58 protein-coding genes (2 of these 58 cut by a window edge) are annotated in these 54,919 nt (G+C 59.6%); 35 read left to right on the plus strand and 23 right to left on the minus strand.

The annotated features are described in order from the left end of the window. From lpxK to ACR0DJ_RS18215, 5 genes are all read right to left on the minus strand, one after another. A protein-coding gene (gene lpxK / locus ACR0DJ_RS18195; protein WP_425080113.1) for a tetraacyldisaccharide 4'-kinase crosses the window boundary here: on the minus strand, positions 1-565 show its 5' portion. Its footprint begins 437 nt before the window's first position; 565 of the gene's 1,002 nt are visible here — the first part of the coding sequence; the start codon lies at positions 563-565; its stop codon lies off the left edge, out of view. Further along, the gene (locus ACR0DJ_RS18200; protein WP_425080112.1) at positions 552-1,790 is read right to left on the minus strand and encodes a 3-deoxy-D-manno-octulosonic acid transferase; all 1,239 of its coding nucleotides are present in this window, start codon (positions 1,788-1,790) and stop codon (positions 552-554) included. Before ACR0DJ_RS18200 ends, lpxK begins: the two co-directional genes overlap by 14 nt. Next, positions 1,787-2,587: an inositol monophosphatase family protein gene (locus ACR0DJ_RS18205; RefSeq protein ID WP_425080111.1), complete on the minus strand. Its 801-nt coding sequence runs from the start codon at positions 2,585-2,587 to the stop codon at positions 1,787-1,789. The genes ACR0DJ_RS18200 and ACR0DJ_RS18205 overlap by 4 nt, the downstream gene beginning before the upstream one ends. Continuing rightward, on the minus strand, positions 2,574-3,920 hold the full coding sequence (locus tag ACR0DJ_RS18210) for a TldD/PmbA family protein (RefSeq protein WP_480685927.1): 1,347 nt from the start codon (positions 3,918-3,920) through the stop codon (positions 2,574-2,576). The genes ACR0DJ_RS18205 and ACR0DJ_RS18210 overlap by 14 nt, the downstream gene beginning before the upstream one ends. Positions 3,921-4,092: 172 nt before the next feature. Next, positions 4,093-5,640, minus strand: a complete 1,548-nt coding sequence (locus ACR0DJ_RS18215) for a DUF2125 domain-containing protein (protein ID WP_480686308.1) — start codon at positions 5,638-5,640, stop codon at positions 4,093-4,095. 107 nt (positions 5,641-5,747) lie between these two features. Here ACR0DJ_RS18215 and ACR0DJ_RS18220 point away from each other — a divergent pair, with 107 nt between their 5' ends. The 3 genes from ACR0DJ_RS18220 to ACR0DJ_RS18230 are packed head-to-tail and all read left to right on the plus strand — an operon-like array spanning position 5,748 to position 7,830. Beyond that, positions 5,748-6,491: an SDR family oxidoreductase gene (locus ACR0DJ_RS18220; RefSeq protein ID WP_480685929.1), complete on the plus strand. Its 744-nt coding sequence runs from the start codon at positions 5,748-5,750 to the stop codon at positions 6,489-6,491. Then, positions 6,488-7,096, plus strand: coding sequence for an enoyl-CoA hydratase/isomerase family protein (locus ACR0DJ_RS18225; protein WP_170345584.1), 609 nt, complete (start codon positions 6,488-6,490; stop codon positions 7,094-7,096). Before ACR0DJ_RS18220 ends, ACR0DJ_RS18225 begins: the two co-directional genes overlap by 4 nt. Further along, on the plus strand, positions 7,093-7,830 hold the full coding sequence (locus ACR0DJ_RS18230) for a VOC family protein (RefSeq protein WP_480685930.1): 738 nt from the start codon (positions 7,093-7,095) through the stop codon (positions 7,828-7,830). The genes ACR0DJ_RS18225 and ACR0DJ_RS18230 overlap by 4 nt, the downstream gene beginning before the upstream one ends. On the opposite strand, the gene ACR0DJ_RS18235 is transcribed toward ACR0DJ_RS18230, so the two are convergent. Further along, a complete protein-coding gene (locus ACR0DJ_RS18235; protein WP_117872024.1) occupies positions 7,831-8,127 on the minus strand; it encodes an HNH endonuclease in 297 nt (98 codons plus the stop codon). A 48-nt stretch (positions 8,128-8,175) separates the two neighbouring features. Here ACR0DJ_RS18235 and ACR0DJ_RS18240 point away from each other — a divergent pair, with 48 nt between their 5' ends. Next, positions 8,176-9,360, plus strand: a complete 1,185-nt coding sequence (locus ACR0DJ_RS18240) for a TIGR03862 family flavoprotein (protein ID WP_480685931.1) — start codon at positions 8,176-8,178, stop codon at positions 9,358-9,360. Between the two features lies 1 nt (position 9,361). On the opposite strand, the gene holA is transcribed toward ACR0DJ_RS18240, so the two are convergent. The 4 genes from holA to ACR0DJ_RS18260 form a co-directional block, all read right to left on the minus strand. Then, positions 9,362-10,390, minus strand: a complete 1,029-nt coding sequence (gene holA / locus ACR0DJ_RS18245; RefSeq protein ID WP_152459268.1) for a DNA polymerase III subunit delta — start codon at positions 10,388-10,390, stop codon at positions 9,362-9,364. Next, complete coding sequence (gene lptE, locus ACR0DJ_RS18250) at positions 10,387-10,878, minus strand: LPS assembly lipoprotein LptE (RefSeq protein ID WP_480685932.1); 492 nt, start codon at positions 10,876-10,878, stop codon at positions 10,387-10,389. Before lptE ends, holA begins: the two co-directional genes overlap by 4 nt. Continuing rightward, the gene (gene leuS / locus ACR0DJ_RS18255; RefSeq protein WP_480685933.1) at positions 10,865-13,402 is read right to left on the minus strand and encodes a leucine--tRNA ligase; all 2,538 of its coding nucleotides are present in this window, start codon (positions 13,400-13,402) and stop codon (positions 10,865-10,867) included. The genes lptE and leuS overlap by 14 nt, the downstream gene beginning before the upstream one ends. Positions 13,403-13,474: 72 nt before the next feature. After that, positions 13,475-13,957, minus strand: a complete 483-nt coding sequence (locus ACR0DJ_RS18260; protein WP_170345590.1) for a DUF3576 domain-containing protein — start codon at positions 13,955-13,957, stop codon at positions 13,475-13,477. Between the two features lie 285 nt (positions 13,958-14,242). Here ACR0DJ_RS18260 and ACR0DJ_RS18265 point away from each other — a divergent pair, with 285 nt between their 5' ends. Next, positions 14,243-15,292, plus strand: coding sequence for a porin (locus ACR0DJ_RS18265; protein WP_170345591.1), 1,050 nt, complete (start codon positions 14,243-14,245; stop codon positions 15,290-15,292). A 101-nt stretch (positions 15,293-15,393) separates the two neighbouring features. Then, positions 15,394-16,053 carry a YggS family pyridoxal phosphate-dependent enzyme gene (locus ACR0DJ_RS18270; protein WP_170345592.1) on the plus strand — a complete coding sequence of 220 codons (660 nt, stop codon included), beginning with the start codon at positions 15,394-15,396 and terminating at the stop codon, positions 16,051-16,053. Here ACR0DJ_RS18270 and ACR0DJ_RS18275 read toward each other — a convergent pair. Next, positions 16,037-16,537, minus strand: a complete 501-nt coding sequence (locus ACR0DJ_RS18275) for a L,D-transpeptidase family protein (RefSeq protein ID WP_480685934.1) — start codon at positions 16,535-16,537, stop codon at positions 16,037-16,039. The two genes, ACR0DJ_RS18270 and ACR0DJ_RS18275, sit on opposite strands and share 17 nt — an antisense overlap. After that, positions 16,534-17,625: a GTP cyclohydrolase II gene (gene ribA, locus ACR0DJ_RS18280; protein ID WP_170345594.1), complete on the minus strand. Its 1,092-nt coding sequence runs from the start codon at positions 17,623-17,625 to the stop codon at positions 16,534-16,536. Before ribA ends, ACR0DJ_RS18275 begins: the two co-directional genes overlap by 4 nt. A gap of 162 nt (positions 17,626-17,787) precedes the next feature. Here ribA and ACR0DJ_RS18285 point away from each other — a divergent pair, with 162 nt between their 5' ends. After that, a complete protein-coding gene (locus tag ACR0DJ_RS18285; protein ID WP_117872957.1) occupies positions 17,788-18,474 on the plus strand; it encodes a response regulator transcription factor in 687 nt (228 codons plus the stop codon). Positions 18,475-18,692: 218 nt separating this feature from the next. On the opposite strand, the gene ACR0DJ_RS18290 is transcribed toward ACR0DJ_RS18285, so the two are convergent. Continuing rightward, positions 18,693-19,511: a DUF2189 domain-containing protein gene (locus ACR0DJ_RS18290; protein ID WP_480685935.1), complete on the minus strand. Its 819-nt coding sequence runs from the start codon at positions 19,509-19,511 to the stop codon at positions 18,693-18,695. Between the two features lie 229 nt (positions 19,512-19,740). On the opposite strand from ACR0DJ_RS18290, the gene ACR0DJ_RS18295 reads away from it, so the two are divergent. The 4 genes from ACR0DJ_RS18295 to ACR0DJ_RS18310 all read left to right on the plus strand — a co-directional run bounded on the left by ACR0DJ_RS18295 (position 19,741) and on the right by ACR0DJ_RS18310 (position 22,370). Beyond that, positions 19,741-20,529 (plus strand): exodeoxyribonuclease III, encoded by a 789-nt coding sequence (locus ACR0DJ_RS18295; protein ID WP_480685936.1) that lies wholly within the window; start codon positions 19,741-19,743, stop codon positions 20,527-20,529. Positions 20,530-20,604: 75 nt separating this feature from the next. Then, positions 20,605-21,519 carry a thioredoxin gene (gene trxA / locus ACR0DJ_RS18300; RefSeq protein WP_480685937.1) on the plus strand — a complete coding sequence of 305 codons (915 nt, stop codon included), beginning with the start codon at positions 20,605-20,607 and terminating at the stop codon, positions 21,517-21,519. Positions 21,520-21,546: 27 nt separating this feature from the next. Then, positions 21,547-22,188, plus strand: a complete 642-nt coding sequence (locus ACR0DJ_RS18305; protein WP_480685938.1) for an LON peptidase substrate-binding domain-containing protein — start codon at positions 21,547-21,549, stop codon at positions 22,186-22,188. Beyond that, a complete protein-coding gene (locus tag ACR0DJ_RS18310; protein WP_480685939.1) occupies positions 22,185-22,370 on the plus strand; it encodes a Trm112 family protein in 186 nt (61 codons plus the stop codon). The genes ACR0DJ_RS18305 and ACR0DJ_RS18310 overlap by 4 nt, the downstream gene beginning before the upstream one ends. On the opposite strand, the gene ACR0DJ_RS18315 is transcribed toward ACR0DJ_RS18310, so the two are convergent. After that, a complete protein-coding gene (locus tag ACR0DJ_RS18315) occupies positions 22,367-23,593 on the minus strand; it encodes an FAD-dependent monooxygenase (RefSeq protein ID WP_210093852.1) in 1,227 nt (408 codons plus the stop codon). The genes ACR0DJ_RS18310 and ACR0DJ_RS18315 overlap by 4 nt on opposite strands. An 88-nt stretch (positions 23,594-23,681) precedes the next feature. Here ACR0DJ_RS18315 and ACR0DJ_RS18320 point away from each other — a divergent pair, with 88 nt between their 5' ends. The 4 genes from ACR0DJ_RS18320 (at position 23,682) to ACR0DJ_RS18335 (ending at position 29,875) form a co-directional block, all read left to right on the plus strand. After that, the gene (locus ACR0DJ_RS18320; protein WP_480685940.1) at positions 23,682-25,010 is read left to right on the plus strand and encodes an amidase; all 1,329 of its coding nucleotides are present in this window, start codon (positions 23,682-23,684) and stop codon (positions 25,008-25,010) included. A 108-nt stretch (positions 25,011-25,118) separates the two neighbouring features. After that, the gene (locus ACR0DJ_RS18325) at positions 25,119-26,300 is read left to right on the plus strand and encodes an aminotransferase class I/II-fold pyridoxal phosphate-dependent enzyme (protein ID WP_425080096.1); all 1,182 of its coding nucleotides are present in this window, start codon (positions 25,119-25,121) and stop codon (positions 26,298-26,300) included. A gap of 14 nt (positions 26,301-26,314) precedes the next feature. Further along, the gene (locus ACR0DJ_RS18330) at positions 26,315-29,239 is read left to right on the plus strand and encodes a DNA translocase FtsK (protein ID WP_480685941.1); all 2,925 of its coding nucleotides are present in this window, start codon (positions 26,315-26,317) and stop codon (positions 29,237-29,239) included. Between the two features lie 39 nt (positions 29,240-29,278). Beyond that, on the plus strand, positions 29,279-29,875 hold the full coding sequence (locus tag ACR0DJ_RS18335; RefSeq protein WP_170345603.1) for a LolA family protein: 597 nt from the start codon (positions 29,279-29,281) through the stop codon (positions 29,873-29,875). Positions 29,876-29,887: 12 nt separating this feature from the next. Here ACR0DJ_RS18335 and ACR0DJ_RS18340 read toward each other — a convergent pair whose 3' ends face one another. Both ACR0DJ_RS18340 and ACR0DJ_RS18345 read right to left on the minus strand, forming a co-directional pair. Continuing rightward, entirely contained in the window at positions 29,888-30,469 is a 582-nt protein-coding gene (locus ACR0DJ_RS18340; protein ID WP_170345604.1) for a transglycosylase SLT domain-containing protein, read from the minus strand. A gap of 60 nt (positions 30,470-30,529) precedes the next feature. Next, positions 30,530-31,411: an AEC family transporter gene (locus tag ACR0DJ_RS18345; protein WP_480685942.1), complete on the minus strand. Its 882-nt coding sequence runs from the start codon at positions 31,409-31,411 to the stop codon at positions 30,530-30,532. An 80-nt stretch (positions 31,412-31,491) separates the two neighbouring features. Here ACR0DJ_RS18345 and hspQ point away from each other — a divergent pair, with 80 nt between their 5' ends. After that, complete coding sequence (gene hspQ, locus ACR0DJ_RS18350) at positions 31,492-31,818, plus strand: heat shock protein HspQ (protein WP_050604943.1); 327 nt, start codon at positions 31,492-31,494, stop codon at positions 31,816-31,818. Positions 31,819-31,853: 35 nt separating this feature from the next. Here the strand turns inward: hspQ and ggt are convergent, their stop codons facing one another. From ggt to ACR0DJ_RS18365, 3 genes are all read right to left on the minus strand, one after another. Further along, positions 31,854-33,431, minus strand: coding sequence for a gamma-glutamyltransferase (gene ggt, locus ACR0DJ_RS18355; protein WP_480685943.1), 1,578 nt, complete (start codon positions 33,429-33,431; stop codon positions 31,854-31,856). A gap of 219 nt (positions 33,432-33,650) precedes the next feature. Then, the gene (locus ACR0DJ_RS18360) at positions 33,651-34,100 is read right to left on the minus strand and encodes an ATP-binding protein (RefSeq protein WP_480685944.1); all 450 of its coding nucleotides are present in this window, start codon (positions 34,098-34,100) and stop codon (positions 33,651-33,653) included. A 21-nt stretch (positions 34,101-34,121) separates the two neighbouring features. Next, positions 34,122-34,460: an STAS domain-containing protein gene (locus ACR0DJ_RS18365; RefSeq protein WP_117872067.1), complete on the minus strand. Its 339-nt coding sequence runs from the start codon at positions 34,458-34,460 to the stop codon at positions 34,122-34,124. Positions 34,461-34,562: 102 nt separating this feature from the next. Here ACR0DJ_RS18365 and ACR0DJ_RS18370 point away from each other — a divergent pair, with 102 nt between their 5' ends. From ACR0DJ_RS18370 to rarD, 13 genes are all read left to right on the plus strand, one after another. Beyond that, the gene (locus tag ACR0DJ_RS18370) at positions 34,563-35,735 is read left to right on the plus strand and encodes a thiolase family protein (protein WP_425080091.1); all 1,173 of its coding nucleotides are present in this window, start codon (positions 34,563-34,565) and stop codon (positions 35,733-35,735) included. A gap of 72 nt (positions 35,736-35,807) precedes the next feature. Continuing rightward, the gene (locus tag ACR0DJ_RS18375) at positions 35,808-36,263 is read left to right on the plus strand and encodes a GAF domain-containing protein (protein WP_480685945.1); all 456 of its coding nucleotides are present in this window, start codon (positions 35,808-35,810) and stop codon (positions 36,261-36,263) included. Positions 36,264-36,404: 141 nt separating this feature from the next. Beyond that, the gene (locus ACR0DJ_RS18380) at positions 36,405-37,154 is read left to right on the plus strand and encodes a hypothetical protein (protein ID WP_170345610.1); all 750 of its coding nucleotides are present in this window, start codon (positions 36,405-36,407) and stop codon (positions 37,152-37,154) included. A gap of 334 nt (positions 37,155-37,488) precedes the next feature. After that, a complete protein-coding gene (locus ACR0DJ_RS18385; protein WP_171726144.1) occupies positions 37,489-38,058 on the plus strand; it encodes a helix-turn-helix domain-containing protein in 570 nt (189 codons plus the stop codon). Beyond that, positions 38,058-38,681, plus strand: coding sequence for a LysE family translocator (locus ACR0DJ_RS18390; protein ID WP_171726145.1), 624 nt, complete (start codon positions 38,058-38,060; stop codon positions 38,679-38,681). Before ACR0DJ_RS18385 ends, ACR0DJ_RS18390 begins: the two co-directional genes overlap by 1 nt. A 4-nt stretch (positions 38,682-38,685) precedes the next feature. Then, entirely contained in the window at positions 38,686-39,066 is a 381-nt protein-coding gene (locus tag ACR0DJ_RS18395; protein WP_480685946.1) for a GFA family protein, read from the plus strand. A gap of 15 nt (positions 39,067-39,081) precedes the next feature. Then, positions 39,082-41,532, plus strand: a complete 2,451-nt coding sequence (locus ACR0DJ_RS18400; RefSeq protein ID WP_425080087.1) for a GcvT family protein — start codon at positions 39,082-39,084, stop codon at positions 41,530-41,532. Positions 41,533-41,547: 15 nt separating this feature from the next. Then, complete coding sequence (locus tag ACR0DJ_RS18405; protein WP_425080086.1) at positions 41,548-41,790, plus strand: cupin domain-containing protein; 243 nt, start codon at positions 41,548-41,550, stop codon at positions 41,788-41,790. 45 nt (positions 41,791-41,835) lie between these two features. Then, complete coding sequence (locus ACR0DJ_RS18410; RefSeq protein WP_170345616.1) at positions 41,836-42,888, plus strand: alcohol dehydrogenase family protein; 1,053 nt, start codon at positions 41,836-41,838, stop codon at positions 42,886-42,888. Positions 42,889-42,899: 11 nt separating this feature from the next. Next, positions 42,900-43,793 carry a homocysteine S-methyltransferase family protein gene (locus ACR0DJ_RS18415; RefSeq protein ID WP_480685947.1) on the plus strand — a complete coding sequence of 298 codons (894 nt, stop codon included), beginning with the start codon at positions 42,900-42,902 and terminating at the stop codon, positions 43,791-43,793. A 5-nt stretch (positions 43,794-43,798) separates the two neighbouring features. Next, on the plus strand, positions 43,799-44,776 hold the full coding sequence (locus tag ACR0DJ_RS18420; RefSeq protein ID WP_257599407.1) for a GlxA family transcriptional regulator: 978 nt from the start codon (positions 43,799-43,801) through the stop codon (positions 44,774-44,776). An 89-nt stretch (positions 44,777-44,865) separates the two neighbouring features. Continuing rightward, positions 44,866-47,319, plus strand: a complete 2,454-nt coding sequence (locus ACR0DJ_RS18425; protein ID WP_480685948.1) for a GcvT family protein — start codon at positions 44,866-44,868, stop codon at positions 47,317-47,319. A 263-nt stretch (positions 47,320-47,582) separates the two neighbouring features. After that, entirely contained in the window at positions 47,583-48,488 is a 906-nt protein-coding gene (rarD, locus tag ACR0DJ_RS18430) for an EamA family transporter RarD (protein ID WP_170345620.1), read from the plus strand. Here rarD and ACR0DJ_RS18435 read toward each other — a convergent pair. Then, on the minus strand, positions 48,479-49,189 hold the full coding sequence (locus ACR0DJ_RS18435; RefSeq protein ID WP_480685949.1) for an SGNH/GDSL hydrolase family protein: 711 nt from the start codon (positions 49,187-49,189) through the stop codon (positions 48,479-48,481). The two genes, rarD and ACR0DJ_RS18435, sit on opposite strands and share 10 nt — an antisense overlap. A 2-nt stretch (positions 49,190-49,191) precedes the next feature. Then, positions 49,192-49,602 carry a nuclear transport factor 2 family protein gene (locus ACR0DJ_RS18440; RefSeq protein ID WP_170345622.1) on the minus strand — a complete coding sequence of 137 codons (411 nt, stop codon included), beginning with the start codon at positions 49,600-49,602 and terminating at the stop codon, positions 49,192-49,194. A 99-nt stretch (positions 49,603-49,701) separates the two neighbouring features. Here ACR0DJ_RS18440 and ACR0DJ_RS18445 point away from each other — a divergent pair, with 99 nt between their 5' ends. After that, entirely contained in the window at positions 49,702-50,349 is a 648-nt protein-coding gene (locus ACR0DJ_RS18445; RefSeq protein WP_480685950.1) for an RluA family pseudouridine synthase, read from the plus strand. A gap of 2 nt (positions 50,350-50,351) precedes the next feature. Here the strand turns inward: ACR0DJ_RS18445 and ACR0DJ_RS18450 are convergent, their stop codons facing one another. Continuing rightward, a complete protein-coding gene (locus ACR0DJ_RS18450; protein WP_170345624.1) occupies positions 50,352-50,543 on the minus strand; it encodes a hypothetical protein in 192 nt (63 codons plus the stop codon). A 106-nt stretch (positions 50,544-50,649) separates the two neighbouring features. On the opposite strand from ACR0DJ_RS18450, the gene ACR0DJ_RS18455 reads away from it, so the two are divergent. The 4 genes from ACR0DJ_RS18455 to ACR0DJ_RS18470 all read left to right on the plus strand — a co-directional run bounded on the left by ACR0DJ_RS18455 (position 50,650) and on the right by ACR0DJ_RS18470 (position 53,622). Then, the gene (locus tag ACR0DJ_RS18455; protein ID WP_480685951.1) at positions 50,650-51,342 is read left to right on the plus strand and encodes a helix-turn-helix transcriptional regulator; all 693 of its coding nucleotides are present in this window, start codon (positions 50,650-50,652) and stop codon (positions 51,340-51,342) included. Positions 51,343-51,468: 126 nt separating this feature from the next. Then, positions 51,469-52,140: a YiaD family glycine zipper/OmpA-like lipoprotein gene (locus tag ACR0DJ_RS18460; RefSeq protein ID WP_170345626.1), complete on the plus strand. Its 672-nt coding sequence runs from the start codon at positions 51,469-51,471 to the stop codon at positions 52,138-52,140. A 132-nt stretch (positions 52,141-52,272) separates the two neighbouring features. Beyond that, a complete protein-coding gene (locus tag ACR0DJ_RS18465; protein WP_480685952.1) occupies positions 52,273-52,815 on the plus strand; it encodes an NADPH-dependent FMN reductase in 543 nt (180 codons plus the stop codon). A gap of 15 nt (positions 52,816-52,830) precedes the next feature. After that, entirely contained in the window at positions 52,831-53,622 is a 792-nt protein-coding gene (locus tag ACR0DJ_RS18470) for an HTD2 family dehydratase (RefSeq protein ID WP_480685953.1), read from the plus strand. Here ACR0DJ_RS18470 and ACR0DJ_RS18475 read toward each other — a convergent pair. Continuing rightward, positions 53,614-54,648, minus strand: a complete 1,035-nt coding sequence (locus tag ACR0DJ_RS18475; RefSeq protein WP_480685954.1) for an NAD(P)/FAD-dependent oxidoreductase — start codon at positions 54,646-54,648, stop codon at positions 53,614-53,616. The two genes, ACR0DJ_RS18470 and ACR0DJ_RS18475, sit on opposite strands and share 9 nt — an antisense overlap. Positions 54,649-54,703: 55 nt before the next feature. Here ACR0DJ_RS18475 and mnmC2 point away from each other — a divergent pair, with 55 nt between their 5' ends. Next, positions 54,704-54,919: the start of a tRNA (5-methylaminomethyl-2-thiouridine)(34)-methyltransferase MnmC2 gene (gene mnmC2 / locus ACR0DJ_RS18480; protein ID WP_170345629.1), read on the plus strand. 450 nt of this gene lie beyond the right edge of the window; 216 of the gene's 666 nt are visible here — the first part of the coding sequence; the start codon lies at positions 54,704-54,706; its stop codon lies off the right edge, out of view.

Consider the following 54,919-nt stretch of genomic DNA (forward strand, 5'->3'; position numbering starts at 1 on the left):
CGGCCCGTTTCAACCCGATGTCGACCGGTTCCCGCAGCGGACCGGCAGGCAGGCACAAGCCGTTTCCGAACCCGCGTTGAGCATCGACAACAATGATCGAGAAATCCTTGGCCACCGAGGGGTTCTGAAAACCGTCATCCAGAACGATTACCGTGGCACCCGCAGCCGCGGCGGCCCGCGCGCCCGCCGCCCTGTCCTTCGCAACCCAGACTTCGGCAAACATCGCCAGAAGCAGCGGCTCGTCCCCTACTTCGGCAGCAGTGTGCTTGGCCGGATCAACTTGCACCGGCCCCTCCAAAGAGCCTCCGTGCCCCCGCGTGACGACATGTGGTTCGTGCCATGCGCCCCTAAGCTGTTCAAGAGTCCAGATCACCGTTGGTGTTTTACCGGTTCCACCAGCGTTTAGGTTGCCGATACAGATCACGGCCACACCCGGCTTTTCGCCGGATTCCGAGGCGATCCTTCGGGCGGTTGCCGCTGCATATAGGCGCCCCAACGGTGCCAGCAGACGCGCCCTCGGATCCGGTTGGTCCGGGGGCGTGTTCCAGAAATCAGGTGCCCGCATGATCCGCACTCCGCTGATCCAGAATATCCTGCACCAATTCGATCAGGGCGTCAGCCTGTGGTGCGCCTTCGGTCAACAACTGCCACCCCGCCAGCGCCATGTCGGCAGCTTGATCCGGGGCCAGAAGCTGCACAACGGCGTCGCCCAGTTCGGTTGCCGTTTTTACCTCTTTGGCGGCGTTCACCTGTTGCAGGCTGGAATAGAATTCCTGATGGCGGTGCACATATGGTCCGAACATGATCGCAGACCCCAGCGCGATTGCTTCGGACGGGTCCTGACCGCCCGCGCCGCGTTCCAGCGAGCTGCCCATGAATGTCACTGCTGCCATGCGATGCCACAGGCCCAGGTTTTCGGGGTCCGATGTCAGGACGACCTGAGTGGTATCTTCGATCATGTCCCCTTCATCCCAGCTGACGCAGCGCAGGTCCATCGATTCCAGCCGCCGCCTCAGCGGCGTGACTTCCGGCTCGTTTGCCACGTGCAGCACCAGAACCAGCCGATGCAGCATCCGCAGAGCCTGACGGTGGGCTGTCAGGACCGAGATAAACTCCTTGTCCTGAACCCATGCCGCCAACCAAACCGGGCGCCCGGCAAGCGTATGAGTGGTCTCGATAAGCTCGTCTTCCGGCCAGGGCCGGGGGTCGGGGCTGATCCGCAAAGGCGGTGATTCCACGACTTTTCCAGATGGAACACCGAGACGGCGGATCTGTCGAGCCGTCTCGGCGGATGGCGTGAGAATCTTGCGGAAACAGTCAAAGGTCACCCGTGTGATGTCCGGCAGCCAACGGGCGTTTCGGGACAGTGTGACGCTGAATTGAGCGTCGAACAGAACCAGCGGGATCGCCTGTTCGTCAGCGCGCGTGACAATGTTGGGCATCAGATCCCCACCGACCCACAATCCCATGTTCGGACGCCAGTATTCGATAAACTCGCGGGCTGCTCCACTCTGTTCCTGTGGCAGGTTGATCAAGGGGAACTTGCTGTCCGGCCAGTTGGACAAATCCTCATTTGGGGGTGCTGTCAGCAGGAAATTCAACTTGGCCCTGACCTGTGACAGCCGACGACAGAAGTCGGTCACAGCCCGCAGCCGATCCGGGGTGGCAACATGGATCCACAGCAACTCACCTTCGGGGCGCGGCATGTTGGATTGCGGCGCAACCCGGTTGCGCATCCCCCATGACAACACCCTGTAGGCGGCCAGGCTGAGTGAGCGCGGTTTGCTCATGTTCCGATTCCCGGCCCGGCCGGGTCCAGCAGTGCGGACAGTTGCTGATGAATCGAGGCGCTGGCGGCGATCACGCCGTCCAGCCTGGGGTGCGCATTGTTGAAGATCAGCCGTTGCCCCGTACGGTCCGAACAGATTCCGCCGGCCTCTCGAATGATCAGGTCGCCTGCGGCAATATCCCATTCCCAACTGGGGCGCAGGGTCAGCATGCCATCGAACCGCCCCTGCGCAACCAAAGCCATGCGATAGGCAAGCGACGGGCGGTAGGCGCGTTCGAACTCTGGTGCCTGCGCGTGGCGCCAATGCCGTGCGTCAAGGTTTGGCTTGGCGGCCAGAATTTCTGATTGCAAAAGCTCTGCGGTGTCCGAGGTCGTGATCGTTTCGCCATTGAGAGTCGCGCCCTGACCCTGTGCCGCCGTGTACAGCAAATCCCGCATCGGCAGGTAGATGACCGCCGCCGTCACCACGCCGTTATCGGCGACGGCCATGGAATGCGCCCAAGTGCGCGCGCCTTCTGCAAAGCTTCGGGTGCCGTCGATCGGATCGATGATGAAAGTGTTGCTGCGGTCCAGCCGGTCGGGTGAGTCTTCGGATTCCTCGCTGAGCCAGCCATAGCCCGGCCGTGCTGAACACAACCGTTCCTCCAGCATCGTGTTCACAGCAAGATCCGCTTCGGTCACTGGCCCGGCGCCATCGGGTTTGTCCCAGCGCTGTGCTTGCGTGCCGGAATAGCGCGTGGCGATCTTGCCGGCCTCCAGTGCCGCTTCGATCAGCAGGGGCAGGTCAGTTGCCGGCAAGTGTCATTCCTTCGATCAGAAGCGACGGAACCACGCGCGACAGATAGGGGCGGGCATCGTTCGCAGGGACGATCCGGCGCAGCATGTCCCGCAGATTGCCCGCGATGGTGCATTCATTGACCGGATGCGTGATCTCGCCATTCTCGACCCAGAAGCCCGATGCACCCCTTGAATAGTCACCGGTATTGGGGTTGATCGTCGATCCGATCATGGACGTGACCAGCAACCCGGTCCCCATTTCGCGCAGCAGGTCGGCGCGGCTTTGGTCGCCTTGTGTCAGGCTCAGGTTCCAGTTGCTGGGCGATGGCGGGCCCGAGACCCCACGAGTGGCGTTACCCGTGGACGCCATGTCCAGTTTTCGCCCGCTTGACAGGTCCAGCGTCCAACCGGTCAGGATGCCGTTTTCCACGATTGCCCGGCGTCGTGTCGGCAAACCCTCGGCGTCAAAAGGACGCGAGCCCGAGATACGTGGCCGATGCGGGTCTTCGATCAGAGAAAGGTGTGCGGGCAGAACGTCCTGCCCCAGACAATCCTTGAGCCAGGATGCGCCCCGCGCGATTGCTGCACCATTGCTGGCGGCCAGAAGGTGGCCGATGAGCGAAGATGAGATTCGTTCGTCAAAGAGCACGGGAAAGCGACCCGTTTCAGGTTTGCGCGCACCAACCAGTTGCACGGCGCGTTCGCCTGCTGTGCGCCCGATCTCATCTGCGCTGCGCAGGTCGGATTGGAACGTCCGGCTGTCGCCGTCATAGTCTCGCTCCATCCCGGTGCCTTCGCCCGAGATCGCAACACAGGATATCGACCGGCTACTGCGTTCATATCCGCCGGTGAACCCGTTTGTCGCGGCCAGATGCACATGGTGGGTTCCATAGCTTGCGGCCGCATCTGACACCTGGGTAACGCCGGTAACGGCCAGCGCTGCGGCCTCGGCCCTCAGAGCATCCTGCATCAGGGCTTCGGCAGACGGGGCCGGGGCAGGGTCTGTCAATTCCAGTGACTCTGTGTTCCAGTCTGTGACCAGCTGGTCCGGGTCAGCCAGCCCGGAAAACGGATCTTCGGGGGCTTCCTTGGCCATCGCAACCGCTCGTTCCGCCATGGCGCGCAGGGTTTCCGGCTGGCTGTCGGAACTGGACACAATGGCAGACCGTTTGCCCAGAAACACCCGCAATCCCAAATCAGTGCCTTCCGAGCGTTCGGCGTGTTCCAGCGCGCCGCCCCGCACTTCGACGGAAACAGAGGATCCGTCGAGAACGATGGCATCCGCCGCGTCCGCGCCCGCCTTGCGGGCCACGTCAAGCAAGTGCTGGCTGATTTCTTCTGGTGTGCGGGTCATGAGGCCTCCGGGTTGGTTGCCAAGGACCTAGCCTTGGACTGCCCGTCTCGCAAGACCTGTGACCGGATTGTATGTTGAGGATCGCGGTGAACCCGTGCCGTTTCAGAGGTTTGTGCAGGGGTCGGCAGGACGGAGAAAGGGCCGCATGTTGCGCGGCCCTTTCCGTTAATCGTCACTTGATACGCTGACCATTCGCCAGGATCTGACCGTCTTTGGTGAACTCGATCTTCGAGTTCAGTGTGTCCGGTTCTTCGCCCGGGACGGCCATCAGGCCCATCATCATGCGGGCGCCCAGCGCGTCTTCGTCCGAGATGATTCCCATGCCGATCAGGGTGTCGATCAACTGGTTGGCACCAACCAATTGAAGGTTCGCCACGCCGCTTGGGCTGGGCAGGCCATCAAACTCTTCGGTGTTGGTGTTGTCGAAAGCAAAATCTCCGTCACCGGTCAGCTTGGCGCCAACCAGCGAAACCAGCAGTTCGTTGATCTTCAACGAGTGCAGTTCCCCCGGCGCTTCGTCGGATTCGACGTCGATTTCAGGATCGAATATGTTCATCAGCACTTTCGCTGTACCCGTCGCATCCAACGCAATCGTCGCAGGGTCACGCGGCAGTGCGCCCGCAGGATCGAAAATGCCCCACAAGATGTCCGACATGGTGAAATCGGTCAGGTTCAGCCCAAAGCCGAAAGGTTGAACTTCATCCGATTGCTGGATGGGGAATTCGAAGTTCAGGCCAGCCTTGGCCATCGAAAGTTCGATCGGGAACGGCAGGCCCGCCGTGGTAACGGCCATCTTCGTGCTGTTCTGGTCAATGTCATAGACGATACGATCTGCATCGATGCTGGCAGCAAAACGCCCACCTTCGGACGTGCTGTTCATCGAGAACGCCTGACCTTCGCTGGTTCCGCTCAGATCGGTGCTGCCCGCGGCATAGGTGAAGGTGCCGTCAAACGAGAAACCAGCCTTGTAAAAGGCTTCTGGGTCCGAAAAGTCAAAATCCGGCGGGATCACGTTTTTGCCTTCAAATGCCAGTTGATCCAGTTGACCGTTGATCAACCCGTTTTCGCCGCTTTCAGGATCCTGAAAGTTCAGATCATAGGACAATGTGGCTGCGTTGAACGTCTGGCTGATGTTCCGATTGTCGCCGATCTGCATCCGCGAGCTGCCGGACAGATCGCTTGCTTGGACATTGATGCCAAACACATCATTGGGCAGAGCCTCACCATCGACCTCAATCGAATCCAGTTTCACCCCCAGATTGTCAGCCTTGTAGTCATAGGTCATGTCGTCCGGTGTGCCTGAAACGACCATGTTCAGTTGGCTGTGGGAATAGGTGACAGTGGCTGCGAAGTTTTCGTCTTCGGCCTGACCGGTGATTTCCATGGGAAAGTTTTCCGGCAGGTCAATGGTAACGGTCCCGTCACCATTTTCGGTCAGTGTCATTTCTGGCATGACCATCCGAAACTGCCCTTCCTCTTCGGGCAGGGCCACTGAAAGTGTCATGTTTGAAATCGTGGTGACGTCGCCCGAGGTGCTTTCGTCTCCTGTGATGGTGTAACCCATCGAAGTGAAATAGCTCTGCCAATCGGACCAGACGTCATTGGCCGACAGGTCTGCAAACGCCCCTTGGGTGGCAACGGCATAAGCCAGGGCAGCGCCGCAGCTGCGGCGAAGGAAAACGGACATAAGGTAACCCTTCTTGATCAATTTGTGGCGCATGGTCGGGTTTGTGGCGGGTATCGTCAAGGGGGCAAGGGCTGGACCCTTTCCCCGTTTACGCGTTACGGCTGTAGCCGACAGAGATTGCAATGCGTGAGGAAGGGCAAATGCAGGGAAAAACTGTTCTCATAACCGGGGCCAGCCGAGGAATTGGGGCCGAGGCAGGGCGCGTTTTTGCCGCAGCCGGCGCCAATGTCGCATTGGTGGCCCGCAGCCAGGATCAGATTGACGCCCTGGCGGCCTCATTGGGCGATCAGGCCATCGCACTGGCCTGTGACGTCAGCGATTTCGCGCAGGTGGAACAAGCCGTGGCCACATGCGTGGACCGGTTCGGTGGGTTGGATGTTCTGATCGGCAATGCCGGCGTGATCGATCCGATCTTTCATCTCTCGAATGCTGACACCGAGGCGTGGAGCAAGGCCATCGACATCAACCTGAAAGGCATTTTCTATGGGATGCGCGCGGCGTTGCCGGTAATGCGGGCTGCGGGAGGAGGGAGCATTCTGACGATCTCGTCCGGTGCAGCGTCGAACCCGGTCGAAGCCTGGAGCCATTATTGCGCTTCGAAGGCCGGGGCCAAGATGCTCACGGAATGTCTGCATCTGGAAGAAGCCCATAATGGTATTCGCGCCATGGGTCTTTCACCGGGGACGGTGGCCACCGATATGCAGCGGTCGATCAAGGCCAGCGGCATCAATCCCGTCAGTCAACTGGACTGGGATGCCCACATTCCGGCAGACTGGCCCGCACGGGCGCTGCTGTGGATGTGTTCCGATGATGCAGATGAGTTCCTGGGCACCGAAATTTCGCTGCGGCTTGATGACATTCGCAAACGGGCCGGGCTGATATGATCGATTTGACCAAAGAAGGCGGCCTGTGGACCGTCACGATCAACAACCCTGACAAAGCAAACGCCCTGACGGGGGCCATGCTGGCGGAACTGGCCGAGATTGCCGAATCCGCGACAGGCGCGAAGGCGTTGATCCTGACCGGCGCGGGCAAAGTGTTCAGTGCCGGGGCAGATCTGGACGAGGCGCGCGCCGGTCTGGCAAAATCGGATGTCTGGGAAAGGCTGTCTGGCGCCATTGCCGCGCTGCCCTGTCTGACCGTCGCCGCACTGAATGGCACCCTGGCCGGTGGGGCCAATGGTATGGCGCTGGCCTGTGATCTGCGCATTGCCGTGCCATCGGCCAAGTTCTTCTATCCGGTGATGAAGCTGGGGTTTCTGCCGCAACCGTCCGACCCCGCGCGGCTGGCGGCTCTGGTCGGACCGGCCAGGGCCAAGTTGATTCTCATGGCCGGTCAGAAAATCACCGCGCAGGAAGCGTATGAATTTGGTCTGGTCGACCGGATTGTCGATCCCGATCACCTGATGCAAACCGCACGCGATCTGGTGGCCGACAGCGTGAATGCCGACCCCGAGATCGCAGCGGGAATCGCAAGGTTGTGTTCATGAGGCTGTCTGCACTGCGCCTGCGGGTCGCTGACCCGGATCGGCTGGTCGCGTTTTATCGCGACGTTCTGGGCATGTATGTTGGCCAAGCAGAAACCGGTCGCCGTGTCGGCTATGACGGCGCAGACGCAGACATTTTGCTGCTGCCGGGTGGAGGAGGATACACCCATGACAGGGGGCAGCGGTACTGGAAGATAGGAATCACTGTACCGGATGTCGATCTTGCTGCGGCTCATCTGCGCAGGTTTGACGTTCCAGTGAGCATGCCGAACCAGTTTCTGGACATCGGCTACATGTGCCATCTTGCGGATCCCGAAGGGTTCGTCATCGAGCTGCTGCAACATGATTTCGAAGGCAACCGACCGCCGCATGCGGCGGACCCCGACGCGCCCTTCGCGCGGGCTCGGATCGGTCAGATTACCCTTCGAACCGGCGATATTGCCGCCGAAGACGCGTTCTGGCGCGCCCGGGGCATGTCGTTGTTGTCGATGCAGGAGGTCGCCCCTTGTGGCTTTGACCTGCATTTCTATGCCTTTAAGGACGAAACCCCTCCCAATCCTGATCTTTGGGCTGTTGAAAACCGCGAATGGCTGTGGAAACGCGCCTATACGACGTTGGAATTCCAGCATGTTGCGGGCGCACAATTCGCGCATGTACCGGACTTTCAGGGTATCGAGATCGAAGGCCTGTCCGAGCCCCTGACAGATACTTTCGGCGACCCGATCCTGCCGGGCTGATCACCGCCCGCGCCGCTTGCCCGGAACTTTCGAACGAAACCCGGGTGGGCGTTTGCGGACCCAGATCAGAAATTTCTCGAGCCTTGGATGCGCACGCAGGGCCTCGACCGTGTTGAAACTGCGTGCCAGTTCGGCTTCGGTCAGGGTGGCGTGCACCTCTTTGTGACAGATCTGATGCAGCAGAACGGTCGGTCCGCCCTTGCCTCCTTTGAGTTTTGGGATCAGATGATGCAGGCTGCCACCCCCGTCGGGGATCGGGCGGCCGCAAAGCGGGCAGATCGGATCGCTGTTCGTCATGATGATGTGAAACTTGCGCCTGTGACGGGCGAAGGCAAGAGGGTGCGAATGGCGCAGGCAATGGTGATCGGAGCAGGCCCCGCCGGGTTGATGGCGGCCGAACAGCTGGTCGCAGCCGGGCATTCCGTGTTGGTGGCCGAGGCCAAACCTTCGGTCGCGCGCAAGTTTCTGATGGCCGGGAAATCGGGGCTGAACCTGACCAAGGACGAGCCGCTTGATGACCTGATCCGCGCCTATGGTGAAGCGGCGGATTGGTTGCGCCCGATCATGACTGACTTTGATGCCGAGGCGGTGCAGCACTGGGCGCGCGGGTTGGGGCAGACGCTGTTTGTCGGCTCGACGGGGCGTGTATTTCCTGAATCCATGAAGGCCTCACCCTTGTTGCGGGCCTGGCTGGCACGGTTGGGCAAGGCCGGGGTCGAGGTCAGGACCCGCTGGCGTTGGGCTGGCTGGGATGGTGATGCGCCGGTGTTTGACACCCCGGACGGGCGGCGCCGTGTTTCGCCGGATGTCACCGTGCTGGCACTGGGCGGTGCAAGCTGGGCCCGCCTTGGCTCGGACGGTCACTGGGCGCAGATATTGGCCGGAAAAGGCGTGGCGCTGGCTCCGTTCGAGCCTGCAAACTCAGCCATTTCCGTTGATTGGAGCCCACATATGCAGCCTCATTTCGGGGCCGCATTGAAATCGGTCCGATGGATGGCAGGTGACCTGGAGAGCCGAGGAGAGGCAGCGATTTCCAGAACCGGTCTGGAAGGCGGCGGGCTGTATTCGCTGACACCGGCCTTGCGCGCGGGGCAGCCATTGTTTGCTGATCTGAAGCCTGATCTGGACCAACAGGCTCTGCTGGCGCGGTTTTCTGCGAAACGGTCGAAAACAACGCTGTCCCAGTGGATGAGAAAGTCGCTGAACCTGTCCGCTCAGAAAATCGCCCTGTTTCATGAAATGGCCAAACACGGCGACCACTCTCAATCCGTGCAAGTGAGCATGTTGAAAAAGCTGCCAATCCGGCATGCCGGACTTCGCCCGATGGACGAAGCCATTTCGACCGCAGGTGGTGTGAAACGGACAGCGCTGGATGACGGGCTGATGCTGACGGCCCTGCCGGGTGTGTTCTGCGCCGGTGAAATGCTGGATTGGGAGGCCCCAACCGGGGGATATCTGCTCACGGCTTGCCTGGCGACCGGGCGCTGGGCCGGTCAGGCCGCCGCAGATTGGCTTGAAACGGCCAAGTGAGTTAGCGGGATCGCGCCAACATCGCCAAACGGATCATCGCGCGTTCCACCAGCGCCATGGCAGGGGCTGTCTGCCCGGCAGAGCGCAGCGCCAAATCCGTATCCGTCAGAACCGTCAGCGCGGTTTGCAGCTTGGCCGCACCCCAACCTTGTGCCTGCCGCAGGATACGGTCACGCCGTTTGCCGTAAACCGGCGGACGCAGCTTGCCGATGCCCTGCGCAGCACCACCGGGATCAGAAGCGCAGGCATAGAGTGTCCGAAAATGCCGCATCGCTCCGATGCACAGAGTCACGCCATTGGTGCCCTGCGCCTGCAACCTCCGGATCAGCGGCCCGATCTCACCGGCGCGGCCTTCGGCCACGACGTTGAGAACATCATCCAGCGCCGCCTCGGTCGAGCGCGGGGCGCAGGCCTCGATATCTTCGATTGTCAAATCAGTGCTGTCACCGCGTTTGTAAAGAGACAGTTTTTCAATCGTTTGGGCGAAATCACCGGGGCTGAGGCTTACTGCCAATTCGCTGATTGCAGACATGACATCTCGGGGCACGTTTTTCATACCCGACTCGGCAAGAACCCGTTCCACTTCGGCGCGTGAGGGCGGGTCGTCATAAATGCCGACGGCATAGGCGGCAGGGTGGCCTTCGAACGCCTTGCGGATTTTCGAGCTGGGTTTCAATTGCCCCGCGGTCACGATGATCTGGGCGTCTCCGGGGGCCCAATCTTCGAGCGCGGCCAGAATTGCCGACGCCGCGGTTTCGGTTGCGTCTTCCACGAAAACGGCACGTGGACCGGGAAAGAAGCCGACCGCCTTGACCGCGTCCAGCAGCAGGGCGGGATCACCACGCAGATCGCCACCGGGCATGCGGGTCAGGCGCATTTCTTCTTCGGCTTGGGGGCCAAGCAGAGCGGCCAGCACCTGTTGCCGCTTGAGCGCAACCCGCATCGCATCCGCGCCATAGATCAGCAGCCCGGTCTTGTCCGCGTCCGGCTTGGCAAAATACCCCTCAGCCTCGCGCGGGCTCAGCTTCATGCGGCCAGATCCGGTGTGGCGTAAAGTCGGTTCATGATCTGACCCGACAGAATCATCATCAGCCGTCTCTTGGCATCGCGCTCGTCCGCCAAGGTGGAAACGGTCGATCCTGCGGCAGAGTATGACACGAAATCCGCCACCGAGCCCGAGGCGATGATCTGACCGGTTGCGTTGGACCGCAGCGTGTATTGCGCGCGTCCGTCGATGGTGTAGCGTTGCGTTTCGTTAGTGGTGGTGATTGCTGCGCCACGCGTTACGGTCGAAACCTGAACGTCCAGCTTGTAATCGTTGACCGACCCGGCGCTTCGCCCCAGTTGCTGTTCCAGATTTTGGACCAACAAATAGCTTTCCACGGTGTTGGGCGCCGACACCTCGACGCGGCCATACAAGGCCGAACCCGATCCGTCAGGTGCATAGACGGGCTCAAAGCCGCAGGCGGCCAGCGCCAGCGGCATCAGCAAAAACGTTCTGCGATCAAACGACAACATTCACAATCCGGCCTGGAACGACGATCACTTTCTTCGGCGCATTCCCTTCCAGCGCCTTTTGAACAGCTTCGGTGCTGAGCGCAATTTTTTCAACCTCGGCTTTGTCCAGATCCTTGGCCACGCTGATTTCCGCACGACGCTTGCCGTTGATCTGGATCGGCAAGGTGACGGTGTCATCAACCAGCATCGCCTCGTCGGCGACGGGCCATGGCGCAACGGCCACAAGGCCTTCGCCGCCCTGATGGGCCCAAATATCTTCCGCCAGATGCGGTGTCATCGGCGACATCAGCTGTGCCAGCGTTTTGATTGCCTGCTTTTGGGCCGCAGCACCCGCCTTGGATTTCGCCAGAGTGTTGGTGAAGGCATAAAGCTTGGCGATGGCCGCGTTGAAGCCAAAGCTTTCAACACCCAAGGTCACATCGCGGATGGTTTTGTGCATCTCGCGCAGCAGCTCCTCATCGCCTTCGCCCGTGGCGTTCGGGTCCATGGCACCGATCTTGTCGCAGAGAGTCCAGACACGGTTGAGATGCTTGTACGCGGCCTCGGCCCCCGCAGCCGTCCATTCCACGTCCCGTTCGGGCGGCGAATCGGACAGCACGAACCAGCGGGCTGTGTCGGCGCCGAAGGCCGAGATGATGCTGACCGGGTCGACAACGTTCTTCTTGGACTTTGACATTTTGGCCGATGGGATGATCTCGACCTCTGTGCCGTCGGCCAGTTTTCCGTCCGTGACCTCCTCGGGCAGGTGATAGACCGGACGACCGTTGACATCGCGGGTCTGGTAGATCTCGTGCGTCACCATGCCTTGGGTGAACAGCGCGTCGAAGGGTTCGATGGCTTTGTCCGGCAAATGCCCGGTGATGTTCATCGCGCGGCCGAAGAACCGCGAATACAGCAGGTGCAGAATCGCGTGTTCGATCCCGCCGATATACTGGTCGACATTCATCCAGTATTCCGCCTCGGCCAGATCGGTGGGTGTTTCCGCGCGCGGAGCGGTGAATCGGGCGAAATACCATGACGAATCCACGAATGTGTCCATCGTGTCGGTCTCGCGTTTGGCAGGGGCACCACAATTCGGGCAGGCGCAGTCGCGCCAGGTCGGGTGGCGGTCCAGCGGGTTGCCCGGTTTGTCGAAGGTGACATCATCGGGCAGGCGAACCGGAAGGTTCTCTTTCTTTTCAGGGACCACACCACAGCTTTCGCAGTGAACGACTGGAATCGGGCAGCCCCAATAGCGCTGGCGGCTGAGGCCCCAGTCGCGCAGGCGATATTTCGTGACCCCTTCGCCCCAACCGGCTTTTTCGGCGAAATCGATGGTGGTGTTGATCGCCTCTTCGCCGGTTGCTTCGGTCAGGCCCGCGAAATGGTTCACCCAACGGACTTTCTCGGTCTTTGGCGGGACAAAGGCGATCTTGTCGACCGGCGTGTCGTCGTCCAGCGCAAAGAACGTATCGATCACCGGCAGGTCGTATTTGCGGCAGAAATCAAGGTCGCGCTGGTCATGGGCCGGGCAGGCAAAAATCGCGCCGGTGCCATAGTCCATCAGGATGAAATTGGCGATCCAGACCGGCAGTTCCCAGTTCGGGTCCAGCGGGTGCTTGACGCGGATGCCGGTGTCGAAACCCAGCTTCTCGCCAGTTTCGATGGCCTCTTCCGTGGTGCCGCCCTTGCGGCATTCCGCAACGAATTCAGCGACGTCCGGGTTTTCTGCCTCAAGCTGTTTGGCGATCGGGTGATCGGGCGAGATCCCCACGAAGGACGCACCCAGCAGCGTGTCGGGCCGCGTCGTGTAGACAGTTATCGGTTCCCCACCATCGGTGCGCTCGAACCCGAATTGCAGGCCGCGCGACTTGCCGATCCAGTTTTCCTGCATCAGCCGCACCTTGGCGGGCCAGTTCTCGAGCGTATCCAGCGCCTCGAGCAGCTCTTCGGCGAAATCCGAGATCTTGAAGAACCACTGCGTCAGCTCGCGCCGTTCCACCAGCGCGCCCGAGCGCCATCCGCGCCCGTTTTCCACCTGTTCATTGGCCAGAACGGTCATGTCGACCGGATCCCAGTTCACCACGGCATTCTTGCGATAGACCAGCCCGGCCTCGAGCATGTCGAGGAACAGCGCCTGCTGCTGGCCATAATATTCCGGGTCACATGTGGCGAATTCACGGGACCAGTCGATCGACAGGCCCAGCGGCTTCATCTGGGCGCGCATGTCGGCGATATTGCCGTAAGTCCATTCCTTGGGGTGGCCGCCAATCGCCATGGCAGCGTTTTCCGCCGGCATCCCGAACGCGTCCCAGCCCATTGGGTGCAGAACATTGTGCCCGGTGGCCAGCTTGTGCCGCGCGATGACGTCGCCCATCGTATAGTTGCGCACATGCCCCATATGGATTCGCCCCGACGGGTAGGGGAACATCTCAAGCACATAGTATTTCGGCTTGTCCGCCGTCCGTTTGGCGGTGAAGATCCCGGCCTTGTCCCAGGCCTCTTGCCATTTTGCTTCGATTTCGGTGGCCGAATAGCGCGACATTGTGCGGTCCTTCGTGAATGAAAACGCCGGGTAGGAACCCGGCGTGGTATTAGTGTGATTTTCGGCGGAGTGCTAGAACTTGTTGTCGGCGATGCGCAGCTGACGGGCGCGGGACAGAATCGCATCCTCCACGGCACGGGTTGTTGCCGCGCTTACCGGGGCGCCCCCGCTGGATTGCAGGGCGACGGACAAAGACCGGGCCGCAAGCGCCGGATCGCTGATGTGTACGGTCGCCCTGTATGACCGGCCTCCGCCCGGAGGGGTGCCGTAACCTGTTACGATCACTCCGGTAAACGGATCGACCTCCTGCACAGGCAGGAAATTCAGTATGTCCAGAGAAGCTGCCCACAGGTACCGGTTTACATTGGTGGTCTGCTCGGCCTTGCTGCGATCGAAAATGTCCCACAACGTTGAACGTTCGGGATCGTTCAGTTCGCGTTCATCGGAATTACCGCTGGCGGGATTGGGGGAATATGTCGAAGTGGTTCGATTCTGCCCGCATGCCGCAATCGTGGTGGTCAGCATGATTAATCCCAAAATCGTAGGCAGGCGCATTGTCAGCAGGTCCTGTTTCACTTGTTTTGCAGTATTCAGGGCATACTCCTAGCCAAGGACCCTCGCTGCAACAAGCCTATTCTTCTGAAATGTAAGTGTATCACCCGCATCCGGGCGAAAAGGAACTGTGGCATCCTTGCACCAATCTGACCCCAATGACGTGACCGGGTTTATGCCAAGCTTGCGCAATGGGGGCAAAAAGAGCGAAACGGTGTCCGTGCTGAGACATATGCCGAGGCATGTGTCGAGTAGATAACTCTTTTGAAAGAAACCGAGGGAAACAAGATGAAAAAAGTTCTCTTCGCATCGACGGCGCTGATCGCGACCGCAGGCGTTGCGGCAGCTGAGATTAACTTCAGCGGTTACGGCCGTTTTGGTATTGGTTACACTGAAGACCGTACCGCAACCACAACCGTTACTGGACCTGGCGCAGACGGCCTGATGGGCACAGCAGATGACGTATCCGCAAGCTCGACCGCACAGTCTGACGACGCTATCCTGGTCTCGCGCTTCCGTCTGAACATCGACGGCATCGCAGAAACCGACGGCGGCGTTCGTTTTGAAGGCCGTGTTCGTCTGCAAGCTGACGAAGACAGCAGCACCGGTGAAGCAAACTCGGCCGGCCTGAACGGCGCACGCTTCTCGGTCATCTACGGCGGTCTGCGTGTTGACGCGGGCAACGTCGCAGGTTCGTTTGACAACCTGGCAAACTACTACGGCAACGAAGTAGGTCTGGAACTGTTCGCAGGTCAGTACTCGGGCGTTGACTACAGCTTCCTGGCGTACTCGTCGACCGGTTCGGGCGCGAACGCTGTGTTCTTCCAGTATTCGGTTGGCGACTTCTCGTTTGGTGCGTCTTATGACCAAGCGCAGGTTACAACTGTTGCAGCTGGTGGCGCCACTTCGACCACCACTGACGCAGACCGCTGGGACATCAGCGCGACCTACACCTTCAACAACATCACTGCCGCTCTGGCCTATGGTCAGACCGACGGTGGCGCAGGCAGCGATCCGAGCCTGACCGTTCTGACCCTGGGTGGCGAATGGGGTGACTTCTCGGGTACTCTGTTTGTCGCGGACGACGCAACCAAAGTTGCTTCGACCGACGGTACTGCATGGGGTCTGTCGGCTGCCTACAACCTGGGCGCTGCAACCACCCTGCTGTTCACCTATGGTGACGGTAACGCATCTGCTGACCTTCAGCAGGTTGCTATCGGTGCAATCTACGACCTGGGTGGCGGTGCATCGCTGCGCGGTGGTCTGGGTGTAAACGACTGTGACTCTTGCGCAGACTCGACCATCAAGGCTGACTTCGGTGCTCAGTTCAACTTCTAAGCTGATCTGAACCGTAAGGTTTAAGGGCGGGTCTTCGGACTCGCCCTTTTCTTTTGCGCCGACTTGGTGTTTTTCTGCGCCAAAGACAGATTGAGGGCCCCATGTCGTTGCAAGAGATCACCGCGCGTATCGCCAAAGCCGAAGCCAAAGCACAACGGCAGGCCGGTTCGGTCAAATTGATTGCCGTTTCCAAGGTGCAGCCCAACGAACGGGTTCAGGCCGTTCTTGAGCAGGGGCACAGGTGTTTTGGTGAGAATCGCGTTCAGGAGGCGGCCAGCAAATGGCCCGCTTTCAAAGAGCAGTTCGATGCCGTCGATCTGCATCTCATCGGCCCGTTGCAGACCAACAAAGCCAGGCAGGCGATGGAACTGTGTGATGCGATCCATTCGGTCGATCGCCCCAAACTGGCCAAAACCCTGGCGCGGCTGGCGCAAGAGTTGGGATACTGCCCCGACTTGTTCATTCAGGTCAATACGGGTGAAGAAGCGCAGAAGGCCGGCGTTCTTCCCGCGGACGCGGACGGGTTCATCGCGGAATGCCAGTCTTTGGACCTTCCGGTGCGCGGGTTGATGTGCATCCCGCCGGTCGATGAAGAACCCACACTTCATTTCGCACTTTTGGCCAAGATCGCCGCACGCAACGGGCTTGAGGGCTTGTCGATGGGTATGAGCGGTGATTTCGAGCAGGCCATCGCCTTGGGCGCGACCCATGTCCGCGTCGGGTCGGCCATTTTCGGCGAGCGGGTCAAACCTCTGGGATGATCAGGCGCGTTCCAGGAGAGATTCGCCCTGCAATCCAGTGCAAATGGTCCCGACGGAAGGCGATGCAACCTTCGGTCGGGTAGCCGGGCCTGCGCCACTGGTGCAGAAAAATCGCCGATCCCCTGCCGGGAACCGCATTCGGCCAGTTCCAGTCGGTCAACAGGACCAGATCATAAAGCGGATCAGCCCGGCGCAGTTTTTCATGACTGAACGCATAAGGGGCGGGCACCATGTGATTGTAGCGGCTGTCCTCGACGTCATCCGACCACAAGTCCTGCGGCCCAATCGGGATCGCCCAGAAGTTGGGGGCGACCAGCCGGTCGGGCCGGTAGAGCATGCCGACGATTCGATGGCATCCGGTAGGTGTCGCCCCGTCACCCTCGTGTTTCGTGTTGCTCAATCCGCCTTTGCCAATGGAACACGGAAACGTTCTGCCCAGAAACCGAACGCCGTTCGGGGTCAGAACCAAATCACTTGGGGTCACAGCAAGTGCCCGGATTTCGCGGCTTTCGTGGCCAGGTATCCCCGGTTATGCGCGGTTTCGCCCACTTTCAAAGGAACGCGCTCGGTCACGGCGATCCCCGTGCGTTCCATCATCGAGATCTTGGCGGGGTTGTTGGTCAGCAGGCGCACCGAGTTGAAACCCAGCGATTTCAGGATATCCGACCCGAGTCGGAAATCGCGCTCATCATCCTCGAAACCCAGCCTGTGGTTTGCTTCTACCGTGTCAAAACCCTGATCTTGGAGAAAATAGGCGCGCATCTTGTTGGCCAGCCCGATACCGCGCCCTTCCTGGTTCAGGTACAGAAGAACTCCTGCCCCTTCGGCCCCCATTTGTGCCAGCGCGCCGCGCAGTTGCGGACCGCAGTCGCATTTCAGGCTGCCCATCAGATCGCCCGTAAAACAGGCAGAATGCAACCGGGCCAGAACCGGCTTGTCCCGATCCGGGCGGCCGATTTCGACCGCGTAATGCTCTTCTCCGCCATCTTCGGGGCGGAAAACATGCAGGCGACCGGCCTCGGAGACTTCCATCGGAAGGCGGGCGGCGACCACTTCATGCAAGGCGCTGCGGTCCGCCAGATGCGGGGCGGCGCGTGTGTGATCAATGCAGGTCAGGCCGTGCGATACGGCAAAGGCCCGACCGTCTTCGACCGGCACGACGACCGCGGCGGGAAGAATGCGAGCGGACTTGGCCAACGCAATCGCGATGCGGTGCAAATTGGCGTTACCGTGGCGCTCGGTCATCAGCGGCCCTTTCATCGGCGCGCTCAGATCGTCCGAGGGATCGGCAACCGCCTGCACCCATGTGATGTCTGCATCGGCGGGAATCGAAACCCGTGCGAGATCACCGTCATAGGCACGCGCTTTGAGTGTTTCGGCCCGCCGCCCGGTAATGGCCACCACCGGTTCCCCGAGCTTTTTCAGATCAGCCAGGCGCTGTGGGCTGAGCGTTTCCGCAGAGATCGCCACAACGCTAAAGCCGCTGTCATCGGTCAGCACCACTGGAACGCCCATGCGCAGATCGGCCCGGGCCCTGGCCAGAAGTTCGGTGATATCGGGAATGAGACTCATCTATGTTACCCTATAACGCTCAGCTTTTCTCCTAGCTGTTTCGAAAGGAAATGTGAAACAATTCTGCCAACTCTGACACGAAGGCGTGAAACCGTTGCAGCAAATCTTGTTGATTGCATATTCCGCGCGCAAGTGATGGAAAAGCGTTTGGAGGATCGGGAAATGGCTCAACTCAAGAAAATCCTGTTGGTGGACGATGACGAGGATCTGCGCGAGGCGCTCAGCGAACAACTTGTCATGACCGAAGACTTTGACGTTTTCGAAGCGTCAGACGGCCAGTCCGCAATGGAGCGCGCACGCGAAGCGATCTATGATCTGGTCATTCTTGATGTGGGTCTGCCCGATACCGACGGGCGGGAACTGTGCCGCCTGATGCGCAAACAGGGTGTCAAAAGCCCGATCCTGATGCTGACCGGTCATGACAGCGATGCCGATACGATTCTGGGTCTGGACGCCGGCGCGAACGATTATGTCTCCAAACCATTCAAATTCCCGGTTTTGCTAGCCCGTATCCGCGCTCAGCTGAGGCAGCACGAACAATCCGAGGACGCGGTATTTGTTCTTGGCCCCTATACGTTCAAACCAGCGATGAAGATGCTGATCACGGAAGAAGACCGCAAGATCCGCCTGACCGAGAAGGAAACCAACATCCTCAAGTTCCTGTACCGTTCGACCGATGGCGTCGTGGCGCGGGATGTGCTGCTGCATGAAGTTTGGGGATACAATGCCGGGGTCACGACGCATACGCTGGAAACCCACATCTACCGTTTGCGTCAGAAAATCGAGCCCGATCCGTCCAATGCGCGCCTTTTGGTCACAGAATCGGGTGGATATAGGCTCGTGTCTTAACTGGTTGTGGATTGATGTGGATCAAAGTGATACTCTGAACTCATAATTAGGTTACTCCCAACCCGTGCATGTCCGGGTCATGACATGTACCTCCCTGTTGGACTGCCGGGCCGAATGGCCCGGCTTTTTTTCGGTGCTGAAGGGGGGCTGCTACGCAAGACAGAAAGCAGCACTGACCGATTTTTGGCCCATAATAGAACAATGAGCTCTGCGGCGGGTCACTCTTCCACGGGAGCAACGGCCCGCTGATAAAGGTGCCACGTGGTGTGGCCAAGGATCGGAAGGGTGAAAACCAGACCCAGAAACGCCGGAACCAGCGACAACAGCATGGTGACCGAAATGATCGCCGCCCAGCCCAGCATGACCACCGGGCTTTCGGATACGACGCGCAAAGAGGTCAACATGGCGGAAATGAAGTTGGTTTCCCGGTCCAGCAGCAAGGGCATGGCGACGACGGTCACCGAAAACAGTACGGCCGACAGGAATGCGCCGACACAGGTGCCTACGGCAAGGAATATCCAACCCTGCGGTGTGAAGAATACGGCGTTCAAAAACCCGTCGAAATCCGAAAAGGATGCGTTCTGGAGTATGATCGCCAGCCAAAGCCGAACCTGGTAAATCCATACCCAAAAAATGAAAAGAGTGACAAAGGCCATCCAGCCCATTTCGCGTTTGCGTTGATTGGCCATAACGGTCAGGATTTCAGACCAGCCAAAGCTTTCGCCTTTCTGCAAGCGGCGCGACATTTCATAAAGCCCGGCGGCGGCAAAAGGGGCGATCAGCGGAAAGCCTACAATGGCAGGGATAATCATCCAGATCTGGCCAAGCCAGATCAGGGCCCAAACCAACAGAATTCCGAAAACCGCAAAGAAAAGGCCGAAGAAACCGCTCATGACAGGGCGGGCCAGAAAGTCGGAAAACCCTGCCTTCAGTGACGCTGTGATATCATCTACAGTGACCCTGTTGACATTGGGCATGGTCTGCTGCTGTGGCGTCAGGTTTTCCGGCGGCGTGGAACCTGCGGATTCGGATGCCATGACACACTCCTCCCAAAGCATCGTGCCGGGCCGGTCTGTTCGCGAACAGACCCAGCGGTGAAACAGACATTCCTCATTCGCACACAAGTCTGCATCAGGCGAGGTATCAGGGCAAGGGGAAGCTCGTTGACCTGCCGACGGATAGTCCAGGGATGAAGCCGCCTTTTCTCGTGGCAACTGGCTTTGTGCCACGCTAACCTGCGCCAATCGCGACAAAGGAATCCCCGACATGCCTTTCACCCTTGCCACATGGAACATCAATTCCGTTCGCCTGCGTGAGCCTATCGTTTTGAAATTGCTGCAAGAAGAAGCCCCTGACGTATTGTGCCTGCAAGAGTGCAAATCACCGGTTGAGAAGATCCCGACCGAAGGGTTTGCCGAACTGGGTTACAAGCACATGATCGCGCGGGGGCAGAAGGGTTACAACGGCGTCGCCATCCTGTCGCGCCTGCCGATGGAAGAGGTGGGTGACAAGGATTTCGCTGGTCTCGGACATGCCCGCCACATTGCCGGGCGGTTGGAAAACGGTGTCACGATCCACAACTTCTATGTCCCGGCGGGCGGCGACGTGCCGGACCGGGACGTCAATGAGAAATTCGGCCAGAAGCTCGACTATCTCACTGATATGCGCGATTGGTTCCGTGCGGAAAAGCCGGCTAAATCCATCCTTGTCGGTGATCTGAACATCGCCCCGCGTGAGGATGATGTATGGTCACACAAACAACTGCTGAAGGTCGTCTCGCACACGCCCGTCGAGGTCGAGCATCTGGCCGAGACACAGGAAGCAGGCGGCTGGGTCGATATCACCCGTCAGGATATTCCGGAAGGGCAGCTTTACAGCTGGTGGTCCTATCGCGCCCGGGATTGGGATGCGGCAGACAAGGGGCGCCGGCTGGACCATATCTGGGCCACGGCCGATATCTCGAACGCGGGCCATTCCAGCCGCATCCTGAGGGACGCCCGTGGATGGGAAAAACCCAGCGATCACGCTCCGGTCTTTGCCAGTTTCGACGTCTGATCTGCAACTCAGCCCTTGGTTTCCGCGGCCAGCGACTGCATATAGGGCGCAAATTCGAACGAAAGAGTGATTGCCATGGACCTTCTGAACGGCGGAGACGCCCCAGCAACCGATCTGATCAAAGACGGGACCGAGGCCACTTTCATGGCCGATGTGGTCGAAACCTCGCAGGAAACACCTGTGATCGTCGATTTCTGGGCACCTTGGTGTGGCCCGTGCAAAACCCTTGGCCCGATGCTGGAAGAGGCTGTGACAGCCGCGAAAGGCGCGGTGAAGATGGTCAAGATCAATGTGGATGAGGCGCAGACAATTGCCGCGCAAATGCGCATCCAGTCGATCCCGACCGTCTATGCCTTTTTCAAGGGTCAGCCGGTGGACGGGTTTCAAGGCGCGTTGCCGGGATCCGAGATCAAGGCGTTCGTGGACCGTGTGATCGAAGCCGCAGGCGGTGAAAGCCCGGGCGGCCAGTTGGATGATGCCGTGCAGGCTGCCGAGGAAATGCTTGCCGAAGGTGCTGCCGCGGACGCGGCTCAGACCTTTGCCGCGATTCTGGGTGAAGATCCGAACCACGCCGCGGCTTATGGCGGGCTGGTGCGGGCGCATATCGCCACCGGCGATCTGGAGCAGGCAGAGGCGATCCTGAACGGCGCTCCGGCCGAGATATCCACATCGGCCGAGCTGGAAGCCGCACATGCGCAGCTGGAACTTGCCAAGCAGGCGGCAGATGCCGGCCCCGTCGCCGAGCTGACGGCGGCTGTCGAGGCGGATCCGGACAACCATCAGGCCCGCTTTGATCTGGCCCAGGCGCTGCACGCGAACGGCAATGTGGAAGAAGCCGTGGCACAATTGCTGGAGCTGTTCCGCCGGGATCGTGAATGGAATGAGGGCGCGGCCAAGACACAGCTTTTCACCATCTTCGATGCGCTCAAGGCCAATGACCCGATTGTTCTGAACGGACGTCGCAAACTCAGTTCGATGATATTTGCCTAATCTCTCATCAGAGCTAGAATTGGGTACATGATGCACCCCGCCGACCTGCCGGATACGGTATCCGTTTTTCCATTGCCCGGGGCACTGCTGCTGCCCCGCTCGCGCTTGCCGCTTCACATATTCGAGCCGCGCTATCTTCAGATGCTGGACGACGCGCTGAAAACCAAGGAACGGTTGATCGCAATGGTTCAGCCGAATCCTTCGGTCAAAGACGAGGACAAGCTGCACCGTATTGGATGCGCAGGGCGGGTGACGCAGTTTTCGGAAACCGAAGATGGCCGGTATCTGATCACGTTGACCGGTATATCCCGGTTCAGGGTCCTGTCAGAGCTGGACGCGTTCACGCCCTACCGGAGGTGTGCGGTCTCGTGGGACGGGTTCGATCGTGATCTGGGAAAGGCCGAGAAAGACAACGGGTTCGACCGCGCAAAGTTCCTTACATTGCTGGAGCGTTACTTTTCATCCCGTCAATTGTCCACCGACTGGGATTCGCTCAAAGATGCCGAGGATGAGCTTTTGGTGAATTCCCTGTCGATGCTTCTGGATTTCGACCCCGAGGACAAACAGGCCCTGCTGGAAGCCCCCTGCCTGCGCACCCGGCGCGAGACGTTGGTGACGCTGATTGAATTCGCCATGCGAGGCGGATCGAATGAGGAAAAACTGCAATGACCGACCCTGAACACGTCTTTGATCGCCACATGCTCGAGGCGATGATCTGCCCGCAGACACATACGACCCTGCACTATGACGCCGAAAGGCGGGAACTTGTTTCAAAAGCGGCGGGTTTGGCTTTTCCCATCCGCAACGGGATTCCGGTCATGCTGGTCGACGAGGCCCGGCAGCTGGATTAAATCGGGCGCCCTTGCAACAGCTTGGGCAGATCGCCGGTCAGCCCGGCAGCCTCGCGAACGAAGCCGCGACGCAGCCCGGGCAAAGCGCCGACAACTCCCATGCCAATGTCACGACCAAGGCGCAGCAACGGATTGTCGTTTGAAAACATCTTGTTGAAGACATCTGTCGCCATTGCCAGCGAGGCCGTGTCGAAACGGCGCCATTCCTGATAGCGCTCCAGCACCATGAGCGAGCCGATATCCTCGCCGCGCCGTCCCGCCAAAGTCAGAACTTCAGCCAGAGCGCCGACATCGCGCAGGCCAGCATTCAGGCCCTGACCGGCAATGGGGTGCATTCCGTGCGCGGCATCCCCAACCAGCGCCATGCGATCACTGATGAAGGCATTGGCGATGGTCAGGTTCAGCGGGTAAGTGAAACGATCACCCGCCAGACTGATTTTGCCAAGAAAATCGCCAAATCTCGGGCGTAGCACTTGCACGTAATCATCTTCGGGCAGGGCGTTGATGTGCTGTGCGGTTTCGGTGCGTTCGCTCCAGACGATGGAACTGCGATTGCCAGTCAACGGCAGAATCGCCAGCGGACCGGGTGGCATGAAAAACTGATGCGCAATGCCAATATGCGGCAGCTCATGTTCGATGGCGCAGACCAATGCCGTCTGGCCATAATCCCAACCGGTGCGTTTGATGCCGGCCCGAGACGCGGTTCCGCTGCGGCGACCGTCACAGCCAACCAGCAGGATGCCGCCCAGGGTTGTGCCGTCATCCAACGTCACGGTCACGTTGGCAGTGTCGGCCTGTTGCGAAACGACGGATTTGCCGCTTACCTGGGTGATGCGCGGCTCTTCGGCCATCGCGTCCAGAAAAGCACGGCGCAGGTGGCGATCCTCGACCATGTACCCCATCGGGCCTTCTTCGATCTCGGCATGGTCGAAATGCATGAAAAAAGGTGATGGTCCTGTTCCGGCATGGCCATCTGTGACCTTGATTTCCAGCATCGGTTGGGCGTGCTGCGCGACGCGGTCCCAAATACCGATGGCATCCAACAACCGCTGTGAGGCCAGAGCCAGCGCATAGGCACGCCCGTCGAATGCCGCGTTCTTGCGCGCCTTTTCGACCAGCGCATCGATCACCGTGACCGAATGACCGGTTTGTGCCAGTGCCAGCGCCAAAGCAGGGCCGTTCAACCCGCCGCCCACGATCAGAATGTCAGAAGCCTGTGTCATGCCCTGCAATATGCGCGCCCTTTCGGGATTGTCCATGTGCAGTCCTGTCGCTACCGTCACCCAAAGCCTAAAAATCAGGAGGGATGAGATGCAGGACTGGTTGACCATGACCGCGTGTGATTTGGGCCGTGGCATTGGCATGGGCCAGATCGATCCGGTCGAACTGACGGAAACCTACCTGTCCGCTATTGACGCTCATCCGCATCGGGACCGCATCTATGCCCGCGTCACCCATGACCGTGCCCGGGCTGAGGCTGAAGCCGCTCGGCAACGCGCGCAACTGGGCCTGCGCCGGTCGTTGCTGGACGGGGTCCCGATCAGTTGGAAAGACCTGTTCGACACCGCCGGCACCGTGACCGAGGCCGGTTCGGCTCTGTTGAAGGATCGCGTACCGGAAGCGGATGCTCTGGTGCTGCGCAACGCGACTCGGATGGGAACGGTTTGTCTGGGCAAGACGCATATGAGCGAGCTGGCCTTTTCCGGCCTCGGGTTGAATCCGATCACCGAAACCCCGCCCTGCATTCATGACGAGGCAGCAGTGCCCGGGGGGTCGTCTTCAGGGGCGGCGGCCTCGGTCGCCTGGGGGTTGGCGGCGTGTGGCATCGGCTCGGACACGGGCGGGTCGGTGCGTATCCCGGCGGCATGGAATGATCTGGTGGGGCTGAAAACCACTGCGGGGCGGCTCAGCCTGGAAGGTGTGGTACCGCTTTGCCTGCGGTTTGACACGGTTGGACCTGTGGCGCGTTCGGTCGAGGATGCGGCGCATGTTCTGGCTCTGCTCGAGGGGGGGACGCCTGCCGATCTGCGTGGCGCTTCGCTGAAAGGACGCCGTTTTGCCGATTTGCAGAACATCGCCAAAGACGATCTGCGCGACACACCGCGCAAAGCATATGACGAAGCCGTTGCCAAACTTGCGGACGCGGGGGCCGAGATCGTGCCGTTGGAAGTGCCCGAGTTGAACGAGGCCATGACGTTGACCAGCATCGTATACACGACCGAGGCCTATGGGCTGTGGCGCGATGTGATCGAGGCCAATCCCGACGCGATGTATCCCGAGATACTCGAACGCTTCCGCATTGGCATGGGGTATTCGGGCCCCGACTATGTGGCCGCCTGGGCCAAGCTCAAGGCGTGCCGCAGCGCCTGGGACGCGGCAACTGCCGGGTTTGATGCGGTTCTGGCGCCGACAGCGCCGATTTTTCCGCCTAATCTGGAGCGCTTGCTCAGCGATCACGACTACTACGTGACCGAGAATCTTCTGGCCCTGCGGAACACGCGGATTGGCAATCTGATGGGGCTTGCAGCGCTGAGCCTGCCCACCGGAACCCCCGGTTGCGGGTTGATGATGCTGGGCTATCCCGGCTCGGAAGAGGCGTTGTTGCGGCTTGGTTCGGAAACGGAATCGGTGCTGGCCTGAATGCCACAATCCCCTGATTCGGAACCTCTTTGTCTGGACGAAGAGGCATACGGACTGTAATCTGCCAAAAAAACGGGGCGCCTATGACCCCGATATTGAGGCAGTATTATGGTTTTCCCCGAGCGGTTTTCGAACCTACCGGCTTATGCATTCCCGCGTCTGCGCGCCCTGCTGGATCATCACCAGCCGGGCGGTGACGTCGTTCATATGACCATTGGTGCGCCGACACATGAATTTCCGGCCTGGGTGACGGATGTCATCATGGAAAACGCCGCCGGGTTCCAGGGATATCCCCCGAATGAAGGGTCGGATGACCTGCGCAGTGCAATCACGGGCTGGATCAAGCGGAGATATGGGGTTCAGATGGACCCTGATGCCAACGTAATGGCGCTGAACGGCACGCGCGAGGGGCTATACAACGCCGCCATGGCTTTGTGCCCGGAACAGAAGAATGGTCAGCAGCCGATCATCCTGTGCCCGAACCCGTTTTACCAGGTTTACATGGTCGCCTCGCTGTCGGTCGGCGCGCAGCCATACTTCGTGCCAGCCACCGCCGCGACGGGCCATCTGCCGGATTATGCCGGCCTGCCTGCGGACGTGCTGAACCGCACAGCCGTGGCCTATATCTGTTCACCGGCCAATCCACAGGGGGCCGTTGCCTCGCGCGATTATTGGGCCGACCTGATCCGTCTGGCCGAGCAGTACGATTTCCGCATTTTTGCGGATGAGTGTTACTCCGAGATTTACCGTGAAGAGGCCCCGACAGGTATTCTGACCGTCGCGCGGGACCTGGGCGCTGATCCTGAAAGGATCACGCTGTTCAACTCGCTCTCCAAACGTTCGAATCTGGCCGGCTTGCGGTCGGGACTTGTCGCAGGTGGTCCAAAGTCGATCAAGCAGGTCAAGCAGTTGCGCACCTATGCCGGGTCGCCTCTGCCTCTGCCCTTGCAAGCTGCCGCGGCAAAGGTTTGGGCGGATGAGGAACACGTTCGCGAAAACCGCGCGCTGTATCAGGAAAAATACGCCATAGCGGATGAGGTATTCGCAGGCGTGCAGGGCTATATGCCGCCCGAGGCCGGATTCTTCCTGTGGCTGCCGGTCGAGAATGGTGAAGACACCGCATTGAAAGTCTGGAAGGAAACCGGCGTCCGGGTCCTGCCGGGCGCATATCTTTCACAAGGCGATCCGGGAAAGAACCCGGGCGAAGGATTTATTCGGGCTGCATTGGTGGCCCCAAAAACAGAGTTGCAGCGTGGTCTGATCACACTCCGCGACTGCATCTATTCGTGAGGTACGAGGGCAAAATGGCATCATACAACGCGCGTAACCGCGATCCATTGCTGGACAGCACAACGCAGGCAGCCCTGGAGCGACGCAGCAAGGAACTGATTGGCATCGCCCTGATCCTGCTGGGTTTGGCTGCGGCCGCGATGATCTGGTCCTACACACCTGATGATCCAAACTGGATGGTGTCCACCGACGCACCGGTGCAAAACTGGATGGGGCGGATTGGGGCCTCGATCGCCGCTCCCTTGTTCATGATCGTCGGCTGGGGAAGCTGGGGCATCGCATTGGTTCTGATCGGTTGGGGGGTTCGGTTTGCGGGCCATTTCGGGGAAGATCGCGCGATCGCGCGTCTGATCTTTGCGCCGATCTGGATCGCCGTCGTCTCGGTGTACGCCGCAACCCTCGTTCCTGACGCAGACTGGCGCGCGACCCACAGCTATGGTCTGGGCGGATTGTTCGGCGATACGGTCATGGGCGCGTTGCTGACGCTGCTGCCGATTTCGTCCCATTTTCTGGTGAAGCTGATGTCGCTTGCCATGGCGGTCGGGATGATCGCGCTTGGCATATTTGTTCTGGGCTTCACCAAAGCTGATGTAAAAAAGGGCTTCCGAGCCTTCCTGCTGGGTCTCGTCATGGCATACGACATGCTGATGACCCTGATGGGCCGTGGTGCAGCCTCGGCAGCGCAGGCTGCGCGAGATCGCCGCGCGCAATGGGAAGAGCGCAAACTTGCGCGAACCGCAGCGGCCGAGGCCGTGTTCGAGGATGATCTGGCTTATGCCGATCCAATCTTTGAAGAACCTGAACTGGAAAGTCCCGAACCTCCGGTCAAATCCGGCCTGTTGGCGCGCATGCCGTCACTCATCAGGCGCCCCGATCCCATGCCCGAGCCAGAGCTGGTCGATCCGGAACCGATCGCGGGTTTCGACGAAATGCCGGGGGAAGATCGCATCCGGTCGAAAATCTCGGCCGCTGTGCGCAATCGCAAAGTGGCCACCGGTGAGGTGACGCCCGAACCCGACCCGAACCTTCCGCTGACCAAAGGCCGTGGCCGCCGCCCGGGGCCGCTGATTCTGAACACAAGCCAGCCCGATGGCTTGCCGATGGAACCGCCGGTGACAGCAGCAGGGCTGCCGCCCGAACCACCCGTAACAGCGGGTGACAAGCCAGAGTCGCAAGACTCCGCACTGGTTGAAAACGCGCCCGCGCCCATGCAGACACCCTATGCGCCCGAGTTGGACGAGGGGGACGCCGAGGTATTCGAGGATGTCGAACAAGCTGTTCGGCAACCGCGCCCGGCAATGAAAATCCCGGTGGCCGAACCGCGCAAGCCCGTGGTCGCACAACCGATACGCCGCACACCGCAGCCGTCTCGCCGCGCACAGGCCGAGGCGCAGCCCGCATTGTCCTTTGAAGAGCGGCACTCTGATTTCGAACTGCCACCTCTGGGCCTTTTGTCGAATCCGGCCAGCATTCAGCGCCATCATCTGAGCGATGAAGCCTTGGAAGAAAACGCGCGGATGTTGGAGAACGTTCTGGATGATTACGGCGTCAAGGGCGAGATCGTCAGCGTTCGCCCCGGCCCGGTTGTGACCATGTACGAGCTGGAGCCCGCTCCGGGTCTGAAGGCAAGCCGTGTGATCGGCCTGGCCGACGACATCGCACGCTCGATGTCGGCCCTGTCGGCGCGGGTTTCGACCCTGCCGGGGCGTTCGGTGATCGGTATCGAACTGCCGAACGAAAACCGCGAAATGGTGGTTCTGCGCGAAATCCTGGCCAGCCGTGACTTTGGCGATGGCAACCAGGCGCTGCCGTTGGCCCTGGGCAAGGATATCGGCGGCGAATCCGTCGTGGCGAACCTGGCGAAGATGCCGCACCTGCTGATTGCGGGCACCACCGGGTCAGGTAAGTCGGTGGCAATCAACACGATGATCCTGTCACTGCTGTACAAGCTGACGCCGGATGAATGCCGTCTGATTATGATCGATCCCAAGATGCTGGAACTGTCGGTCTATGACGGCATCCCGCACCTGCTGTCGCCGGTCGTGACCGACCCGAAAAAGGCGGTTGTCGCCCTGAAATGGGTCGTGGGCGAGATGGAGGACCGCTATCGCAAGATGTCCAAGATGGGCGTCCGCAACATCGCGGGTTACAACGGGCGCGTGAAGGATGCGCTGGCCAAAGGCGAGATGTTCAGCCGCACGGTTCAAACCGGGTTTGACGATGAAACCGGAGAACCCACATTCGAGACGGAAGAATTCGCGCCCGAAGCGATGCCCTATATCGTCGTCATCGTCGATGAGATGGCCGACCTGATGATGGTGGCGGGAAAGGAAATCGAAGCCTGCATCCAGCGTCTGGCGCAGATGGCGCGGGCCTCGGGCATTCACCTGATCATGGCCACACAGCGCCCTTCGGTCGACGTGATCACCGGTACGATCAAGGCGAACTTCCCAACGCGGATTTCGTTCCAGGTGACGTCGAAAGTCGACAGCCGCACCATTCTGGGTGAAATGGGCGCCGAACAGCTGCTGGGGCAGGGCGACATGCTCTACATGGCTGGCGGTGCCAAGATTACCCGCTGCCACGGGCCGTTCGTGTCGGATGAAGAGGTCGAGGAAGTCGTCAACCACCTGAAACAGTTCGGCCCGCCGGATTACGTCAGCACGGTGCTGGATGGCCCGGCCGAAGATAAGGCCGACAATATCGATGCCGTTCTGGGGTTGAACACAGGTGGCAATACGAACGGAGAGGATGCGCTCTACGATCAGGCGGTGGCAATCGTGATCAAGGATCGCAAATGCTCGACCTCGTACATCCAGCGAAAACTTGCCATCGGCTACAACAAAGCTGCACGGCTTGTTGAGCAAATGGAAGACGAAGGTGTTGTTTCGTCAGCAAATCATGTGGGGAAACGCGAAATCCTCGTCCCCGAACAGTAAGATATTTAATAACAAGGGCAGAAGACCTATCTGTACGGCATGAAACAGATTGCTTTTGCCCTTGCTTTGACACTGGCCGCACCCGCCGCATGGGCGGCGGAGAAACTGCCGCTTTCACAGATTTCCAACTACCTGAACGGATTGAAGACGGTTCAGACGACATTCACGCAGGTGAATGACGATGGCTCGCTGAGCACCGGCAAGCTGTGGATGCAGCGCCCCGGCAAGATGCGGTTTGAATATGACCCGCCCAACAGTGCCGTGGTTCTGGCGAGATCCGGAAGTGTTCAGATCTTTGATCCGAAATCGAACCAGCCGCCCGAGCAATACCCGCTTAAGCGCACGCCCCTGTCCATCGTGCTGGCGCGCAACGTGAACCTGAGCCAGGCGAATATGGTCGTAGGTCACAGCTTTGACGGGACGGCCACCGTCGTCACCGCGCAGGATCCCAAGAACCCCGAAGCGGGCCGGATCGAACTGATGTTCACGGACAATCCGGTCGAGCTGCGCAAATGGGTGATTCACGACAATGCGGGCAGCCAGACAACGGTATTGCTGGGTGCCCTGAATGAAGGCGGTCGCCTTGATCAGAAGCTGTTCTCGGACAAGAAGAGAAGCGGGTCAGGAAATCGCTGACCCGCTGACGCTTCAGTACCGGCAGTTCGCCAACTGAGCCTGATATAGTCGCGCGCGCGCGTCCACGTCATTTGCAACGTTTAACAGCCAGGATTTGTTGTTGTAGCTGCCGCGCGCGTACCCTGTATGGCCTTCGTGATAGGCCAGGTATTGATTGCGCGTGTCGCTGGGATGGATGCCGTTGCGCTCGTAGCTTTTGTTCATGTACCAGCCGATGAAATCCGAGGCGTCGCGGATGCGATCCCGTTTGGCCCGACGTTTTCCTGTTTCGCGCTGATATTGTTCCCACGTCCCGTCCAGTGCCTGACCATAGCCGTAAGCGCTGCTTTGACGGCCCATCGGGATCACGCCCAGAACATATCTGTGTGGCGTGCGCGCGTCATGCTTGTACCGGCTTTCCTGATAGATGGTCGCCATCTGAACGTGAACCGGAACGCCCCATTTGCGCTCGGTATTCTTGAAGGCCTTGATAAAGTCGGGTTTTTCACGCGCAATGCTGCACGCGTCGTTCAATCTGCTGGGCGGCTGTTTGGAACCGCCCCCACAGGATGCCAGAAGCAGCACCCCAAGGAGTACGAAAAGAATTCTGCTCATGTGCCTCGTGCCTTTTTTGCTTATTCTAGCGCAGATTGAGCGCTGAGGAAATCACAATCGCTATAAAATGATGGCCAGAACAGCCGGTAACGCCGCCACGGAAAGTACGGTGGACACCATGACCATGCCGGCGACGGCGTCGGAATCGGCCCCGAACCGTTCGGCCAACAGGTAAGAGGTTACGGCAACCGGCGTACAAATCTGAAGAACCAGAACGCCAAATGCGATCGTATCCAGATCAAACCATCGTCCGATTCCCCATCCCAGCGCAAAGCACACCGCCAGTTTCAGCGCCGACAGCCACAGCGCCCGCCCCAGGCTGTGCGAAGTCAGGCGGGCGATTGCCACACCCAATGTGACCAGCATCAGCGGGACGGCCATTTGCCCCAAAAGCTCCAGCGTGCTGGTCAGAAATGTCGGCGTCTGCCACCCCTGCGACAGAAACACTGCGCCAAGGATCGTCGCCCAGGCCATTGGTTGGCGCGCAACCTGTCCCCACGCACCTTTACCGGCGACCAGATAAATCCCGTAAGTGAAAGAAAACAGTGCAGTAACTGACAGAAAGATGACTGCATACCCCAGGCCGACCTGTCCAAAGGCAAAGATACACAGCGGCAGGCCCAGATTGCCGGTATTGCCGAAAATCAAAGGTGACAGATACGTTCGCGGGTCCAGTCTCAACCCTCGAACGATCAGCCAGAACAACACTGCCAGCAGCAGATTTGCGACCAGTGTCGCCATTGTGAAGCGTGACAGATCATTGCCCGGGATCTCGGTTTGCATCAGGGCAACAAAAATCAGGCTGGGCATCGCCAGCATCGTTGCAAAGCGGGTGACGAATTGCAGGCGGTATTCGAAACCCAGCTTGACCCAGCTAAAACCAACAGCCGCCAATAGAAAAACCGGCGCCACGATTTCGAACACTGTCAGTATAAGGTTCACAGACTGTTTCCCTGATTTTCACATCAATGATTGGCTTTTCCGCCCGGAAACGGGTAAAAAAAGCGGTGGGGGCTGATACAATGCTAAAGACACGTGCAAAATACGGCTTAGGCCAGGTGGTTCGTCACAAGAAACACCCTTTTCGAGGGGTGATTTTTGACGTGGATCCCGAGTTTTCGAATACCGAAGAATGGTATCAGGCCATTCCGGAAGACAGCCGCCCAAGGAAAGAGCAACCGTTCTATCACCTGCTGGCCGAGAACGATCAATCCTTCTATGTTGCTTATGTTTCAGAACAAAATCTGGTTGCCGACTATTCAGGAGAACCGGTCGAGCACCCGGATATACCCAACATGTTCGGACCGTTCGAAGATGGTGCATACCCCCTGCATTTCCATCTGAACTAGCGGAACCGAACCGGCGGGCATAGGTCTGCCGCAGATCAGTATCCAAGCGAACAGCCATCCTTGCGTGGGTCGCTGCCGCCTTCCAAAATGCCGTCGTTTCGGATTCGGATCGCTTGCGCTCCGCCAAGTGGTGTTTCCGGTACTTCAATTTTGTGGCCGATATCGGACAATTGTTTCGCAATCGCCTCGCTGTACCCACGCTCCAGTTTCAGAACCGATCCGTCAAAGAAGGCACGCGGCGCATCGATGCTTTGCTGCAACCCAAGCCCGAAATCGGTAAGATTTGACACGAAACGCGCGTGTCCGGTTGGCTGATAGGCACCGCCCATCACTCCAAACGGCATCGTGACCCGACCGTCCTGCGCCAACATTCCCGGAATGATCGTGTGCATCGGGCGTTTGCCGCCGCCCAGTTCGTTGGGGTGGCCGGGCTGCAATGTGAATCCTGCCCCGCGGTTTTGCAGCAATATGCCGTATTTTTCCGACGCTATACCGGATCCAAAGCTGTGAAAGATCGAATAGATCAGCGAAACAGCCATTTGGTCGCGGTCGACCACGGTGATGTAAACCGTGTCCTTGTGAACCGCTTCGGTCAGAGGCGCCGCAGCAGGCATCGCCTTTTGGGGATCGATCAAAGCAGCCAATCTGGCAGCGATATCCGGATCCAGAAAGCGCTCCATTCTTGCCATGTGGTCGGGATCCGCGATGAACCGGTTTCGAGCGTCATAGGCCAGTTTGGTGGCCTCGGCTTCGATATGAATACGCTCCGCTCCGAATGGATCCATCGAGGCCATGTCAAAGTGCTTGAGGATATTCAGCAGCAAAATCGCGGTTGCGCCCTGGCCGTTCGGTGGATGTTCCACCAAATCCACGCCTTTGTAGGCCCCATGTATCGGCTGCGTTTCGGTATATCTTGTGTGATGAAAATCCTCAGCGGAATGGACACCACCCCTTTCCGAAAGTGCGGTAATCATATCATCGGCGATTTCACCTGAATAGAACGCGTCGCGCCCGTGGGCCGCGATCTGGCGCAATACCTCCGCCTGTCCCGGCGCACGGAAAACCTGCCCGATCGACGGGGCTTGCCCGTCAATCAGATAGTGGTCGCGGGCGGCGCCCTGAAGTGTTGCGGCCCCCGATTTCCAATCGAAAGCGACACGGGGAGCCACCGGAACACCCGCTTCAGCATAATGAATCGCCGGGTTCAAAATCGCGCCCAACCCCAGGCGACCCTCGGTCTGGGCCAGGTGGCAGAAGGCATCGACGGCTCCGGGAATGGTCACAGCATCCGGCCCATCCAAAGGTACGGATGACAGGCCCTGATCGCGCAACATCTGGGATTGCGCGGCAGCCGGTGCGCGACCCGATCCGTTGAGCGCGCGTATCCTGCTTTCGCCGGCACGATTGAACAGAACGAAGCAATCGCCGCCCAATCCGGTCATCTGAGGTTCGCAAATCCCCAGAAGAACAGCCCCGGCGATCGCGGCATCCATCGCGTTGCCGCCCTGGCCCAAGATATCGATGGCCACTTTGGCCGCCAGCGGATGCGACGTTGCGCACATGCTTTGCGTGGCAAAAACTTCGGATCGGCCCGGGCTATGCAGATCACGCATGGCGAATTCTCTCTCTGTGGAACAAGAGAAAGCTATTCACTGATCAGCGATTGTCCAGCAGTTTCGGGGGGGGGGGAAGTTCCTCGGCGCCATTCACTGGGTGGGGGCTGTGATATGTGGCGCCGAGGGAAGCTATCTGAGCTACGAGTCACTGTATGGCGGTTGTTTGCGGCGCGACAATGTTTCGAAAATGACCTTATTGTGACCAATTGCGGTCGATCACCCGTTGGATTCAAAGTCAAACCGCAGGGACAGACGATTGCATCCACCGCGCCGCTCGTACCGGATATCACTGGTGAGGCGATGAATCAGGAACCAGCCGAACCCGCCTTCGGGGAGGTCCTGTAGATCCGTTCCAATTGGAGCAGGGGTGCCATCCGGAAGCCGGTATCCAGGCAGCGGGCGCCCCGTATCCGAGATCAAGATGTCCAGAAGATCCCTGTCCAGCCGGCAGGTGACCTGAACCTTGGCCGCGGCGATGCCATTGTAAGCGTGTTCCACGACGTTGTTGATGGCTTCAGCCAATGCAATCTTCACATCATCGGCTTTATGGGGGGGCAACCCCCGTTCCGCCAGACCGACGCTGAGCTTTGCAATGCCCACACTGGCCTCTGATTCCGTCGCAGGGAAGGTCAATTCCAGACAGGTCTTGTTTTCAATCGGCTCCACGCCATCTATCCCCTGCTGCCTTCAGGCGTCCGTCTCTGACAACGCGTCATCCAGTGTTTCAAAAAGCCTGAAAACCGTATCCATGCGTGTCAGGCGAAAGACTTTTTCGACCACTGGCTGTAACCCGGCCAGATCAAGCCTCCGGTCCTTTCCCAGCTGTTTCATTGAGGCAACGATTGCACCCAGACCGCTGGAGTCAATGAACTCGACATCGGACAGATCCAGAACAACGCGATGAGCGCTGTCCTCGGTATTGGCGCGCATGTCTTCCTTGAACTGAATGGCCATTGCAGCATCGATCCGGTCGGCATGAACGGTGATGATCTGAGTTTCGCCGGTTGTCTTGCTGGTCAGCCCCATGATCCTGCCGCTTTCCAAACTGAAATTGAGTCGTAGAAATACGCTAGACGGCAATTCTTACCATTCGGTATTCAAGGGCCGGAAAGCAGGAGGAAAACCCGGATGAGAGACGTTGTTATAGCAGGGGCTGCCCGTACACCGATGGGCGGGTTTCAGGGCATGTTTGACGGTGTTGCTGCGGCTGACCTCGGGGGCGAAGCGATCCGCGCGGCTTTGCAACAGGCAGGGGTACAGACAGTCGACGAAGTGCTGATGGGTTGCGTTTTGCCGGCCGGGCAGGGTCAGGCACCTGCGCGGCAGGCCGGTTTCGCGGCAGGATTGGGCGAAGAGGTTCCCGCCACCACGCTGAACAAAATGTGTGGTTCGGGGATGAAGGCCGCAATGATGTCCTTTGACCAAATTGCCTTGGGTCACGCAGATACGATGGTTGCGGGCGGCATGGAAAGCATGACCAACGCGCCGTATCTGCTGCCCAAGATGCGCGGCGGTGCCCGCATTGGCCACGGCCAGGTGGTTGATCATATGTTCCTCGACGGCCTTGAAGATGCCTATGACAAGGGCCGTCTGATGGGGACCTTCGCCGAAGATTGTGCCGAGGCGTACCAGTTCACCCGTGAAGCACAGGATGAATACGCGCTGCAATCTTTGTCCAACGCGCTGTCTGCGCAGGAAAGTGGTGCATTCGATCAGGAAATCGCGCCGGTTACGGTCCGGACGCGCAAGGGTGAAATTCTGCTGGAGACAGATGAGCAGCCAAAATCCGCCCACCCCGAGAAGATCCCGACGCTGAAACCTGCGTTTCGCAAGGACGGTACGGTGACGGCGGCCAATTCGTCTTCGATTTCGGATGGCGCGGCTGCGCTGGTTCTTGCGTCGGCAGAAGCCGCCGAAGCGCAGGGCATGACGGTTCGGGCCCGGATTTTGGGTCATTCGAGCCATGCTCAGGCCCCCGGCCTTTTCACGACGGCTCCGGTCCCGGCGGCGCAGAAGCTGTTGTCGCGCATTGGTTGGAGCAAGGATGACGTTGACCTGTGGGAAGTGAACGAGGCCTTCGCGGTTGTGCCGATGGCTTTCATGCACGAAATGGGCTTGCCGCGAGACAGGGTGAATGTGAATGGCGGCGCCTGTGCCCTGGGTCATCCTATCGGTGCCTCTGGTGCCCGCATCATCGTTACGTTGTTGAATGCGCTGGAAAAACGAAACCTCAAACGGGGTGTCGCGGCAATCTGCATTGGCGGGGGTGAAGGCACGGCCATTGCCATTGAACGCGTTTGACGCTTCATCTTTTTCCAAATACTCCGGGGGTTCGGGGGCCGTGCCCCCGACCATCCGAAGGGGTTGCAATCAATGACTGCCGATTATGAAACGCTTTCCAAGACCATCGCGGCCTTGACCGATGGTGAAACGGATCATGTTGCTCTCATGGCAACTGTCGCCTGCGAGGTTCACCATTCCGACGATCGTTTTGACTGGACCGGGTTTTATCGTGTCACCGAACCGGGCGTTTTGAAGATCGGCCCCTATCAGGGTGGGCATGGGTGTTTGGTCATCCCGTTCGAACGGGGCGTCTGCGGTGCTGCCGCAAGAACGGGCGAAACGCAACTGGTGCCGGATGTCGACGCATTTCCGGGTCACATCGCCTGCGCCAGCTCAACCCGGTCCGAACTGGTTCTGCCAGTGCGGGATTCGTCGGGAAAAGTCATCGCCGTTTTTGACATTGACAGCGACCAGCCGGATGCTTTCACGCAGCAGGATGTGCAAAACCTGGAAGGCATTCTGACTGCCGTGTTTGCGAGGCACTGACCGCTGCGGTCGTTGCGGATGTGCATCAACCCGAGGGATTCCCGAGGGATTGAACGGCCCGTCTGACTTCGTCTTGCAGGCTTGGAAACGATCTCCTATCAAAATCCATAGCGAAGTTTCGTTTTGGGGTGTTTCTCAGGGATGCAAGAGTCTGACATCAATCCGACGGTCGCGGATGAAGCGCCTCCAAAAGGGATCAGACGCGCCCATATGGCGACATTCCCGGATCGCATCGGCGTATTGCCCCATTCGGTGGCAAGCATCGCGCATCAGGTCGACAGAGTTTTCATCTGCCTGAACGAATACCAGAAAGTTCCCGATTTTCTGGGCGAGTTCGACAACGTCACCGCCGTGATTCCCGACCGGGATTACAAGGATGTCGGCAAGTTCATTTTTCAACCTGATCCGGAAGACACCGTTTTTCTGGTCGACGATGATATCGAATATGCGGACAACTATGCCCGTCAGACCATACGCCGGGCGCGGGGCGTCGGGCTGGAAAAGCGCGTCTTCGGTTATCACGCCACGACATTTACAAACCCGACGCCCAAGTCCATACGGCAGCGCACGTTGTTGCGTATGAACCAACGGCTGACCTACTCGACCAGGGTGCACCAGCTGGGAACCGGAACCGTCATGGTGTCCGGGTCGCTGTTCCCAGCACTGGATTACATGGAGGGCAGCGAGAAGTTTGTCGATGTGCGTTTTGCCCGCTACTGTTTTGAAAATGACATCGAAATGTGGACGCTGCCCAGAAACCGCCGCCGCTTTCCCAGCTTGCTCGCCGGGCTTGAGCCGGAAAAGCGTGAAACGATTGCTGACAGTTTCACTCGTCGTTGGCCTCAACATGTGTTGGATGAAGTAAAGGTTTTTGCCGGTCTTCAATTCTAATCCCGGGCGGGCTTTGCACGGTTCACGCTCATTCAAGACCTGTCTCTGTTGCTTAGGATTTCCCATGTCGCCGCAGCGCGACGGGGGAACGATATGTGCTGTCTTTTTGAAATGAAGCCCTTGTACGGCAAACACTGAAATCCGGCTGCTGCGTCCCTGCGGTTTTTCTGGTGTTTCAAGGGCCTCCGTGCCTGCTGGTCCTCAATTCTGTCGTCGGTACGAAGTGATGACCAACGCCCCATTGAAATCGGGCGTGAAAAAACGCTTGGAAATTTCACCGTCTTGCTTCATCGTGAAAAACGAAGGAAGAATTTCACGAGATTCGGAGCGGCCTGTGAACAGCCAAGCCCCCCAAAGCGCGACCCTTGGTGCTGACCTGAGGGCCTTGCGCAAGGCCCGAGGGTTGACCCTGACCGAGATTGCAACTCGGCTGGATCGCTCTGTCGGTTGGTTGAGCCAGGTTGAGCGCGATTTGTCCGAGCCTTCAATCTCGGACCTGCGCCAGATTGCCGAATGCCTCGGCGTGCCAATGTCGATGCTGTTTGCGCATTCCGCTGCCCCCGCAGACGAACAGGGCTACGTTGTGCGCGCCGGGTCGCGTCGCCCGATGGGGTCGGGCGAAGAAGGGCTGATCGAAGAGTTGCTGTCGCCGGATCTGACCGATGATTTCGAAATGGTGCATTCCACTTTCGAGCCACATTCACGGATGCAGACCCCAGCCAATCGCCCGACGCAGGAAGTGGGCTATATGATCTCGGGTCGATTGAACCTGACGATCGGGGCGCGTGAATTCCTGGTGGGGCCTGGTGACAGCTTTCGGATCAAACATGAACCTTATCAATGGGCCAACCCCTATGATGAGCCTGCCGTGGCCATCTGGGTCATTGCTCCGCCGGTGTACTGATGAGCTTCGAGGCCTGGACCATATTCGCGCTGTTCTGGGTGGTATTCGTCACCACTCCGGGGCCGAACGCGGTCAACTGCATCTCGAACGGGATGAGCCTGCCATTTCCAAAGGCGATGATGGGTGTATTGGCCATCCTGACACAGGCCAGCATGTTTTTGATCCTGTCCGCGCTGGGCGTCACAGCCCTGATTGCCGCTTCTCCGACCGGTTTCTTCATGGCCAAGCTGGTCGGAGCGGGCTTTCTGATCTGGCTGGGCGTGCGGGGGTGGATGAACGCAACAAAGCCCGCACCGGTTTCAGAGCGCCCGGCCCGGCACGTTTATTTGCACGCGCTGGCAGTGGCCACGATCAACCCCAAAAGTGTCGCCGGATATCTCGCGGCGTTCTCGCAATTCGTTCAGCCCGAGGTTCCGATCTGGCAGCAGATGGTCGTGATCATGCCAACCGCGCTGATCATCACCACGCTCAGCTATACCGGTTTCACCGTGTTGGGCGCCTTGATGGGCAAGGCGGCGCTGGGCGCGGTGTTCAATATCTGGGTGCGCCGGGTGATGGCGGCCTGTTTCATAATCTACGGCGTGTTGTTGGGAACCAGCACCGCGCCTGCGGCAAGGGGGTAGTCTTATGTACAGCGGGTCCTGCCTTTGCGGTTCAGTTGCTTTCACCATCGACGGAGACCTTTCTCCGCCTTCGGTCTGCCATTGCGGGCAGTGCCGAAAGCAATCCGGCCATGTCTGGGCCTCGACCACGACCCATCAGGACAACCTGAGTTTCTCGGCCCGCGACACGCTGGAATGGTTCCGGGCGTCAGACATCGCACGGCGCGGGTTTTGCAGCAAATGTGGCTCGTTTCTCTTCTGGCAACATAACCAAGAGGACACGATTTCGATTTCCATGGGCGCATTCGATGCCCCCACGGGCCAAAAGCTCTCGAAGCACATCTTTGTGGCTGACAAGGGCGACTATTACGACATCACGGACGATCTGCCCCGACGGGCACAGTAACAGGGACCAAGACACATGAGTGATTTTCCGACAAAAGCCCGCGTGGTCATTATCGGTGGCGGTGTGGTGGGGGCTTCCTCGCTGTATCATCTGGCCAAGAAAGGCTGGACCGACTGCGTTCTGCTGGAAAAGAATGAACTGACCGCAGGTTCGACCTGGCACGCGGCGGGCAACGTGCCGACCTTCTCGACCTCGTGGGCGATCATGAACATGCAGCGGTATTCGACCGAGCTGTATTCGCGTCTGGGTGAAGAGGTCGACTATCCGATGAACTACCACGTGTCCGGCTCGATCCGTCTGGCGCACAGCAAAGAGCGGATGCAGGAGTTCCAGCGGGCCATGTCGATGGGCCGCTATCAGGGAATCCCGATGGAAATGTGGACGCCGGAGCAGGCCAAGGAACGCTACCCGTTCCTGGAAACTCATGATCTTGAGGGTGTTCTGTATGACCCGACCGATGGCGATATCGACCCCGCGCAGCTGACCCAGGCGCTGGCCAAGGGCGCGCGCGACATGGGCCAGAAGATCATCCGGTTCTGCCCCGCCACCGGCGTCACCCAGCATGACGACGGCACCTGGACCGTCCACACCGAGAAGGGTGACATCGACTGCGACTATGTCGTCAACGCTGCCGGATACTATGCGCAACGCGTCGGCGAGTGGTTCAAACCCTATGGCGGCCGCACCGTGCCGGCGATGGTCATGAGCCACCAGTATCTGCTGACCGACGAAGTGCCGGAAGTTGAAGAATGGTCCAAGAAGAACGGCGGCAGGAAGCTGCCGCTGCTGCGCGATGTAGACGTCTCGTACTACCTGCGGCAGGAAAAGAACGGCTTCAATCTCGGCCCCTACGAGCCCAACTGCAAGGGCCATTGGATGACCGAGGATGACCCGATGCCCGAGGATTTCAGCTTCCAGCTTTGGAACGATGATCTGGACCGCATCGAGGACATCGTCACCGACGCGATGGAGCGGGTGCCGCTGATGGCGACCTCGGGCGTGGGCCGCGTGATCAACGGGCCGATCCCCTATGCGCCCGACGGCCTGCCGCTGATCGGCCCGATGCCGGGCGTCAAGAACGCCTTCGAGGCACATACCTTCACCTTCGGTATCGCCCAGGGCGGCGGCGCGGGCAAGGTGCTGGCCGAATGGATCGTGGATGGCGCCACCGAATGGGACATGTGGGCCGTCGATCCCCGCCGCTATACCGACTACACCGATCAGGATTACTGCAATCAAAAGGGCATGGAGGTCTACGGCAACGAATACGCCATGCACTTCCCGCATCATGAATGGCCCGCCGCGCGCGACAAGAAACTGTCGCCGGTGCATGCCAAGGTCAAGGAACTGGGCGGCGTCATGGGCGTCTACAACGGCTGGGAGCGCGCCAACTGGTTCGCGCAGCCGGGCGACGATACCTCCGAGGAAGGCACCCACACCTGGGGTCGATCCGGCCCGTGGGAGCAGCGGATCAAGGAAGAATGCGAGGCCGTGCGCGACCATTGCGGCGTGCTCGACCTGCCGGGTTTCTCGCGATTCATCGTCAAGGGCGAAGGCGCGGCCGAGGCGCTGCGCGGGCTGGTCACCGGTGGCCTGCCCAAGGTGGGGCGGATCAACCTGGTCTACATCGCCGACGACCGTGGCCGCATCCTGACCGAGATGTCCTGCATGCGCCTGGGCGAGGATGATTTCGTGATGATCACCGCCGCCACCGCGCAATGGCACGACCGCGACATCCTGAGGAACGCGATGCCCGCAGGCGTCACCGTCGAGGACGTGACCACCACTCGCGACACGCTGATCGTGACCGGGCCGAAATCGCGCGAGATCCTGTCGGGCCTGACCGATGCAGACCTCTCGGCCGGCTGGCTGACCCATCAGGCGGCCACCGTGGCCGGGCAACCCGCCCACCTGATCCGCGTGTCCTTCGCCGGTGAACTGGGCTGGGAGGTGCATGCGCTGAACGAGCACATGCCGCCGATCTATGACGCGATCCTTGCCGCCGGGGCCAAGCCGTTCGGCATGTATGCGCTGAACTCACTGCGCATCGAAAAGGGATACCGCGCGTGGAAGGGCGACCTCAGCACCGACTACTCGCTGCTGGAAGCGGGCTTGGAGCGGTTTGTCAAACTGGACAAGCCGCAGGACTTCCCCGGAAAGGCCGCCATCCTGAACGAAAAGCAGCAGGGCGTGAAGAAGTCGTTCGTCACCCTGACTGTCGATGCAGGTGATTGCGATGCGCCTTACATGTCGTGCATCTGGCAGGGCGATCAGATCGTGGGCGAGACCACTTCGGGCGCATGGGGGTACCGTGTCGGCAAATCCATCGCGCTGGGCATGATCAAGTCAGAACATGCAAACCCCGGTACCGAGCTCGAGGTGGAAATCTACGGCCAGAAGTGCCGCGCCGTGGTGCAGCAGGATCAGCCGCTGTGGGATCCCGCAAATGAGCGGCTGCGCGCCTGACCTAAGGAGGCCCCCATGCGTCCGCAATATTCCAGGCTGGAACCCGGTGAGGGTCCCAACTTTGACTGGGAAAACGACCATACCTTCGTGAAGGTTTCCGGTCGGGGCACGCGCGGGGCCTACACCTTGATGGAAGACAACGTGAAGGCCAGCTGTACGCTTGGCCTTCATCGCCACAACAGCCATGCCGAGGTTTTCTGTTTTCCGAAGGCGGGGTTGGTTTCTTTGTTGATGGTGGATCGCGTTGATGTGGGCTGAGGATCACGAGCCACGGTCCGTAACATTCTGATGGTGAGGTCTGAGATGACGATTCCCAATACCATGTCGGGCGTCTACCTGACCGGTCACGGTGGACCCGAGGTTCTGGAATGGCGTGATGATATTCCGGTTCCTGAACCCGGGGCAGGACAAGTTCTTGTTCGGGTCGCCGCCGCAGGCGTGAACAACACGGATATCAACACGCGTGTCGGTTGGTATTCCTCGGACGTCACCGGCGCGACGGATGCGGTTGACCAAGAGGTCGAAGCGGGTGGTTGGGGCGGTGCATTGCACTTTCCCCGCATTCAGGGCGGCGATCTGTGCGGCATCGTGGAACAGGTTGGGCCGGGTGTTGCCTTCAAACCGGGGCAGCGCGTGACCTGTCCGATAAACCTGCCGCGCCCGCGTCCGGGAAACCCGCAGGGCTTCATTGCGCTGGGTTCCGAGATTGACGGGGCTTTTGCGCGGTACTGCCTGGTTGAAGCCGATGATCTCTATGACGTCAGCGCCTCGCCCCTTTCGGATGTGGAAATCGCAGCCATTCCTTGCGCCTTTGGCACGGCGGAAAACCTGCTGACCCGCGCAGGCGTGACTGCCGGGCACAAGGTGCTGATTACCGGCGCTTCGGGTGGCGTCGGGCTGGCGGCGGTGCAACTCGCTGCGCTGCGCGGGGCGTCGGTTTGGGCTGTAACGGCTGGCGCGAAAGCCGAGATCGTGAAATCTCAGGGGGCAGAGAACACGTTTGACCGGAACGACCCGCTGCCGCAGGATATGTTCGATGTGGTGATAGACGTTGTGGGTGGCCCGGCTTGGCCATCGCTGATCCTTTCCCTGAAACCCGGCGGGCATTACGCCGTTTCGGGGGCGATAGCGGGCCCGATTGTCGAAGCTGATCTGCGGGACATATATCTGCGCGACATCACCATACATGGGTGCACGCACCAGGCACCCGAAGTCTTTGCCCGTCTTGTGGAACTGGTGAATACCGGACGGATCAAGCCGCTGGTTTCCCGGACCTATCCGTTGAAGGATATTGGCGTTGCACAGGCTGACTTTCAATCGAAGACCCTTCCGGGAAAACTGGTATTGGTGCCCTGAGGAGTAACGACATGGCAGATATCACCCTTTTGGACGGCTCTATCGGGCAGGAACTGGTAAAACGCAGTGGCGACCGGGCGACACCGCTGTGGTCGACGCGCGTGATGATCGATCACCCCGATTTGGTCGCGGAAGTACACCGCGACTATTTCCGCCGGGGTGCGACGGTCGCGACAACCAATACTTATGCCGTGCATCGCTCTCGTCTGGTGCGGGTGGGGATGGAGGATCAGATGCCCACCCTGATCGACACTGCCCTGACACAGGCGGAACGTGCCCGCGCAGAAACCGAGGGCCGGATCGCGGGTGCATTGGGGCCGTTGCTGGCATCTTATCGACCCGATCTGAACCCGGATCCGGCGGACGCGGCTGAAAAGTTCGCCGAACTTGTGGCCATGATGGCCGCGCGGGTCGATCTGTTTCTGATCGAGACCGTATCTTCGATACAGGAAGCCGAGGGCGCATTGCGTGGCACGGCCGGATGCGGAAAACCGGTTTGGCTGTCCCTGTCGGTCAATGATGACGATGGCAGCCTTCTCAGGTCCGGCGAAGCGTTGGCGGACATTGCTCCGCTGGTGGAAGAGTTTTCGCCCGATGCCGTGTTGATCAACTGTTCGCGCCCCGAAGCGATCCCGGCGGCGCTGGAGGTTCTGTCCGGCATGAATCGGCCATACGGGGCCTACGCCAATGGTTTTACGCATATTTCGGATGGCTTCCTTCAGGATGCGCCGACCGTGGATGCCCTGCAAGAACGGCATGACCTTGGCCCAGGGGCTTATGCGGATCAGGTGATGCGGTGGATCGATCAGGGGGCAACGATTGTTGGCGGGTGCTGCGAAATCGGGCCGGATCATATCGAAGAACTGGCGCACCGGGTGCGGGCCGCCGGTCATAACATCGTTTGAAGAAAATGGCGGCAAAACCTACTTCGGACGCTCCAAAACAGGCCATACGGCATTTCGACATCCTTGTCGCGCCGGGTTTCGTGCTGCTGGAACTGGCGTCTTTGGTCGAGGTGTTGAGGCTGGCCAACCGTGTATGCCCAAGCCCTCCGTTCACCTTCACCTATCGCTCGCTCAAAGGTGGCCCGATCGCCAGCAGCAGTGACGCCGTGGTTCAAACAGAAGCGGTGCCGCCTCAGCCCAAGGCGGACTACCTGTTCGTAATCGGCAATTCAGATCCGGATCATCCGGATTTGTCGTTGGGGCGGGTGGTGTCGGATTATACCTTCCGGGGCGCCAAGGTGTTCCTGCTGGCCGAAGCCGCCAGCCGCTATATCGACGAGCAGGGAACAGCCGACCTGGCAACCCATTGGGAAAACGCATCGTTCCTGCGGGAACGCGGCGCCCGGTTCGAAGCCAAGCTGTCGATCGCAACCGAACAGGGCGCAGTGGTGACATGTGCCGGGATGGAGGCCACAACGGATATCGCCTTGGCAGTGATCGGGCGTCATGTCTCGGGACCGGCGAAGATGACCGTGGCCGACATCATGCTGCATGAGAACATCCGCGATTTTGCCTCGATGCAGCCATTCTCGGGCGCCAAGTTGACCGCGACAGGCGATTCGAAGCTGGATCAGTGTATAAAGCTCATGCAGGCCAATATCGAAGACCCCCTGCCGATCAATCAGATCGTCGAGTCGCTGCACCTGTCGAATCGGTCCCTCGAGCGTAAGTTCAAAACCTTTTTTGGAACCACTCCCAACGGATTCTACCGGGAAATGCGACTGGCCAAGGCAAATAACCTGTTGCTGAACACCACGATGAGCGTTCGCGAAATTGGAATGGCCTGTGGTTTCCCGAACGGTTTTTCGTCTGTGTACAAAAGCTTCTTCGGGGTAACGCCTTTTGTCGTACGTCGGCAAAAGCGCGCGGCTTCACATCGGTGAAAACTGCGGATTATGTGACGCTTTTGGTGCATTTATTGTCGATCTTCCATGGCAACCTATGCCAAACCTGACACAGCGGAGATTTCAGGATGGTTGATCTTCCCAGCAAGGCCCGAGCGGTCATCATCGGCGGTGGCGTCATCGGATGCTCGGTCGCGTATCATTTGACCAAGAAGGGTTGGAAGGACGTCGTGTTGCTTGAACGAAAGCAACTGACCAGTGGCACCACCTGGCATGCGGCGGGTCTGATTGCGCAGCTGCGCGCCACCGCAAACATGACCAAGCTGGCGAAGTACAGTCAGGAGCTGTATGGCTCGCTGGAAGAGGAAACCGGCGTCGCCACCGGCTTCAAGCGCTGCGGCTCGATCACCGTGGCGCTGACCGAGGAACGCAAAGAGGAAATCTATCGTCAGGCTGCGATGGCGCGGGCGTTTGGTGTCGAGGTCGAAGAAATCTCGAATGAGCGCGTGCAGGAGCTGTATCCGCACATCAATCTCGAGGGTGTCAAAGGTGCGGTCTATCTGCCGTTGGATGGGCAGGGTGATCCCGCCAATATTGCGCTGGCCCTGGCCAAGGGCGCCCGCCAGCGCGGAGGCGTGGTGAAAGAGAGGGTAAAGGTCACCGACATCGTCAAACAGGGCCGCCGCGTGACCGGTGTCGATTGGGTGGCCGATGACGGCAGCGCCTCGGGTCATATCGAATGCGACATGGTGGTGAACTGCGCGGGCATGTGGGGCCACGAAGTTGGCCGAATGGCCGGCGTGAACGTCCCGCTGCATGCCTGCGAACACTTCTATATCGTGACCGAAAACATCGACGGCCTGACCCAGCTGCCGGTGCTGCGGGTGCCGGATGAATGCGCCTATTACAAGGAGGATGCCGGAAAAATCCTGCTGGGTGCATTTGAACCCAACGCCAAGCCCTGGGCGATGAATGGCATCCCGGACACGTTCGAATTCGACCAGCTGCCCGAGGATTTCGACCATTTTGAACCGATCCTCGAAGCCGCCTGCGAACGGATGCCGATGCTGGCCGAGGCCGGTATCCACACCTTCTTCAACGGCCCCGAGAGCTTTACGCCTGACGATGCCTATCATCTGGGTCTGGCGCCTGAGATGGACAATGTCTGGGTTGCCGCCGGGTTCAACTCGATTGGCATTCAATCGGCAGGCGGTGCGGGCATGGCGCTGGCCGAATGGATGGATTCGGGTGAAAAACCCTTTGACCTGGGCGATGTGGACATCAGCCGGATGCAACCCTTCCAAGGCAACAGGAAATACCTGTTCGAACGGTCCAAGGAGACGCTGGGCCTGCTCTATGCCGACCACTACCCCTATCGCCAGAAAGCCACGGCGCGCGGCGTGCGCCGGACGCCGTTCCACCACCACCTGAAAGAACACGGGGCCGTGATGGGCGAACTGGCCGGGTGGGAGCGCGCCAACTGGTTCGCCAATGAAGGGCAAGAGCGCGAATACAACTATAGCTGGAAGCGCCAGAACTGGTTCGACAACTCGGCCGCCGAACACCGCGCGGTGCGCGAAAACGTGGGCATGTATGACATGTCCTCGTTCGGCAAGATCCGCGTCGAAGGCCCCGATGCCCAGAAGTTCATGAACTTTATCGGTGGCGGCGACTACGCGGTGCCCAACGGCAAGATCGTCTACACGCAGTTTCTGAACCGTTCCGGCGGAATCGAGGCGGATGTCACCGTGACACGTCTTACCGAGACGTCCTATTTGGTGGTCACCCCGGCAGCGACGCGGCTGGCGGATCAGACCTGGATGATGCGTCATTCGGGCGATTTCAACGTGGTCATCACCGATGTCACGGCGGGTGAAGGCGTTCTGGCGGTGATGGGTCCGAATGCGCGGGCCTTGCTGGAAAAGGTTTCGCCAAACGATTTCACCAACGCGGCAAACTCCTTCGGCACCGCGCAGGAAATCGAGATCGGCATGGGCCTCGCCCGCGCCCACCGTGTCACCTATGTGGGCGAGCTTGGATGGGAGATCTATGTCTCCTCCGACATGGCGGGCCACGTCTTTGAAACGCTGCACGATGCGGGGCAGGGCATGGGGCTGAAACTCTGTGGCATGCACATGATGGACAGTTGCCGGATCGAAAAAGGTTTCCGCCATTTCGGCCATGACATCACCTGCGAGGATCACGTGGTGGATGCGGGGCTGGGCTTTGCCGTCAAGGTGGACAAGGGCTGCGACTTCATCGGCCGCGAGGCGGTGATCGCGCGCAAGGAAAGTGGGCCGAAATCGCGCCTGGTTCAATTCCGCCTGACCGATCCCGAGCCGCTGCTGTTCCACAATGAACCGATCATCCGCGATGGCGAGTATGTGGGCTATCTCAGCTCGGGCAACTATGGCCACACGCTGGGTGGCGCCATCGGTTTGGGTTACGTGCCCTGCGAAGGGGAGAAGGCTGCGGACGTTCTGGCCTCGACTTACGAGATCGACGTCTGTGGCACGAAAGTCCGGGCCGAGGCGTCGCTCAAGCCGATGTATGACCCGAAATCCGAACGGGTCAAGGTGTGACCACGGGGTTCGGTGGGGGCTCTGCCCCCGCCGCCTTCGGCGACTCCCCCGGGGTATTTTCGGCCAGATGAAGATTGGTGCCCCTTGTTCATCTGGCCACAAATATCCCGGAGCGCGAGGCAGAGCCTCGCATTTCAGACCTCAGCTGAAAAGCGTGGTCTGACAACTCATCAAACATCGTTATGTGACACTTCACTGTTTTCAGAGTTTTCAACCCGTTCATTTCTGCCTTAAACCGAACCGGTATCAACCGGAGACCCGATGTGGCAGACACGCTTCTACCTTCACAGAACACGGACACACCAAAGGGGCTTGCGCTGGCAGTCACGGCCTATGTCCTGTGGGGGTTTTTGCCTCTGTACATGAAAGCGCTGGACCATATGGGCGCGGTCGAGGTTGTGGCGCACCGTGTTATCTGGTCAGTGCCCGTGGCCGGGTTGTTGCTGGTTGTCCTGGGCCGAACCCGGGATCTGAAGGCCGCGCTTGGCAACCCGAAGATGTTGGGCATGGCCGCTTTGACCGCTGCGCTTATTTCCGTGAACTGGGCGATTTACGTATGGGCCATTTCCACGGGCAACGCATTGGATGCAGCGCTGGGATATTACATCAACCCTCTGTTCAGTATTGCGCTGGGGGCAATCCTGTTGAGGGAACCCCTGACACGGACACAATTATTCGCGGTTGGATTGGCTGCGATCGGTGTGGTGGTACTTGTGGTGGAAGCCGGTCGTTTGCCTTGGGCCGCTCTTGGCTTGATGGTCAGCTGGGGGTTCTACGCGTTCTTCAAGCGCTCGTTGCCGATTGGGCCGAACCAGGGTTTCCTGCTCGAGGTCCTGATCCTTTTGATTCCGGCACTGGTCTATGTCACCTTTTTGGGTGTGCAGGGCACAGGACATTTCGGCGTGGCGATGTCGGACACCTTGTTGCTGTCCTGTGCAGGGGTTGTGACGGCGGTGCCGTTGCTGGTTTACGCAAATGGCGCCAAACTGGTGCGTCTGTCCACGATGGGCATTCTGCAATACATCGCGCCGACCATGATTTTCATTACAGCAATAACCCTGTTCGGTGAGAAGATAGACACCGGCCGGATGATTGCGTTCCCACTGATCTGGGCGGCTCTGGTCGTTTACTCGATCCCTATGATCCGGCAGGCGCGCGGTCAGGCCTGAAGCAACAGACGCGCGGCTGCATCCGCCCAAAGCGCATACGCCCGGGGGCTGGGATGATAGCCATCCGGTGCAGCCAATGCCGGGTCGTCCGGCAGATCGAGGGGCAGGTGTTGAACATGCGGAAAAGCAGCGACAACCTCTTGCAGCCCCTGGTCCAGGCGCGCGGCTTGGCATCCTAGTACCCAGGCCAGTGGCTGGGGCAGGGCCGGAAACCTGTTCATCTGCGGGACAGCGGTGACGACGATGCGCCGAGCGCCCAGGTCTTCGGAAAGCAAGCGGATGAGACGGGTCTGGCGGTGCGCAAGTTGCTGGCGTGTTACAGCCCGGGTGACATCATTGACCCCGAGTGCCGTAACGACAGCATCGAATTCGCCATTTATCTGCGACAGGCGGTCAATCGTATCCTGGGTGGTGTGCCCGGTTGTCGCTTCCAACTGCCATTCGACCGCGTAGTGCCTTGCCAGACGGTTGACCAGATGTCCGGATAACGCCTGATCCTGCGTGCCCGCGCCCACTCCGGCTGCCGAGCTGTCACCGGTGATCAGAAGCCGCAGGCGCGGCCCGCGCCCTGTGCGGCCCTCGCGCGGGCCAGTCGGTTCCGGCAGCAGCTGAGCGTTCCGTCGCACCGATAGGCCCTGCGCGGCAAGCACCGGAAGCAAAGGCACCCGCAAAATCTGATCGGCAGCCAATGAACGTGGCATTGTCAGCTCAGCGCGTTTTTGAATTCCAGAAAACGGGCGTCGGTCATAACCCGCGCCATCATGGCATCGCGCAAGGCACCTACCGTTTTGTAGGGGCGCATGACGACCTCGAAAACCTGAATCAACCCGTCGTCATTCAACGTAATCAGATCGACACCGATACCATCCAGATCACCGACTTTGCATTGAAATTCCAATGCCCAGTCTTTCCCGCCGCCCATGATGCGCCGATACCGAAAATCTGAAAACACCTGCCCGACATGCCCCAGAACGGCCGCGACCGGAGCGCGCCCTGTCCAGGTGCTGTAGTAGGTTGGTGGCAGGAACTGCACATCTTCGGCCAAAAGTTCGTGGATCAAGGCCTCATCGCCCTTCGCGACAACCTCTTGCATGCGTTCTATTGTCGGGTGCATGGCATCTCCTCCGCTTTTTTGGGGAGAAGGTCACCGAACATGGGCGGGCATGCAAGGACGACGTTGCGGGAGGTCACGAGCTGGGATAGGCACCCCTGCATGAGCGAAACCTATGATCCCCCTCAAACCCCGCTGGATGTGTTGCATGAAGACGCACAGCTGATCGTGGTGAACAAGCCTCCGGGCCTGCTTTCCGTTCCGGGGCGGGGGGCGCATCTGTCCGATTGTCTTTTGACCCGGGTGCAGGATGCATTTCCACAGGCCCTGCTGGTGCACCGGTTGGACCGGGACACGTCCGGTGTCATGGTCTTTGCCCAAACGCCGCACGCGCAGCGCAACCTGAGCATGCAATTCGAGCAGCGTCAGACCCGCAAAACTTATATCGCCCGTGTCTGGGGGCAGTTGGAACCCAAGACCGGTACCGTTGATCTGCCTCTGATCGTGGACTGGCCCAACCGGCCCAGACAGATGGTTTGTCATGCGACGGGCAAACCTGCCGTGACGGACTGGCGTGTCGTGAAGACCGAAGACGATACGACGCGTGTGCGTCTGTTTCCCAAAACGGGCCGGTCTCATCAGCTTCGCGTTCATATGCAGGCTTTGGGCCACCCGATCCTGGGCGATCCATTCTATGCAACAGGTGATGCGCTGGGCTTCCCCAGATTGATGCTGCATTCAGAGGAACTGCGTCTGAAACACCCGGAAGGCGGGGTTTCGATGAAGTTCCGGGCCCGGCCCGAGTTCTGATCTCAGGCCGTGCTGGTCCAGAGCATCTTCAGATTTCCCAACGAAAAACGTCTTGATCGTTTCTTTGAAACGGGCTGCTTGCACTGCCGGGCCATGGCGATTTCGCGCTCGATCTCGAAGGCGCGCAGGGTGTGGTCCTGAGACCATTGCCCCAGCCTGAGTGTCATCATGACATGGGTGTCGAGATATGGCATTTTTCGTGCTCCTTTTCGTGATGCCATTCCAATTTGACCCATCTCTCCTGACACCCTCTTGTCAGTGGGGTGTGCTAGGGTGTCAGCATGGTGACAGGAGGATGCAATGCGCCGTTCGACCCGATTGTTTGAAATCATCCAGATCCTGCGGGCTGCGGGCGCTCCGGTCACGGCAGAGGCACTGGCCGCAAAGTTGGAGGTGTCCGTGCGCACGGTCTATCGGGACATTGCCGAGTTGCAGGCGCAACGGACGCCCATCGAAGGTGAGGCCGGTATCGGGTACGTGATGCGGCGCGGCTATGATCTGCCGCCGCTCAATTTCGATGCAGAAGAGGTTGAGGCCTTGTGGGTTGGACTGTCCATGTTGGCGCGTACCGGCGACAGCCATCTTCAACGGGCTGCCAGTCGAATATGTCAGAAGATCGACGCGCTGCACTGCCCTGCTGACTGGTTGCAGGTTGCCCCATGGGGTGCCCCGGCGGACGATCCGGAAAAGGGTTGTGTTTCGATTGCACATTACCGCGAAGCCATTCGGGCAGAACGGAAAATCCGTATCACCTATGAAGATGGTGAAGGCGAACGCACGGTCCGGGTCGTGCGCCCTGTGGCGCTGATCTATCACATCGAATGCACGATGCTGGCAGGCTGGTGCGAACTGCGCAACGGGTTTCGCCATTTCCGCACCGACCGTATCTGGTCCAGCGAATGCACGGAGGAAAGCTTTTCAGGACAGAGCAGGTCGTTGCGCGACCTCTGGCAGGAACAGCAGAATGCAGAAGCGTTCGTTGAAACGGTTTGAATACGCGTTTGGCGGGTATTCGCCGATCTCACCGCATTGTTGCTTGAGCCGCCAAGCCTGCACAGTGATATACTGAGGAAAACGAAGCATGCCCGAATAACGGGTGCTGGAGCAGAAGGTGATATCATGACGATTTCCAAGTTTTTCGTGGCCACGGGCTTGTGTTCAGCCCTTGTGTTGGCGGCCTGTACCGATCCGGGCACGCTGACAGTACAAAACGACCCGAACCAGAACGCCAAACAAGGCGCCGTATTGGGTGGTCTGGTTGGCGCTGGTATCGGGGCGATTGCCAATAACTCGAACCCCGGTCTGGGTGCGCTGGCCGGTGCCGCAATCGGTGCTGCCGGGGGCGGAGTGATCGGCAATCAACTGGACAAGCAGGCTGCGGAGCTGCGTCAACAGCTGGCAAATGACGGAATCACGATCGTCAACGCAGGGGATCGCCTGATTGTGACGGTCCCGAATGACATCACCTTTGACACCGACAGTTCGACCGTACGCCCGGCGCTGCGGTCTGATCTGGTGAAAGTGGGCCAGAACCTCGTCAACTACCCGAATTCGAACGTGCAGATCATCGGGCACACTGACAGCGACGGAGACGCAACCTACAATCAGGGCCTGTCAGAACGCCGCGCGAACGCAGTGGCCGATATCCTTCAGGCCAATGGTGTCAGCTACAACCGCATTCGCACGATCGGGCAAGGTGAAAACAACCCTGTCGCGTCCAACCTGACGCCCGAAGGAAAATCGCAAAACCGGCGTGTCGAGATTGTCGTGGTGCCCAGCGGAAACGCGTAACCCCTGCGTATTGTGAACAGCGGGGCCACCCTTTGGGCGGCCCCCTTCGCGCAATGACTGTGCGTCAAATGGGGTTTGGATCAGGGTGAACTCGGTCTAACTTGCGACAAACACAGAAACGGAGCTTTCCCGATGTCCCAACCGACCCTTCTTGGCCTGTCCGGGTCCCTGCGCCAGAACGCGACCAACCGTAAGCTTCTGCGCGAGGCGGCTCGGTTGTTCGAGCCGGCGAGCTTTGTCGAAGCGGATTTGAACCTGCCCCTCTACGATGGTGATCTGGAAGACGGAGAAGGGATTCCCGAAGCGGTTCAGACGTTGGCCAATCAGATCGCACAGGCCGATGCGGTGATCATCTCGACACCTGAGTACAACAAGGGCCCATCGGGTGTTCTGAAGAACGCGCTGGATTGGGTCAGCCGAACGCAAGGCAATCCATGGGCCGACAAACCGGTTGCGGTAATGTCGGCGGCTGCTGGTCGTGCGGGCGGGGAGCGGGCGCAGATGATCCTGCGGGCCTGTATGGTTCCCTTTCAGCCGCGCATCCTGCAAGGGCCCGAAATCCATCTGGCGAACAGTTCGAACGAATTCGACGATCAGGGAAGGCTGCGTTCCGATCGCTATGAAAAGTCCTTGCACGATTTGATGCAGAAACTTAGGGCCCAGGCCGGGTTCTGATCGCGGGTCAGGCAAATGACGCAAGAGAGACAGACCGATCTTCTGGATCCGGCCCGCGCGGCCGCATTTCAGGTGGCGCTGGGCGCTGTGCCGACGATCGCCAGTGGTTCGGAATTGCCGCCCTTCTTCCATCAGCTCTATTTCTGGACCCCGCAACCGGCTGCCGCATTGGGCCGGGATGGGCATCCCAAGATTGGGGGCCTGATCCCGGATATGGGGTTGCCGCGCAGAATGTGGGCCGGGGGGCGGTTGACCTTTCACGCTCCTCTGATCGCAGGGATCACCGCCGAAAAGAAATCGGTTCTTGAAAGCCAAAGCGCCAAGGTGGGGCGGTCCGGCCCGTTGGGCTTTGTCACTTTGCGGCACGAGATCTGGCAGAACGGTCAGTTGCGCGTGACAGAGTGGCAGGATCTCGTCTATCGCGAAGATCCTGCGCCGGATGCTGAAACGCCCCAACCGCCCAGAGCGCGCACCGATGAAACCGATTTCCGCGAAGTCGGGTTCGATTCAACCTTGTTGTTTCGATACTCGGCCCTGACCTTCAATGGCCACCGTATTCACTATGATCTGGATTATGCGCGCGATGTGGAAGGATATGGCGGGCTGGTCGTGCACGGGCCGCTTCTGGCGCAGCTTCTGATGTTGTTCGCGGTGGATCTGAGCGGTCCGCTCGCCTCGTTTTCGTTCCGTGCGACTTCACCTTTGGTGCATTTCGAAACTGCCCAGTTGTGCCGGAGAGGTGAAAACATGTGGGTGCGCGGCCCTGACGGGCGGCGATGCATGCAGGCTGTCGTACAGTCACAATGAGGCTTCGGGCCGGAACTCATCAGGAATCCTATCCCGATCTTCCAGCATAAGATCGGCCATGACCTCGGCGATTTTGGGGGCCATGCCGAACCCGATTTTGAACCCGCCATTGGCGATGAACTGCCCCTGATGCAGGGGATGCGCGCCCAACATCGGCGCACGGCTTTTGCTGCGAGGGCGCACACCGGCCCAGCGTTCGATCACCTCGGCCCCGTGCAACAGGGGCAGGACGCGCGTGGCGCGGTCTATCACGTCGTCCAGAGCTTCGTCCGTGCTGGTCGGGTCATCGTAGTCCCGTTCCGAGGTCGATCCGACCGCAAGTGTTCCGTCTGCATGTGGGACAATGTGAATCGCGTCGGCGAACAGTTGCGGCACTTCCCCCGCGTCGAAGCGCAACAGGGCGGCCTGCCCTTTGACACCATTTCCGACGGTCTTGCCGTAGGCGTCGTTCAGTTCCTGCAATCCTGCAAGGCCCGTGGCGTGGATGACGTGCCCCTTGTCCTCGGCTTCACTGACAATGTGGACGCCCATGACCTCCAGGGCTGCGACCAGCGCGGCACAGGCCCGCCGGGGGTGCATCCGTGCCGTCAACGTATCCCGGATGACAAAGCCAGTGGGGCTGGGCGGGCACCATGAACCCGCTTGGGCTGTGGTCATGACACGCCATTCCGCGCGGCCTTGCCAAAGCTCATCTGCGGTGCCTGCGCGCTGGCGGGCCAATTCCAGACCACGCGCGTCCGGGATCGGCTGTAGGCGGCCCAGCCGGCCATAGCCGGGGGAAACCCCGCCGGTGTCTTCGACCTGCCGCCAGAACGGTTCAGCCATGATCAGGCTGTCGAACTGAAATGCTTTCTTGGCGTTCCAGTTTTCCGGCACATGCGGGGCCAACGCGCCGACCAGACCTCCGCTGGACCCCGCGCCTGGTCCGAACGGATCGACAACCTGCACGTTTGCGCCGCGTCGCGCACAAATCCAGGCGATGGAAAGGCCGAAAATTCCCGCGCCGCGAACCGTCACATCGACCATTGCCAATTCCCTTTTCCTTGTTCAGTGTCGCGCCGCTTAGCTACAGGATTCCCCGATGGCAGACCAGCGCGCCAAATTGACGTGGACCGAAGATCAGATCCCGGTCTCGGACCGCTTCGACGACCCATATTACTCGTTGCAGAACGGGCTGGAAGAGACGCGCCATGTGTTTCTGGCGGGAAATGATTTGCCTGCACGGTTTGCGCCGGGGTTTCACATTGCCGAGTTGGGTTTCGGCACCGGCCTGAACCTGCTGACGGCCTGGTCGGAA

The organism is Ruegeria sp. BF10, from assembly GCF_056538725.1.

Bases quoted from the DNA above. Each gene is read 5' to 3' on its own strand.
- ACR0DJ_RS18200 (WP_425080112.1), bottom strand. From the start codon at position 1,790: ATGAGCAAACCGCGCTCACTCAGCCTGGCCGCCTACAGGGTGTTGTCA.
- ACR0DJ_RS18210 (WP_480685927.1), bottom strand. From the start codon at position 3,920: ATGACCCGCACACCAGAAGAAATCAGCCAGCACTTGCTTGACGTGGCC.
- ACR0DJ_RS18215 (WP_480686308.1), bottom strand. From the start codon at position 5,640: ATGCGCCACAAATTGATCAAGAAGGGTTACCTTATGTCCGTTTTCCTT.
- ACR0DJ_RS18220 (WP_480685929.1), top strand. From the start codon at position 5,748: ATGCAGGGAAAAACTGTTCTCATAACCGGGGCCAGCCGAGGAATTGGG.
- ACR0DJ_RS18225 (WP_170345584.1), top strand. From the start codon at position 6,488: ATGATCGATTTGACCAAAGAAGGCGGCCTGTGGACCGTCACGATCAAC.
- ACR0DJ_RS18230 (WP_480685930.1), top strand. From the start codon at position 7,093: ATGAGGCTGTCTGCACTGCGCCTGCGGGTCGCTGACCCGGATCGGCTG.
- ACR0DJ_RS18235 (WP_117872024.1), bottom strand. From the start codon at position 8,127: ATGACGAACAGCGATCCGATCTGCCCGCTTTGCGGCCGCCCGATCCCC.
- ACR0DJ_RS18240 (WP_480685931.1), top strand. From the start codon at position 8,176: ATGGCGCAGGCAATGGTGATCGGAGCAGGCCCCGCCGGGTTGATGGCG.
- holA (WP_152459268.1), bottom strand. From the start codon at position 10,390: ATGAAGCTGAGCCCGCGCGAGGCTGAGGGGTATTTTGCCAAGCCGGAC.
- lptE (WP_480685932.1), bottom strand. From the start codon at position 10,878: ATGTTGTCGTTTGATCGCAGAACGTTTTTGCTGATGCCGCTGGCGCTG.
- leuS (WP_480685933.1), bottom strand. From the start codon at position 13,402: ATGTCGCGCTATTCGGCCACCGAAATCGAAGCAAAATGGCAAGAGGCC.
- ACR0DJ_RS18260 (WP_170345590.1), bottom strand. From the start codon at position 13,957: ATGCGCCTGCCTACGATTTTGGGATTAATCATGCTGACCACCACGATT.
- ACR0DJ_RS18265 (WP_170345591.1), top strand. From the start codon at position 14,243: ATGAAAAAAGTTCTCTTCGCATCGACGGCGCTGATCGCGACCGCAGGC.
- ACR0DJ_RS18270 (WP_170345592.1), top strand. From the start codon at position 15,394: ATGTCGTTGCAAGAGATCACCGCGCGTATCGCCAAAGCCGAAGCCAAA.
- ribA (WP_170345594.1), bottom strand. From the start codon at position 17,625: ATGAGTCTCATTCCCGATATCACCGAACTTCTGGCCAGGGCCCGGGCC.
- ACR0DJ_RS18285 (WP_117872957.1), top strand. From the start codon at position 17,788: ATGGCTCAACTCAAGAAAATCCTGTTGGTGGACGATGACGAGGATCTG.
- ACR0DJ_RS18290 (WP_480685935.1), bottom strand. From the start codon at position 19,511: ATGGCATCCGAATCCGCAGGTTCCACGCCGCCGGAAAACCTGACGCCA.
- ACR0DJ_RS18295 (WP_480685936.1), top strand. From the start codon at position 19,741: ATGCCTTTCACCCTTGCCACATGGAACATCAATTCCGTTCGCCTGCGT.
- trxA (WP_480685937.1), top strand. From the start codon at position 20,605: ATGGACCTTCTGAACGGCGGAGACGCCCCAGCAACCGATCTGATCAAA.
- ACR0DJ_RS18305 (WP_480685938.1), top strand. From the start codon at position 21,547: ATGATGCACCCCGCCGACCTGCCGGATACGGTATCCGTTTTTCCATTG.
- ACR0DJ_RS18310 (WP_480685939.1), top strand. From the start codon at position 22,185: ATGACCGACCCTGAACACGTCTTTGATCGCCACATGCTCGAGGCGATG.
- ACR0DJ_RS18315 (WP_210093852.1), bottom strand. From the start codon at position 23,593: ATGACACAGGCTTCTGACATTCTGATCGTGGGCGGCGGGTTGAACGGC.
- ACR0DJ_RS18320 (WP_480685940.1), top strand. From the start codon at position 23,682: ATGCAGGACTGGTTGACCATGACCGCGTGTGATTTGGGCCGTGGCATT.
- ACR0DJ_RS18325 (WP_425080096.1), top strand. From the start codon at position 25,119: ATGGTTTTCCCCGAGCGGTTTTCGAACCTACCGGCTTATGCATTCCCG.
- ACR0DJ_RS18330 (WP_480685941.1), top strand. From the start codon at position 26,315: ATGGCATCATACAACGCGCGTAACCGCGATCCATTGCTGGACAGCACA.
- ACR0DJ_RS18335 (WP_170345603.1), top strand. From the start codon at position 29,279: ATGAAACAGATTGCTTTTGCCCTTGCTTTGACACTGGCCGCACCCGCC.
- ACR0DJ_RS18340 (WP_170345604.1), bottom strand. From the start codon at position 30,469: ATGAGCAGAATTCTTTTCGTACTCCTTGGGGTGCTGCTTCTGGCATCC.
- hspQ (WP_050604943.1), top strand. From the start codon at position 31,492: ATGCTAAAGACACGTGCAAAATACGGCTTAGGCCAGGTGGTTCGTCAC.
- ggt (WP_480685943.1), bottom strand. From the start codon at position 33,431: ATGCGTGATCTGCATAGCCCGGGCCGATCCGAAGTTTTTGCCACGCAA.
- ACR0DJ_RS18365 (WP_117872067.1), bottom strand. From the start codon at position 34,460: ATGGGGCTGACCAGCAAGACAACCGGCGAAACTCAGATCATCACCGTT.
- ACR0DJ_RS18370 (WP_425080091.1), top strand. From the start codon at position 34,563: ATGAGAGACGTTGTTATAGCAGGGGCTGCCCGTACACCGATGGGCGGG.
- ACR0DJ_RS18375 (WP_480685945.1), top strand. From the start codon at position 35,808: ATGACTGCCGATTATGAAACGCTTTCCAAGACCATCGCGGCCTTGACC.
- ACR0DJ_RS18380 (WP_170345610.1), top strand. From the start codon at position 36,405: ATGCAAGAGTCTGACATCAATCCGACGGTCGCGGATGAAGCGCCTCCA.
- ACR0DJ_RS18390 (WP_171726145.1), top strand. From the start codon at position 38,058: ATGAGCTTCGAGGCCTGGACCATATTCGCGCTGTTCTGGGTGGTATTC.
- ACR0DJ_RS18395 (WP_480685946.1), top strand. From the start codon at position 38,686: ATGTACAGCGGGTCCTGCCTTTGCGGTTCAGTTGCTTTCACCATCGAC.
- ACR0DJ_RS18400 (WP_425080087.1), top strand. From the start codon at position 39,082: ATGAGTGATTTTCCGACAAAAGCCCGCGTGGTCATTATCGGTGGCGGT.
- ACR0DJ_RS18405 (WP_425080086.1), top strand. From the start codon at position 41,548: ATGCGTCCGCAATATTCCAGGCTGGAACCCGGTGAGGGTCCCAACTTT.
- ACR0DJ_RS18410 (WP_170345616.1), top strand. From the start codon at position 41,836: ATGACGATTCCCAATACCATGTCGGGCGTCTACCTGACCGGTCACGGT.
- ACR0DJ_RS18415 (WP_480685947.1), top strand. From the start codon at position 42,900: ATGGCAGATATCACCCTTTTGGACGGCTCTATCGGGCAGGAACTGGTA.
- ACR0DJ_RS18420 (WP_257599407.1), top strand. From the start codon at position 43,799: ATGGCGGCAAAACCTACTTCGGACGCTCCAAAACAGGCCATACGGCAT.
- ACR0DJ_RS18425 (WP_480685948.1), top strand. From the start codon at position 44,866: ATGGTTGATCTTCCCAGCAAGGCCCGAGCGGTCATCATCGGCGGTGGC.
- ACR0DJ_RS18435 (WP_480685949.1), bottom strand. From the start codon at position 49,189: ATGCCACGTTCATTGGCTGCCGATCAGATTTTGCGGGTGCCTTTGCTT.
- ACR0DJ_RS18440 (WP_170345622.1), bottom strand. From the start codon at position 49,602: ATGCACCCGACAATAGAACGCATGCAAGAGGTTGTCGCGAAGGGCGAT.
- ACR0DJ_RS18445 (WP_480685950.1), top strand. From the start codon at position 49,702: ATGAGCGAAACCTATGATCCCCCTCAAACCCCGCTGGATGTGTTGCAT.
- ACR0DJ_RS18450 (WP_170345624.1), bottom strand. From the start codon at position 50,543: ATGCCATATCTCGACACCCATGTCATGATGACACTCAGGCTGGGGCAA.
- ACR0DJ_RS18455 (WP_480685951.1), top strand. From the start codon at position 50,650: ATGCGCCGTTCGACCCGATTGTTTGAAATCATCCAGATCCTGCGGGCT.
- ACR0DJ_RS18460 (WP_170345626.1), top strand. From the start codon at position 51,469: ATGACGATTTCCAAGTTTTTCGTGGCCACGGGCTTGTGTTCAGCCCTT.
- ACR0DJ_RS18465 (WP_480685952.1), top strand. From the start codon at position 52,273: ATGTCCCAACCGACCCTTCTTGGCCTGTCCGGGTCCCTGCGCCAGAAC.
- ACR0DJ_RS18470 (WP_480685953.1), top strand. From the start codon at position 52,831: ATGACGCAAGAGAGACAGACCGATCTTCTGGATCCGGCCCGCGCGGCC.
- ACR0DJ_RS18475 (WP_480685954.1), bottom strand. From the start codon at position 54,648: ATGGTCGATGTGACGGTTCGCGGCGCGGGAATTTTCGGCCTTTCCATC.